The sequence below is a fragment of the Pseudomonas guariconensis genome (assembly GCF_015680235.1).
GTDB classification, from domain to species: Bacteria; Pseudomonadota; Gammaproteobacteria; order Pseudomonadales; family Pseudomonadaceae; genus Aquipseudomonas; species Aquipseudomonas guariconensis_A.
Map to the genome: position 1 here is coordinate 1 of NZ_JADLJL010000019.1, position 56,795 is coordinate 56,795.

Consider the following 56,795-nt stretch of genomic DNA (forward strand, 5'->3'; position numbering starts at 1 on the left):
GGCGGACTCAGGAGGATTCGAACCTCCGACCGCTCGGTTCGTAGCCGAGTACTCTATCCAGCTGAGCTATGAGTCCGTAGGTGGTATTTTTTAGACCAGATTACCACTGGTTGATGAAGCTGCCTTGATCAACAAAACCGCCTCATTAAATGGCGGACTCAGGAGGATTCGAACCTCCGACCGCTCGGTTCGTAGCCGAGTACTCTATCCAGCTGAGCTATGAGTCCGTAGGTGGTATTTTTAGACCAGATTACCACTGGTTGATGAAGCTGCCTTGATTAACAAAACCGCCCCATTAAATGGCGGACTCAGGAGGATTCGAACCTCCGACCGCTCGGTTCGTAGCCGAGTACTCTATCCAGCTGAGCTATGAGTCCGTGTCTTGCCGCGCATTATAGTTCGCTGAATCGTTTTGCCAAGCACTTTTTCGTTTATTTTCAACGACTTAAGTGATTCGGCCAATTACAGCGCCCTACACGAAAAATGGCGGTGAAGGGGGGATTCGAACCCCCGATACCCTTATGAGGTATACTCCCTTAGCAGGGGAGCGCCTTCGGCCACTCGGCCACCTCACCGCAACACGGGGCGTATAATAACCAGACCCCTCCCCGTTTGCAAACCCTTTTTTGAAAAAAAATCGAGAAAAATTAAAGGGTTGGTTCTTCGTCCTTCTCTTTCTTGATCCGCAGGTAGATTTCCTCACGGTGAACGGCCACTTCCTTGGGCGCGCTCACACCGATACGCACCTGGTTGCCTTTGACCCCCAGGACCGTGACGGTGATTTCGCCGTCACCAATGATCAGGCTCTCGGCGCACCGACGAGTCAGAATCAACATAGCTTTCTCCTCAAGCAATTCAATCAGGGACAACAGTCTGTAGTAGGCTGGGCCGGCCATACATGGCACAAAACCCGGGTAAGCCACTGCACGAGGCAGGACAGGCGCCTGCGCAGAAGCCAGAAACGCGAAGGGCGCGGCAAGCCGCGCCCCTCCAGGCAGCGAGTTACTCGCTCTGTCGGGCAGGAGCGTCGAGTTCGAACGCGGTATGCAGCGCGCGAACAGCAAGCTCCAGGTACTTCTCTTCGATGACCACCGACACCTTGATTTCGGAGGTGGAGATCATCTGGATGTTGATGCTCTCCTTGGCCAGGGCTTCGAACATGCGGCTGGCAACACCTGCGTGGGAGCGCATGCCGACACCGACGATGGAAACCTTGGCGATGTTGGTGTCACCGATCACTTCACGCGCACCGATCTCGCGAGCGGTGTTTTCCAACACGCTGTGCGCCTTCTCGTATTCGTTGCGGTGTACGGTGAAGGTGAAGTCGGTGGTGTTATCGTGCGAGACGTTCTGCACGATCATGTCGACTTCGATATTCGCCGCGCTGATCGGGCCGAGGATCTTGAAGGCAACGCCCGGGGTATCCGGTACGCCACGAATGGTCAGCTTGGCCTCATCACGGTTGAAGGCGATACCGGAAATGATCGGCTGTTCCATGGATTCCTCTTCATCGATGGTAATGAGGGTACCCGGACCCTCCTTGAAGCTGTGCAGCACGCGCAGCGGGACGTTGTACTTGCCGGCGAACTCCACCGAACGGATCTGCAGCACCTTGGAGCCGAGGCTGGCCATTTCCAGCATCTCCTCGAAGGTGATCTTTTCCAGGCGCTGTGCCTGGGGCACTACCCGTGGGTCGGTGGTGTAGACGCCATCGACATCGGTGTAGATCTGGCATTCGTCGGCCTTGAGCGCCGCCGCCAGTGCCACACCGGTGGTGTCGGAGCCACCACGCCCGAGGGTGGTGATATTGCCGTGCTCGTCGACCCCCTGGAAGCCTGCCACCACAACCACGCGGCCGGCCTTGAGGTCGGCGCGGATCTTCTGGTCGTCGATCTGCAGGATACGCGCCTTGTTGTGCGCGCTGTCGGTGAGGATCCGCACCTGGTTGCCGGTGTAGGATACCGCCGGCACGCCACGCTTGATCAGGGCCATGGCCAGCAAGGCGATGGTCACCTGCTCGCCGGTCGAGACGATCACATCCAGCTCGCGTGGAACCGGCTTGTCGGTGATCTGCTTGGCCAAGTCGATCAGGCGATTGGTTTCTCCGCTCATGGCCGACAGCACCACCACCAGGTCGGTGCCTTGTTCGCGGAATTGCTTGACCTTGTCGGCAACCTGCTCGATCCGCTCGATGGAACCGACAGAGGTACCGCCAAATTTCTGTACGATCAACGCCATTTCAAAGGTGCCTCAGCCCTCAAGGGCCCCAAAAAACAATCCAACATGAAGGGGCAGCGACTAGACTGCTGCCCCTTCATCTCAAAGTCCCTGCTCGGCGAACGGCACGGCCAGGGCCAGGGCCTTGTCCAGCGCAGCGACGTCGACGCCACCACCCTGGGCCATGTCCGGGCGACCACCGCCCTTGCCGCCCACCGTAGCAGCGGCTTGCTTCATCAGATCGCCAGCCTTGAGTTGGCTGGAGAGGTCCTTGGTCACGCCGGCCACCAGCACGACCTTGCCCTCATGCTCGCTGCCCAGCAGGATCACTGCGTGGCCGAGCTTGTTCTTCAGCTGATCGACCAGGGCCAACAGAGCCTTGCCATCCTGACCATCCAGGCGTGCGGCAAGAACCTTGGCACCTTTGACCTCAACGGCCGCGTTGGAGAGATCGTCCCCGGCGGCGCTGGCGGCCTTGGCCTGCAGCTGCTCGAGCTGCTTTTCAAGCTGGCGGTTGCGCTCGAGCACAGCCGACAGCTTGTCGATCAGGTTGTCACGATTGCCCTTGACCAGCTGCGCGGCTTCCTTGACCTGCTCTTCGGCAGCGTTCAGGTAGGCCAACGCAGCGGCGCCGGTGACTGCTTCGATACGGCGCACGCCAGAGGCCACGCCGCCTTCGCTGATGATCTTGAACACGCTGATATCGCCGGTGCGCTTGGCATGGATACCACCGCACAGCTCCACCGAGAAATCGCCGCCCATGCTCAGCACGCGCACGGTATCACCGTACTTCTCGCCGAACAGGGCTGTGGCGCCCTTGCGCTTGGCGGTTTCGATATCGGTGATTTCGGTCTGCACCGCGGTGTTCTTGCGCACTTCGCGGTTGACGATCTCTTCCAAGGCCTTGATCTGCGCAGGCGTCACCGCCTCGAAATGGCTGAAGTCGAAACGCAGGCGCTGGCTGTCGACCAGCGAGCCCTTCTGCTGTACGTGCTCGCCCAGCACCTGGCGCAGCGCTTCGTGCAGCAGGTGAGTGGCGGAGTGGTTCAGCGAGGTGGCGTGCTGCACATCGGCATCGACGTGGGCCTCGATCTGCGCACCTACGCTCAGCGCACCGCTGGCGACCACGCCGTGGTGCAGGAAGGCACCACCGGTCTTGGTGGTGTCGCGCACGTCGAAACGCACGGCGCCAGCCTGCAGGTAACCGGTATCACCGACCTGGCCGCCGGACTCGGCATAGAATGGGGTGCGGTCCAGGACCACGACGCCCTGCTCGCCTTCGCCCAGTTGCTCGACGGCCTGGCCGTCCTTATACAGGGCAACGACCTTGCCCTGCCCTTCGGTGGCGCTGTAGCCGAGGAACTCGGTGGCTACATCGACCTTGACCAGGCTGTTGTAGTCCATGCCGAAGGCGCTGGCGGAACGGGCACGCTCGCGCTGGGCCTCCATCTCGCGCTCGAAGCCGGCTTCGTCGATGGTCAGCTCGCGCTCACGGGCGATATCGGCGGTCAGGTCCATCGGGAAACCGTAGGTGTCGTACAGTTTGAACACCACGTCACCCGGCACTACATCGCCCTTGAGCTGGGCCAGGTCCTGCTCGAGGATGCGCAGGCCCTGCTCGAGGGTCTTGGCGAACTGCTCTTCCTCGGTCTTGAGCACGCGCTCGATGTGCGCCTGTTGGGCCTTGAGTTCCGGGAAGGCTTCACCCATCTCGGCCACCAGGGCAGCGACGATCTGGTAGAAGAAGCTGCCCTTGGCGCCCAGCTTGTTACCGTGGCGGCAGGCACGACGAATGATGCGACGCAGCACGTAGCCACGGCCTTCGTTGGACGGCAGCACGCCGTCGGCGATCAGGAAGCCGCAGGAACGGATGTGGTCGGCGACGACCTTCAGCGAAGGTTGGTCGTCATTGCTGCAGCCGATGGCCTTGGCCGCAGCCGACAGCAGGTTGCGGAACAGGTCGATCTCGTAGTTCGAATGCACGTGCTGCATGACCGCACTGATGCGTTCCAGGCCCATGCCGGTGTCCACCGACGGCGCCGGCAGCGGGTGCAGGACGCCATCTGCGGTGCGGTTAAACTGCATGAAGACGTTGTTCCAGATCTCGATGTAGCGGTCGCCGTCTTCTTCCGGCGAGCCGGGTGGGCCGCCCCAGATGTCCGCGCCGTGGTCGTAGAAGATCTCGGTGCAAGGGCCGCAGGGGCCGGTGTCGCCCATGGTCCAGAAGTTGTCGGACGCGTACGGGGCGCCTTTGTTGTCGCCGATGCGCACCATGCGCTCGGCCGGCACGCCGATTTCCTTGGTCCAGATGTCGTAGGCTTCGTCGTCACTGGCATAGACGGTGACCCAGAGCTTTTCCTTCGGCAGGTTCAGCCATTTGTCGGAGGTCAGGAAGGTCCAGGCGAAGGTGATCGCGTCGCGCTTGAAATAGTCGCCGAAGCTGAAGTTGCCCAGCATTTCGAAGAAGGTGTGATGGCGCGCGGTATAGCCGACGTTTTCCAGGTCGTTGTGCTTGCCGCCGGCGCGTACGCACTTCTGGCTGCTGACAGCCCGGGTGTAGGCGCGCTTTTCCTGGCCGAGGAAGCAGTCCTTGAACTGGTTCATGCCGGCATTGGTAAACAGCAGGGTCGGGTCATTGCCCGGGATCAGGGAGCTGGAGGCGACTCGAGTGTGCCCCTGCTCCTCGAAGAAGCGAAGGAAGGCTTCACGGATTTCTGCGCTTTTCATTAGGTTCTTCCACGGAAACGGCGGCCGTTACGGCAAACACGTCGAATCGACGAAACGACGGCAAAGGGCCGCATTATATCGGTCCTGCTGGCTCGGTGCAGTGGGTTTGTGCGACAGAAATCGTCGTTTGGACGGATTTTCGGGTCGACGCGAGCAAAAGCATGACCGGGATGCTAAAGCCAGCCTTTCGCTACTGGCAAGCGCATTACCGCCCCGGGCACAAGAAAATGGCGCCAGGGGGATCAAAAAGGCCTTTATGGGCGTATTGGGATCCAAAATACTCATTAGACGGCAAGCCGCCCTCACCTTTGCGGGAGCGGCGGCCCGACTTGCCCCGCGATCAAAGGCGAAGCCCTGCCAGGTGATGTGATATCGGGCCCGACCCATTCGCGGGACAAGCCCGCGCCTACAGGCTCAGCCCAGACGTTGCCCGGAGTCCGGCACGATCAGGATCCCAGCCCGTAATCCATTCCTGACCTTGGGGTTGGGGAAGATGATACGCGCGCCCTCCTCCTCGACGATCCAGCGCATCTCGGCCAGATCCTCGGCCAGCAGGTAGCCTTTGCTCAGCTCGGAGAAGTTCTCGATATCCGCCGGCAGGTGCAGGTGGAAGCTGTCGCTGTGCTTGATGATTTCCCGGGCAACGCTGAACAGTTGCAGGCCATCGAGGTTGTTGTCCCCCTCTGGCTCGGTCCCTTCGATGATCTGCACCAGGCGCGTCTGCAGGCGGTCGAGATTCACCTGCTGGTTCTGCCCGAACGGCCGTGCCTTGCCCAGCTCCAGGGTGAAGGCCTCGGCCTCCAGCTGCTCGTAGGTGAAGGCACTGAAAGTGATCGACGACTTGCTTTGCAGCAACACCGCCTCCATGCCGGCGGCGCGCAAGCGCGCCAGCTCATGCCGGGAATGCTGACGCCCTTCCTTATAAGGGTACAGAGCGAACTGTTCGATCTTCGAGCCACGGATCGCCGTGTGCAGGTCGTAGTGCAGGCGGGTGCGTCCAGGCAGGCTGAAGAACACCCGGGCGAACTGTTCCAGCTCCGCCGCGCGCAAGGCCTCGGCGCCACTGGAAAGCTCGTGGCGGCCATTGAACAGGCGGTTGATGTCCTGCTCGACGAAACGCTCGCCCTTGCGGATGGCCTCAGGGTTGCCGAACAGGAACAGGACCCGCGCACGGGGCTTGATCTCGCCTCGCGCCACGCCGTGCAACAGTTCGTCAAGCAATTCGATGGGCGCAGTCTCGTTGCCGTGAATGCCTGCCGAGAGCAGCAGGTCCAACCCAGTGTCCTTGCCCTCGGGCGGGCGTACCTCGAGGGCGCCCTCGCCCAGCCAGCGCAAACGCACGCCGCCAACGGTCACTTGCGTCTTCTCGGCCGGTTCATGGTCGGCCAGGGTCAGGTCAAGCAGTTTTCCGAGGGCGAGCATAGGGCGTTTCCTTAGTGATGGTGACCGCAATCCGGACCATGCACGTGGTCGTCGTCACCGACTTCGGCAGGTTCCATTTCCAGTTGCAGGCTGACCAGGTTGGTGGCCATGGGACGCAGCAGTAAGTTGGCGTATTCGGTATCACCATCCTCGACGTCGACACCGATCAACAGCTGGCCGCGGCCGTCCTGCTGGATCCATACCTCCTTGCCTTGCCAGACCACCGCAAAGCGGGTGCAGGAGGTTTCCAGCTGGGTGCCGTCATTGTCTTCAAGGATCAGCCGCAGGGCATCGGACATTACAAGTTCTCTCTTCAAGGTTGGCGTTGGAACGGATAGACCGAGCCCAGCTTCAGGATCCGGGTCAGTTCATCCAGGGCCGTACGGCATTCGTCCAGCAGCTGCGGGTCGGCCAGGTCCGCCTCGCCCAGGCGATCGCGGTAGTGCTTGTCGACCCACTGGACCAAGGTGTCGTACAGCGGCGGGGTCATGATAACGCCTTGGTTGACCGCCGCCAGCTCATTGTCCTTCAAAGCCACGCGCAACCGCAGGCAGGCCGGGCCGCCACCGTTCTGCATGCTCTGCTTGAGGTCGAACACCTTGACCTCCTTGACCGGGCCGCCCTGGCTGGTCAATTGTCCCAGGTAGGACCAGACGCGCTCGTTGTTGCGGCACTCCTCCGGCACCACCAGCAGCATGGAGCCGTCCTCGCGGCTGAGCAGCTGGCTGTTGAACAGGTAGGAGCGCACCGCGTCTTCCACCGTCACCGCCACGCGAGGCACACGGATCGCCTGGAAGTTACCGCCCTTGCTGGCCAGTTTAGCCTGCAACTGGCCAAGCACCGCGTCGGTCTCGAGGAAGGCATCCTCGTGGTAGAACAGCACTTCACCGTTGCCCACCGAGATCACGTCGTTGTGGAACACGCCTTGGTCGATCACCGCCGGGTTCTGTTGAGCGTAGACCACACCGTCGTCAGCGAGCCCGTGCAAGCGCGCCACCGCCTGGGAGGCCTCGAGGGTCTGGCGTGCCGGATACTTCTGCGGCGCAGGGTAGCGGCTGTCGAAGGCGCTGCGGCCATAGACGAAGAATTCCACCCCAGGCTCGCCATAGGTGCGACAGAACCGCGTGTGGTTGGCCGCGCCTTCGTCACCGAACTGGGCCACCGCCGGCAGGGCTTCGTGATGAGCGAAATGCCTTTCGTCCGCGAACATGGCACCCAGCACACGGCTGGTGGTCGGGTGCTCGATACTGCGGTGGTACTTGCAGTTGAGGTTGGCGGCGGTGAAATGCACCCGGCCATCAGCGGTGTCGGCGCTCGGGCTGACCGTGGCGGCGTTGGCCACCCACATGCTCGAAGCCGAGCAACTGGCTACCAGCAGCGGCATGGCGTCCTTGGCGGCGCGACGGATCACTTCGGCATCGCTGCCGGTAAAGCCCAGGCGACGCAGAGCGGCCACATCCGGGCGCTCCTGCGGCGCCAGCACGCCCTGCTTGAAGCCCATGTCGGCCAAGGCTTTCATTTTTGCCAGGCCTTGACGCGCCGCCTCACGCGGGTTGGACTGCTGCTGGCTGTTGCTCTGCGAAGCCACGTTGCCGTAGGACAGGCCGCCGTAGTTGTGGGTCGGCCCCACCAGGCCATCAAAATTCACTTCGTAGGATTTCATCGGCAAGGCTCCGAGACCTGTTGTTATAGGGTGACGCCCGGCGTCAGGGTCGCCGGCAGGGTGAGGCTGGCGGTTTCCAGCGAGGCCACCGGGTAGGCGCAGTAGTCGGCAGCGTAGTAAGCGCTGGCGCGATGGTTGCCGCTGGCGCCCACGCCGCCGAACGGCGCACTGCTCGCGGCGCCGGTCAACTGCTTGTTCCAGTTGACGATGCCCGCGCGACTGCGCAGCCAGAAATACTGGTAGCGCGCACGCGAGTCCGACAGCAGCCCGGCGGCCAGGCCGTACTGGGTATTGTTGGCCTCATCGATGGCCGCCTCGAAATCGGCGTAGCGGATCACCTGCAGCAGCGGGCCGAAGAACTCTTCGTCCGGGCGCTCGCCCACGGCGGTCACGTCGAGGATGCCCGGGGTCAGCAAGGCGGCGTCGGCCTGGGGCTGGGTCATCTCCAGCAGCGCCACGGCGCCCTTGCCCACCAGCTCGGCCTGGGCGGCCATGAGCGCGCGGGCGGCCTGCAGGGAGATCACCGACCCCATGAAGGGCGCCGGCTGCTGGTCGAACGCGCCGACACTGATGCTGCGGCTGACCTCGACCAGGCGCTGGATCAGCGCGTCACCCCAGGCACCTTGCGGCACCAGCAGGCGGCGGGCGCAGGTGCAGCGCTGGCCTGCGGAAATGAACGCCGACTGAACGATGGTGTAGACCGCCGCATCCACGTCCTGGACTTCGTCCACCACCAGCGGGTTGTTGCCGCCCATCTCCAGCGCCAGGATCTTGTCCGGGCGCCCGGCGAACTGCTGGTGCAGCAGGTTGCCGGTACGGCTGGAGCCGGTGAAGAACAGACCATCGATTCCCGGGTTCGCGGTCAGGGCCACCCCCGTCTCGCGGCCACCCTGGACCAGGTTCAGCACACCGGCCGGCAGCCCGGCCTCGATCCAGCACTTGACGGTCAGCTCAGCCACCTTGGGGGTCAGCTCGCTGGGCTTGAATACCACACAGTTACCCGCTAGCAGCGCCGGCACGATATGCCCGTTGGGCAGGTGCCCCGGGAAGTTGTAAGGGCCGAACACGGCCACCACGCCATGGGGCTTGTGTCGCAGCACGGCAGTGGCGTCGGCCAGCGGCCCGCTCTTTTCGCCGGTGCGCTCGCGGTAGCTTTGCACCGAGATGGCTACCTTGTTGACCATGCTGGTGACTTCGGTGGCCGATTCCCACAAGGGCTTGCCGGTTTCCTCACCAATGCAATGGGCCAGTGCGTCCGCATTGGCCTTGAGCTTGTCGGCGAAGGCTTCCAGCACGCTGATACGCGTATCCAGGCTCAGTTGCGCCCAGGCCGGGAACGCCTGGCGCGCCGCCTGCACGGCGGCCTGCACCTGCGCCTCGTCGGCGCCCAGCCCCTCCCAGACCACGGCCTGGGTGACGGGATTGAGCGATTGCAGAGCCTGGCCCTGCCCGGCCTGCCATTGGCCGGCGATGTAATGGGTCGTCATTTACTGGGCCTCCCGGCTGGCGGACAGCGGCACGGCGCGCACATTGTCGCCGGCGCCCAGGCGCAGGCGCTTGGCGGTCTGGGGGTCGACCACCAGGGTGCCAGCTGCCAGGCGCGCAGGTGCGGCGGTGATGCGGCAGTCCTCGCGCTTGCGGTTATGGATGAGATAAGGGGTGGCGTCATCGCCCGGCGTGCCAACGGCCAGCACCAGGGTCTGACTTTCACGCACGGCACGGATCTTCGAGGTTTCGCATTCGATGGCAGGGCCTGCGTCGAAAATGTCGACGTAGCCCTGGTAGCTGAAGCCTTCGCGCTTGAGCATGGCCAGGGCAGGCTCGGTATCGGTGTGCACTCGGCCGATGACGTTGCGCGCGGCCTCCGACAGGAAGCAGGTGTACAACGGGAACTTGGGCATCAGTTCGGCAATGAACGACTTGTTGCCCACACCGGTCAGGTAGTCGGCCTGGCTGAATTCCATCTTGAAGAAATGTCGCCCCAGGCTCTCCCAGAACGGTGAACGGCCATGTTCGTCGGACATGCCGCGCATCTCGGCGATGATCTTGTTGCCGAACAGTTCCGGGAATTCGGCGATGAACAGCATACGCGCCTTGGACAGCAGGCGGCCGTTGAGGCCGGTGCGGTAGTCACTGCGCAGGAACAGCGAGCACAGCTCGGAGTTGCCGGTCAGGTCGTTGGCCAGGAACAAAGTGGGGATCTCGCGGTAGATCTTGAGCTCCTGGGAAGCGCTGACGGTCAGGCCGACGCGGTAGTTGTACCAGGGCTCGCGCAGGCCGACGGCGCCGGCGATGGCGCAGATGCCGACCACCAGGCCTTCGTCGTTCTCCAATACGAACAGGTAGTCGGTGTCGGCACGCTCGGCTTCGCCACGGAAGCTCTTCTCGGCCCAGCCGACCCGGTGCCCGAGGCGGTCCTCGTTGGCCGGCAAGGTGGTCAGGCCGGTGCCGGTGCTGCGTGCCAATTCGATCAGCGCGGGTAGGTCGCTGCTGCGTACGGGACGAACGATCATGCTATCTCCTTGTGCGGCGGCCTGTGCCTGCCGCGAATCTCTCGATACCGCCCCGAGGGGCTCAGGCGGCGACCAGGCGCACGCTGCCACCTTCACCGACACCCAGGGCATCGGCGGCTTCACGCGTCAGGCTGACCGGCTTGCCTGGCACCCAGTCCAGCTCCAGCAATACCGCGCGGTAGTCCTGCAACTGGCCGTTGCACACCAGGTAGGCGCGCCCACCCTTGATCGGGCTGTCGTCGAGCTTGACCGGCACCACCCGGCTCTGGGCGATCGAGCGAATGCCCGAGGTGCGTGCGTGCAGGGTCGGGCCACCGTCGAAGATGTCGATGTAGTGCTCGGTCTCGAAGCCTTCGCGCATGAGGATGTCGAAGGTGATCTGCGCCCGCGGGTGGACCTGGCCCATGGCTTCCTGGGCTTCGTCCGCCAACAACGGCACGTAGATCGGGTAGTGAGGCATCAGCTCGGCGAGGAAGGTACGGCTCTTCAGGCCGCACAGACGCTCGGCGTCGGCATAGTTGAGGTCGAAGAAGTTGCGGCCGATGGCATCCCAGAACGGCGACTCGCCCTGCTCGTCGCTGTAGCCGACGATCTCGGTGACCACCGAATCGGCGAAACGCTCGGGATGCGAGGCCATGAACAGCAGGCGGCCACGGGAATTGAGCTCAGCCCAGCTGCTGTTCACCAGCTCCGGCAGGACATAGAAGCTGGTCAGCAGGCTGTTGCCGGTCAGGTCGTGACACAGCGACAACACATGGATCTTGTTGTGGATCTTCAGCTCGCGCGAGGCGTGCACGAAGGTCTCATTGCGAAAGCTGTAGAACGGCTCGGAATAGCCTGCCGAGGCGACGATCGCCGAGCAGCCGGCGAGCTTGCCGGTCTCACTGTCTTCGAGCACGAAGAAATAGCTTTCCTCGCCGTTGAAGCTCACTTCGGCGGCGAAGGACGTTTCCGAGGCGGCGATCTTATCGCCCAGGCGACCGGCGTCGTCCGGCAGCGAGGTGACACCAATGGGGCTGTCGGCAGCCATGCGCTGCACTTCGTTCAGGTCCGCCATTTGCGCGGGGCGCATCACCAGCATGGTGTCACTCCTTTGGGAAAACAGGCCGACAGGTCGGCACGGAAAAACGACGGGCGCGCTGTCTCGTTGCAACACGGGCGCCCGCACTGGAATTCTGGTATCGCCGCCCCTGGCCAAGGTCAGGCGCGGCGAAGGGACCGCAGGGCTGTCAGCCCTGGGTCAGCTTGGCCACGGCGCGCTCGAAGCGCGCCAGGCCTTCGTCGATGTCGGCATCCTCGACCACCAGGCTCGGAGCGAAGCGCACCACGTCCGGGCCGGCCTGCAGGACCATCACGCCCTCTTTCTCGGCGGCATTGAGAATGTCCTTGGCCTTGCCTTTCCAGGCGTCGCCGAGCACGCAGCCGATCAGCAGGCCGACGCCACGAACCTGGGTGAACAGGCCGGACTGCTGGCCGATCTTCTCCAGGCGGGCCTTGAAGCGCTCATGCTTGGCCTTGATGCCCGCGAGGGTTTCCGGGGTGTTGACCACATCCAGCACCGCACAGGCCACGGCGCAGGCCAGCGGGTTGCCGCCATAGGTGGTGCCGTGGGTACCGACGGCCAGGTGCTTGGCAAGGTCGGTGGTGGTCAGCATGGCGCCGATCGGGAAGCCGCCGCCCAGGCTCTTGGCGCTGGTCAGGATGTCCGGCGTAACGCCGTAGTGCTGATAGGCGTACAGCGAACCGGTACGGCCAACACCGGTCTGCACTTCGTCGAAGATCAGCAGGGCGTTGTGTGTGTCGCACAGCTTGCGAGCGCCTTCCAGGTAGGCTTTGTCGGCCGGTACTACACCGCTCTCGCCCTGGATCGGCTCGATCACCACAGCGCAGGTCTTGTCGGAGATCTGTGCCTTGAGCGCTTCCAGGTCGTTGTACGGCACGTGGCTGATGCCGGTGATCTTCGGGCCAAAGCCGTCGGAATACTTGGGCTGGCCACCAACGCTGACGGTGAACAGGGTGCGACCGTGGAAACTGTTCACGGTGGCGATGATTTCGTGCTTCTCGGGGCCGAAGCGGTCGTGGGCGACGCGACGGGCCAGCTTGAAGGCAGCCTCGTTGGCCTCGGCGCCGGAGTTGCAGAAGAAAGCGCGCTCGGCGAAGGTCGCGTCCACCAGTTTGTGGGCCAGGCGCAGGGCCGGCTCGTTGGTGAAGACGTTGGATACGTGCCAGAGGGTATTGGCCTGTTCGGTCAGGGCCTTGACCAGCGCAGGGTGGCAATGGCCCAGGGCGTTGACCGCGATACCGCCGGCAAAGTCGATCAGCTCGCGACCGGACTGGTCCCAGACGCGGGAGCCCTCGCCTCGCACAGGAATGAAGGCCGCCGGAGAATAGTTGGGAACCATGACCTGGTCGAAATCGGCACGTTGCACCGGGGCTTGCTCAACGGACATCTGAGTCTCCTGAAGAGGAACGCTGGCCTGGAAGTGGCGAGCGATGAGGGGATTGTAAGGACTGATCGACGCCTGTCCTTGCTGCCAGGCGACAACTTGTTACAGCGCTAAACCTTGTTTTACAGAGGTTTTCGGCAATGCGACAAACACTGTCGCAATCGCGCAGTGTACGGGAGAGAGGGGGATGGGTGAACGGGTGTTCACGGGGAATTGCAGGTGGTGGGTGTAGGATGGAGGGCGTTGCTGTTGCGATCTTCGCCCAAGCGCCAAACCCAAGGCATACACTCCAGGCCACCCTCCCTTCAGCCTTTCTCCGCCGGCGCCGAACTCAACTCGAACGGGCTGCTGCTGCGTCGCTGGTTGCGGTCTTCTCGTGGCGTTGCGCCAAAGAAGTTACGGTAGGCGCTGGAGAAGTGCGGCCCTGAGGAGAACCCGCACGACAACCCGATCTGGATGATCGACTTGCTGGTCTGCATCAACATCTGCCGCGCCTTGTTCAAGCGCAGCTCCAGGTAGTACTGGCTCGGTACGCGATTGAGGTATTGCTTGAAGATCCGCTCCAACTGGCGGCGGGACACGCAGACATGCTGGGCGATCTCGTCGGTGGTCAGCGGCTCTTCGATGTTCGCCTCCATCAACAGCACCGCCTGAGTCAGCTTCGGATGGCTGGAGCCCAGGCGATTCTGCAGCGGAATACGCTGGCGCTCGCCCCCCTCGCGAATACGCTCGACCACAAGCTCTTCAGACACTGCCCCAGCCAGCTCCGCCCCGTGATCACGGGCCAGCACCGCCAACAGCAGATCGGTCACGGCCATGCCACCACACGCGGTCAGGCGGTCACGATCCCAGTCGAACAAGTGGCTGGTGGCGATGACCTTGGGGAAGCGCTCAGCGAAGTCATCCTGCCAACGCCAGTGCACCGCCGCCCGGTAACCATCCAGCAGGCCCAGCGCCGCCAACGGATACACCCCGGCGGACAATCCGCCGATCATGCAGCCACTGCGCGCCAGATGCTTGAGCGCAGCGGACAACGCCGCTCCCATGGCCGAGGGCGGCTCGTCCGCCAGCAGAAACAACTTGTGACAGCCTTCCAGGCGGCCATTCCACGGCTCGCCAGGCAAGCGCCAGTCACCGTCCGGGCCGGCATCGGCCTGAAGGAAGGTCAATTCGTAGACCACATCCGGGTGAACCCGCTGGGCCACCCGCAACACTTCCTCGGCCAACGCCAGGGTCAGCGGCCGAGTGCTCGGCCAGATGAGAAATCCGATTCGCTGGGTGGTCATAGGGCGTGGTCCGAAACCTGGGGTCGTTCGAGTCTGTGGCGCCGGGTCAAGCTGCGCCTCGCAGCGCAGCATGCCCTATTCTGGTGCAAAGGTGCAGCCTTTACTTCAGGCTGCCGGAGAGAAACTGCTTGAGTCGCTCCGATTGCGGATTGACCAGCACTTCGCGCGGATTGCCGCGCTCTTCCACCAGGCCCTTGTGCAGGAATACCAACTGGTTGGACACCTCGCGGGCAAAGCCCATCTCATGGGTTACCACGACCATGGTCCGGCCTTCCTGAGCCAGCGACTGCATGACCTTGAGCACATCGCCGACCAGCTCCGGGTCCAGGGCCGAAGTCGGCTCGTCGAACAGCATCACCTCAGGCTCCATGGCCAGGGCACGGGCGATCGCCACGCGCTGCTGCTCGCCACCGGACATGTGCCCTGGGAAGGCATCCTTGCGGTGAGCCACACCGACCTTGTTCAGGTAGTGCTCGGCCTTTTCCAGCGCCTCCTTCCTGCTCACGCCCAGCACATGTACCGGTGCCTCGATCACGTTCTCCAACGCGGTCATGTGCGACCACAGGTTGAAGTGCTGGAACACCATCGACAGGCGCGAACGCATGCGTTGCAGCTGCTTGGGGTCGGCGGCCTTCAGCGCACCGTCTTTGCCGGCCACCAGCTTGAGCTCTTCGTTGTTGAGCAGGATCTTGCCGGCATGCGGCTGCTCGAGCAGGTTGATGCAGCGCAGGAAGGTCGACTTGCCCGAACCACTGGAGCCGATGATGCTGATCACATCGCCCGCCTTGGCTTCGAGCGAGACGCCCTTGAGCACCTCATGACTGCCGTAGCGCTTGTGCAGGTCTTGGACTTGGAGTTTGTACATGCTGTCGGTTCTCACAGAGCGTTCAGTGCTTGCGCGGCGCCAGGTAGCTGAGCCAGCGGCGTTCGGCCATCTTGAACAGGCGCACGAGGATGAAGGTCAGGCACAGGTAGAACACGCCCGCCGTGATGTAGGCCTCGAAAGGCAGGTAGTACTGGGCATTGACGGTACGCGCCGCGCCCGTGATGTCGATCAGGGTAACGATCGACGCAAGGCTGGTGGTCTGCAGCATCATGATCACTTCGTTGCTGTACTGCGGCAACGCCCGGCGCAGGGCCGAGGGCAACAGGATGCGCCGGTACATCTTCATGCGCGACATGCCCATCGCCTTGGCCGCTTCGATCTCGCCGTGGGGCGTCGCCCGCAGGCTACCGGCGATGATCTCGGCAGTGTAGGCACTGGTGTTCACCGCAAAGGCCAGGCAGGCGCAGAAGGTCGCACTGGACAGCCAAGGCCAGAACATACTTTCACGCACGGCCTCGAACTGGGCCAGGCCGTAGTAGATCAGGAACAGCTGCACCAACATCGGTGTGCCACGGATGACGTACGTATAAAGCCACGCGAGCAGGTTCACCACCGGCTGCTTGGACACGCGCATCAGGCCCAGCGGGATGGCCGCCAGCAGGCCGAAGAGCAGCGACAGCGTCAGCAGCTTCAAGGTGGTCAGCAGCCCGCCCAGGTACAGCGGCATGGCCTCCCAGATGACGTTGTAGTCGAAGATCATAGTTCAGCCGCCTTTACGCCCACCGAATAGCGTCGTTCGAGGTACTTCAGGGCCACCAGCGAGACGCTGGTGAGCACCAGGTACAAGGCCGCCACCGCCAGAAAGAAGGTGAAAGGCTCGCGGGTGGCGTCGGCCGCCTGCTTGGCCTTGAACATCATGTCCTGCAGGCCGACCACCGAAATCAGCGCCGTGGCCTTGGTCAGTACCAGCCAGTTGTTGGTGAAACCAGGGATCGCCAGGCGAATCATCTGCGGCACCATGATGCGGAAGAACACCTGCCGGCTGCTCATGCCATAGGCCACGCCCGCCTCGGCCTGGCCCTTGGGAATACCCAGGAAGGCACCCCGGAAGGTTTCCGAGAGGTAAGCACCAAAGATGAAGCCCAGGGTGCCGACACCCGCCACGAACGGGTTCAAATCGATGTAGTCTTCGTAGCCGACCAGCGGCGCGACGCGGTTGATCACATCCTGGCCGCCATAGAAGATCAGCAGGATCAGCACCAGATCAGGAATGCCACGGATCACCGTGGCATACATATCGCCCAGCCAGGCCAGCCAGCGCACTGGCGACAAGCGCAGCGCCACGCCGATCAGGCCGAGCACGATGGCCAGGGCCATCGACGACAGGGCGAGCTGCAGCGTCAGCCACGCCCCGTCGAGGATGACTGCCCCGTAGCCTTTCAACATGATTGGGATTCCTCGGGACTTGGAATGAAAAATGGTGCAAACCTCAGAGCCTCTGCTGTTTGCACCATTGCACAGGTGAAACCCGACGTCTTACTGAGCTTCAGGCCCGTAGATGTCGAAGTTGAAGTACTTGTCCTGGATCTGCTTGTACTTGCCGTTGGCACGAATCGCATCGATCGCGGCATTGATGCGCTCGCGATTGGCGTTGTCGCCCTTGCGCACAGCGATGCCGACGCCATCACCGAAGTACTTCACATCGGTGAACGATGGGCCCACGAAGGCAAAGCCCTTGCCGGCGTCGGTCTTGAGGAAGCCGTCTTCGAGCAGGGTCGCGTCGGCCACGGTGCCATCCAGACGACCGGCGGCGACATCCAGGTAGATTTCGTTCTGGGTGCCGTAAGGCACGACGGTGGCCCCCTTCGGCGCCAGGACTTCCTTGGCGAAGCGGTCGTGGATCGAACCGCGCTGCACGCCAATCTTCTTGCCCTTGAGCTCAGCCAGGCTTTCGCTGACGGTGGTGCCTTCCTTCATGACCAGGCGTGCCGGGGTCAGGTAGTAGCGCTTGGTGAAGTCGACCGACTTCTTGCGGTCGTCGGTGATCGACATGGACGACAGAATGGCGTCGATCTTGCGCACCTTCAGCGCCGGGATCAGGCCGTCGAACTCCTGCTCGACCCAGGTGCACTTGGCTTTCATCTCTTCGCACAGGGCGTTGCCGATGTCGTAGTCGAAGCCGGCGATGCTGCCGTCAGGTTGCTTGAAGGCGAAGGGTGGATAGGCGGCCTCGATACCGATCTTCAACGGTTTTTCATCGGCCTGCGATACCAGGGAAAACACAGACAGCGCCAGGGCGCCAAGCAGTGCGAGCTTCTTCATCAGGTAACTCCATCGGTACAGGGCAATACAAGGCAGTTGTAACGGCTGCCCGACATGCGAATGGGTACAACGCGAGCCGCGCAGGGTTCGACCAAGGTCGCAGACCACGAGCGAGTGAGTGGCATTTTAGCGACAGCCCCGTGGTCGATATTTCTTCAAAGCGACAACTAGTTACAGAAGCGCCTGAAACCGCGGCGGGCGATATTGACAGCTCCAGCGAAATATGCAAGAGCAAAAGAAAAATAACCTATAAGCCAAGCAATAAGTGGACCTATTATTGGCAAAGCCTTGTATTCCGGCAAGTCCAGCGTGGCGGGATGCAAAAAATCCTACAGCTTCGCACTGAAATAGCACATGAATGTTTCGGCTCGCCCCGCTTCTGTGCGAAACGGGTGACAGGAAAGGTTACCGATGCAAGTCGGGTAACAGCATTCAAGTAAAGCAAAAACCCCTCCGGTTGCCCGGCGGGGTTCAAGGGAGAACTTGGATTGCCTTGCGGGCCCAATCGCGGAACACGCGCTCCCACAGGATACGAATGTGGGGGTTTGCCCCGCGATCAAGGCGCCCAGCGGCCTCGATTCAGGCCGATGCCAGGCTCATCGCCTTGTGGGTATCGATCAGGTGCTGCACCACTCCAGGATCGGCCAGGGTCGAGATATCCCCCAGCGCATCGTATTCCCCGGTAGCGATCTTGCGCAGGATACGCCGCATGATCTTGCCCGAACGGGTCTTCGGCAGCCCGGGTGCCCACTGGATGACATCCGGCGAAGCGATCGGGCCGATCTCCTTGCGCACCCAGTTCTTCAGCTCCAGGCGCAACGCCTCGCTCGGCTCCACGCCAGCATTGAGGGTGACATAGACATAGATGCCCTGCCCCTTGATGTCGTGCGGCACACCCACCACCGCCGCCTCGGCGACCTTGGCATGGGCCACCATGGCACTCTCGATCTCAGCGGTGCCCATGCGGTGGCCAGACACGTTGAGCACGTCGTCGACACGACCGGTGATCCAGTAGTAGCCATCCTCGTCACGACGGGCGCCGTCACCGGTGAAGTACATGCCACGGAAGGTCTTGAAGTACGTGTCGACGAAGCGGTCATGGTCGCCGTACAGCGAGCGCGACTGGCCCGGCCAGGAATCCAGGATCACCAGGTTGCCTTCGGCCGCACCCTCGATCAGGTTGCCCAGGTTGTCCACCAGCGCCGGTACCACACCAAAGAACGGGCGCGTTGCCGAGCCTGGCTTGAGGCCCGTAGCCCCTGGCAGCGGGCTGATCAGGATGCCGCCGGTTTCGGTCTGCCACCAGGTATCGACGATCGGGCAGCGCGCCTTGCCCACGGTCTGGTAGTACCAATTCCAGGCCTCGGGGTTGATCGGCTCGCCCACCGAACCCAACAGACGCAGGCTGGAGCCGTCGGCACCTTCGACTGCGGCCTGCCCTTCGGCCATCATGGCGCGGATGGCGGTCGGTGCGGTGTAGAGGATATTGACCTGGTGCTTGTCGATGATCTTCGACACACGAGTGATGTCCGGATAGTTCGGCACACCTTCGAACAAGAGCGTGGTGGCGCCGTTGGCCAGCGGGCCGTAGACGATGTAGCTGTGGCCGGTGACCCAGCCCACATCGGCGGTGCACCAGTAGACTTCGCCAGGGCGGTAGTCGAATACGCGCTCGTGGGTCAGCGCGGCATAGACCAGGTAGCCACCAGTGGTGTGCAGCACGCCCTTGGGCTTGCCGGTGGAACCAGAGGTATAAAGGATGAACAGCGGCTCCTCGGCACCCATTTCCTTCGGCGCGCAGTGGCTGGAGGCCACTTTCATCAGGTCTTCGTACCAGATGTCGCGATGCTGGTGCCAGGCGATGTCGCCACCGGTGCGCTTGCACACGATGATCTTCTGCACGCTGCTGGTTTCGGGGTTGGTCAGGGCCAGGTCGACGTTGGCCTTGAGCGGGGTACGACGGCCGCCGCGCACGCCTTCGTCGGCAGTGATCACCACCTTGGAGCGGCAGTCGATGATGCGCCCGGCCAGGGCCTCCGGCGAGAAGCCGCCGAACACCACCGAGTGGATCGCGCCGATGCGCGCGCAGGCCAGCATGGCCACCACGGCTTCCGGGATCATCGGCATGTAGATGGTCACCACATCGCCACGGTGCACATCCTGGCCACGCAGGGCGTTGGCGAACTTGCAGACTTGCTCGTGGAGTTCGCGGTAGGTGATGTTGCGGCTTTCGGAAGGGTCGTCGCCTTCCCAGATGATGGCGACTTGGTCGCCACGCTCTGCCAGGTGACGGTCCAGGCAGTTATAGGAAACGTTCAGAGTGCCATCAGCGAACCATTTGATATCGACATGATGATCGTCGAAGGAGGTCTGCTTGACCTTGGTGAAGGGCTTGATCCAGTCCAGGCGCTGAGCCTGCTCGCGCCAGAAGCCGTCCGGGTTGATCACCGACTGCTGGTACATGGCCTTGTAGGTGGCCTCGTCGGTCAGCGTCTTGGCTGCTACCTCGGGACGAACGGGATACAGTGGAGCCGCACTCATCTGTTTTACCTCGGTGTAATAGTTGTTTTTGTATGGAAACGTTTGTAACTGTACCAGAGCGTGAAAAACCATTCGACGTTGGTAGTAGCGAAACACGGCTTTTCCTACAAAACCTTACACAATGGCTCTAGTCCAAGGCCTACAGGGCAGGCGCACACAAATTCGAGCACGCGACCAAAGGGATTGTTACCGATTCTGTCAAAAGGCGAAAAAACTTTATCAAAACGCCATCTGTTTCCCTCCCCTGCCCCGCCCTAGAATTCACCACGCCACAACGGCAAGGCGATTAACTTCTGAAACAGCAGCCCCCACGAAGGCAAAGTTGATCCCTCTCTCAATGTGATAGTTGAAAACCCTGATGTACTCGCGGCGCCACAAGCGCCGCGTGCCCCCCTCACGACCTTAGACAGGTAAATTGAAAATGAAAGCGTTACTGGTATTGGTACTTGGCGGCCTTTGCAGCGCGGCGATGGCCGATGAAGTTGCAAAGGATGTCGAGCAGATTCCGGTTGAACAATACACTTACTCGCAGCACCTGGACATCGCCCGGGTTCTGTCCATGAGCGAAGTGCCCAACGTCTGCGAAGTTGTTCCAGCCCGCATGACCTATGAGGACTCGCAGGGCCAGAAGCACATTCTCGAATACCGCGTGATGGGGAACGGTTGTTCCAACGGCTGATTTTTCAATAGGGCCCCGCCGGGGCCCTTTCACGGCGAAAGAATATATCGATGATCCGCCTCTGGAATCGGCCTTACGCCGCGAAAGGGCTGCAACGCAACCTCATTTAAATACCCTTTGATTATTCCGCTGTTTTATTGAGCGCATAATCCCGCAACTTATTGGCGATCGTGGTATGTGAAACGCCAAGCCGCTTGCCTAACGCCCGACTACTGGGATATTCCGTCATCAACGACTCCAAGACGGCTTTTTCAAAACGCCCGACAATTTGCGCAAGATCCCCGTCCAACGAAAACTCACCCAAGGGTTGTCGCGCACCATAATCCGGCAATCGGATATGCTCCCCTTTCACCACCCCGCCCTCGCACAACGACACGGCTTGGAACAGCACGTTTTCCAGCTGGCGCACGTTGCCGGGCCAATGGTACTGGCTGAGCTTTTCCATCGCTGCCGGCGCCAGGCGCGGCAGCGGGCAGCCGATCTGCCGGCTAGCCTGGTCGAGAAAGTGCTGCACCAACCCTTCTAGGCCATCCATGCATTCGCGCAGGGGCGGGATGTGCAAGGACAGCACGTTGAGGCGGTGATAGAGGTCCTGGCGGAACTCACCGCGGGCACATAGTTCGGAGAGGTCGACCTGGGTGGCGCAGATGACCCGCACGTCCAGATAGACCTCTTCATCGCTGCCCACCCGCCGGAAACAACCATCCTGCAGGAAGCGCAGCAGCTTGACCTGCAGGCGCGGGCTCATTTCCCCCACACCATCGAGGAACAAGGTCCCGCCAGCAGTCAGCTCCAGCAACCCCAGCTTGCCCTCGGCGCGAGCACCTTCGAAGGCTCCCGGGCCATAGCCGAACAGCTCGGTCTCGGCCATCGACTCCGGCAGGCCGGCACAGTTGAGCGCCATCAATGGCGCTTGGCCACGAGGGCTTGCCAGGTGGCAGGCGCGAGCGAGCAGCTCCTTGCCGGTGCCGGTTTCGCCCTCGATCAGCAAGGGCGCGTCCAGCGGCGCCATGCGCCTGGCCTCGCGCACCACCGCGGCCATCACCCGCGAACTCTGGAAGATGCTGTCGAAGCCACGCAACTCTTGCTTGCGCACGTTGTAGATACGCTCGCCGATGCGGTCCGCCCGGTGCAGGGTCAGTACGGCCCCGGCCAACGCTTCGCTGTCGTCGTGCTCGGACTGCAGCGGCGCGATATCGGCCAGGAACACATCGCCCTTGACCTTGATGCGCAAGCCGTTGATCCGCGACTTGTTGGCCCGCACCAGCTCGGGCAGGTCAAAATCCTCGACGTAGCGGTCAAGCGGGATGCCCGGCACCTCGTCGACCCGCACGCCCAGCAACTGGGCGGCACTGCGGTTGGCGGCGACGATGCTGCCGCCCATGTCGATCGACAGCACCGGGAAATCCAGGGCACCGAGCAGCGCATTGAGCTCCATGTGCCGCCGCTCGCTGGGCATCAGGCCGACCCGCTTGACCCCGAACACGCCGGCGATCGATTCGAACTTCGGACGCAGCGCCTGGAACTGCAGGTTGATCAGGTTCGGGCAGTGCAGATAGATGGCATTGCCGTGGTCGCCGCCGACCTCCCCGCGCAAGACGTTGATGCCGTATTCCACCAACAGGTTGAGGATGTCCCGCAGGATGCCGATGCGGTTCTGGCAATGCACTTTGATACGCATGAAAAAGCCCCGAGGCACGCGTTTTTTTCAGCGGCCGATGGAAAAGTCGTAAAGATAAGCTGACAAAATCAACCTAGTCGCCAGCTCGATGTACGTGATTTTCCGGGACCCAGGCCTTTTTGTAAAATTATCGTTACATAAATCGCATATGAACCACCGCTCCTAGTACCTCGCACCCCGTGCAAATGCGCCAACATGGGGATATTCCTAGGGCATGTCCTGAACATAACAAGAAAGCCCTCACCAGGAGAGCCACATGAAACAGACGCAATACGTGGCACGCGAGCCCGATGCGCACGGTTTTATCGACTACCCGCAACAGGAACACGCGGTGTGGAACACCCTGATCACCCGTCAGCTGAAGGTGATCGAAGGTCGCGCCTGCCAGGAGTACCTGGACGGTATCGACCAGCTCAAGCTGCCCCACGACCGCATCCCCCAGCTCGGTGAGATCAACAAGGTGCTCGGCGCCACCACCGGTTGGCAGGTCGCCCGCGTCCCGGCCCTGATTCCGTTCCAGACCTTCTTCGAGCTGTTAGCCAGCAAGCGCTTCCCGGTAGCCACCTTCATCCGTACCCCGCAGGAACTGGACTACCTGCAAGAGCCGGACATCTTCCATGAGATCTTCGGCCATTGCCCGCTGCTGACCAACCCCTGGTTCGCCGAGTTCACCCATACCTACGGCAAGCTGGGCCTGGCGGCCACCAAGGAAGAACGCGTCTACCTGGCCCGCCTGTACTGGATGACCATCGAGTTTGGCCTGATGGAAACCCCTCAAGGCCGCAAGATCTATGGTGGCGGTATCCTGTCCTCGCCGAAGGAAACGGTCTACAGCCTGTCCGGCGAGCCCGAGCACCAGGCCTTCGACCCGATCGAAGCCATGCGCACGCCGTATCGCATCGACATCCTGCAGCCGCTCTACTTCGTCCTGCCCGACCTCAAGCGCCTATTCGACCTGGCCCACGAAGACATCATGGGCATGGTTCACCAGGCCATGAAACTGGGCTTGCATGCACCGAAGTTTCCACCCAAGGCGGCCGCCTGAGCCACCTTGCCGATAACAACTCAAAACGGAAAAAAGACACCCATGAATGCCTTGAACCAAGCCCATTGCGAAGCCTGCCGTGCCGACGCACCAAAAGTCTCCGACGAAGAACTGGCCGAACTGATCCGCGAGATCCCGGACTGGAACATCGAGGTCCGCGACGGCCACATGGAGCTGGAGCGCGTCTTCCTGTTCAAGAACTTCAAGCATGCCCTGGCGTTCACCAACGCCATCGGTGAAATCGCCGAAGCCGAAGGCCACCACCCAGGCCTGCTGACCGAATGGGGCAAGGTCACCGTCACCTGGTGGAGCCACTCGATCAAGGGCCTGCACCGCAACGATTTCATCATGTGCGCACGCACCGACGAAGTCGCCAAGACCGCCGAAGGGCGTAAGTGATGCATTTCGCGGCCATTGGCCGGGTTCCCGGCGACCCGATCCTCGGGCTGATGGAAGCCTATGCCCGTGACAGCAACCCGGCGAAGTTCGACTTGGGCGTAGGTGTATTCAAGGACGCCCAGGGCCTGACGCCGATCCCTGCAGCGGTCAAGCAAGCCGAACAGCGCCTGGTGGAGCAGCAAGCCACCAAGAGCTACGTCGGCGGCCATGGCGACGCGGCGTTCGGCCGCCTGGTCAGCGAGCTGGTACTGGGCAGTGCCTCGCCACTGCTCGCCAGCCAACGCGCCGGCGCCACCCAGACCCCCGGCGGCACCGGCGCCCTGCGCCTGGCGGCGGAATTCATCGCCCATTGCCTGCCCGGGCGTGGCATCTGGCTGAGCGACCCGACCTGGCCGATCCACGAGACCATTTTTGCCGGCGCCACGCTCAAAGTGTCCCACTACCCCTATGTGGGTGCGGACAACCGCCTGGACGTGGCGGGCATGCTGTCGGCCCTGGAACAGGCACCGGAAGGCGACGTGGTACTGCTGCACGCCTGCTGCCACAACCCCACCGGTTTCGACCTGGGCCAGGACGACTGGCGCGCCGTGCTCGAGGTGGTGCGCAAACGCAACCTGCTGCCGTTGATCGATTTTGCCTACCAAGGCTTCGGCGACGGCCTGGAGCAGGATGCCTGGGCGGTGCGCCTGTTCGCCGCCGAGCTGCCGGAACTGCTGATCACCAGCTCCTGTTCGAAGAACTTCGGCCTCTACCGCGACCGCACCGGCGCTTTGCTGGTGTGCAGCCATGATGCCGAGAAGCTGCAGGATGTGCGCAGCCAGCTGGCGCTGCTGGCCCGTAATCTGTGGTCCACACCGCCCGACCATGGCGCCTCGGTAGTGGCGCAGATCCTTGGCGACCCAGCCCTCAAGGCCCTGTGGGTCGGGGAAGTGGACGCCATGCGCCAGCGCATCGCCGAGCTGCGCCAGGGCCTGGTCAAGGCGCTGGAACCCCACGGCCTGGCCAAGCGCTTCGCCCACATCGCCGCGCAACGCGGGATGTTCTCCTACACCGGACTGAGCCCGGAGCAGGTACGCCTGTTGCGCGAGAAGCACAGCGTGTACATGGTCGGCACCGGTCGGGCGAACATCGCTGGCGCCGATGCGCAGCGCCTGGAGCAGTTGGCAGCGGCAATCGCCGACGTCTGCCAGTAGTCCTGCACTAGCCTGACCGACCTCATCGCGGGACAATCCCGCTCCCACAAGGTTATCGACGATCCTGTGGGAGCGGGCTTGTCCCGCGATTTGGCCGGCACTGGCATACCCGCGAACGGCGCCGCAAGGCGGAAAAATTTCAAACTGTCATCCAGACTCCTGTATCCTGCCCGAGCTTTTCGAAGCCTCACACGCGCCTGGCGCAGTCTTTTCACTCACACTTGCGAGGAACGACGAGATGCATGAAATCCCGAATCTTCCCTTCCCAAGCCTGAACCCCGAAGAGCAAACCGTTGCCGCCCACGCCGAACCGGCGCCTGCCGTCGAGCAGGACAGCGACGATCAATCCAGCGCCGACCAGGAATAACCGCGCACCCCTCCGACAGTGTGAAAACGGCTGACTCGCGGGACTTTGCCCGTCATCGCGTTTTCACACCGTCCAGATGCCCGCCAGTCTATTCTCGCGCTTCAATCCTTCCGTCTTCCTACTTCGCATGAGCTGAGCACCCGCTTCGATTCGTGTCACCTTCACGACCCTGGGGGCGCTGTGCACCCTATCGCGGGACAAGCCCGCTCCCACAAAGGGCGCAAAATCAAATGGTTATGCGTTGCCCTGTGGGAGCCAACTGTCTTGAGTTGCTTGCCCCGGTCCTATCGCTGGCAAGCCAGCTCCCACAGGTACGGCGGTGTCTCTGAAAACAGCGCAGGCCTGGTGGGAGCGGGCTTGTCCCGCGATGAAGGCTGCACACATCAGCGCCGGGCGTACTGCAACACCACTTCCAGCGGATGGCGCATCTGCCGCTCGGTCATACGCTTGACCTGGCTGCGGCAAGAATAGCCAGTCGCCAACGCCTCCCCTTCCTTGTCCAGCTTGGTCGCCCAGGACTGCTCGAAGATAGTCCGCGAGGTCTGCTGGTTGCGCGCCTCATGGCCATAGGTGCCCGACATGCCGCAGCAGCCGGTGGCCTCGGTGACCAGCTTCAGGCCCAGGCGGGCGAACACCTGCTCCCATTGGCGGGTGCTGGCCGGCACATTGGTCTTCTCGGTGCAATGGGCCATGAGGCGGAAGTGGCCGGCATCGGCCGCAGGCTGCTCGGGCAACACGTCCATCAACCACTCCTGGGGCAACAGCACCTTGGGGCAGCCCTCCAGGCCATCGACCTTCTGGTACTCCTGGCGATACACCAGGGTCATCGCCGGGTCCAGGCCCACCAGCGGCACGCCGCATTCGGCAAGGGCCTTGAGCTGCGTGGCATTGCGGATCGCGGCCTTGGCGAAGGCACCGAGGAAGCCCTGCACGTGCAGCGGCTTGCCGTTGGCGCTGTAGGGGGCCAGGAACACGCGGTGGCCCAGGCGGTGGGCCAGCTCGATGAACGAGGCCAGCAACGGCGTCTCGAAGTAGCGGGTAAAGGCATCCTGCACCAGCACGATGCTGCGCTCGCGCTGGGCCGGGGTCAGCTCGCGCAGGGCCGGGACACTGGCCATGCCGACGCGGCAGCGGCTCAGGGTCGATTGGAAGTTGAAGCGGCTGATCAACGGGCTGTCGACCATGCCGACCTTGTCGGCCAGCAGCTTGCTTACCCACTTCGAGCCCATCACTGCGTTGTACAGGCCCGGCGCATGGGCCAGATAGGGAATGGTGAACTCCAGCGAACCGATCAGGTAGTCGCGCAGCGGGCGCTGGTAACGGCCATGGTACAGCTCGAGGAAGCGCGAGCGGAAGTCAGGCACATTGACCTTGATCGGGCACTGCCCCGCGCACGACTTGCATGCCAGGCAGCCGGCCATGGCGTCGTATACCTCGTGGGAGAAATCCTCCTGGCCCTGTTTGCGTGCCCGGGCGTTGCGCAGCCGTGCCGGCAGGCCCTTGAGCCAGCCTCCCTTGTTGCGCGCTGCAGCCAGCACGTCGATGTCCGACTCGCCCTGCAGGCGCAGCCACTCGCGGATCAGCGAGGCTCGGCCCTTGGGCGAATGCTGGCGCTCGCGGGTGGCCTTCCAGGATGGGCACATGGCGTCGTTGGGGTCGTAGTTGTAGCAGGCGCCATTGCCGTTGCAGTGCACGGCGCTGCCGAAACTCTGCCAGACACGCTCGTCAATGCTGCGGTCGAGGTCACCGCGCAGGTTCACGCCATCGACCGGCGTCAGCCCCTCGGCGCTGTCCGGCGGGGTGCAGATCTTGCCCGGGTTGAGCTGGTTGTGCGGGTCGAACGCACCTTTGAGGCGCTGCAATGCCGGGTACAGCTCGCCGAAGTACTCCGGCACGTATTCCGAGCGCAAGCCCTTGCCATGCTCGCCCCAGAGCAGGCCACCGTAACGTTGGGTAAGCGCCGCCACGGCATCGGAAATCGGCTTGACCAGTGCCGCCTGCGCCGGGTCTTTCATGTCCAGCGCCGGACGCACATGCAACACGCCAGCATCGACATGGCCGAACATGCCATAGGCCAGGCCATAGCCATCGAGCAAGGCGCGGAAATCGGCGATGTAGTCGGCCAGTTGTTCCGGCGGCACCGCGGTATCCTCGACGAACGGCTGCGGACGCACCTCCCCTTCGACGTTGCCCAGCAGGCCCACCGAACGCTTGCGCATGGCGTAGACCTTGGTCACCGCCTCGGCGCCCTCGGCCAGGGTATGGCCCAGGCGCTCGACGCTGGTATCGGCCTGCAGATGGTCGATAAAGGCTTGCACCCGGGCGTTGACCTCGGCCGGCTCGTCACCGCAGAACTCGACGAGGTTGATGCCCAGGGTCGGGCGCTCGGCATCGGCCGGGAAATACTCGGCCACGCTGTGCCAGACGATATCCTGCATCGCCAGCATCAGTACCTTGGAGTCCACGGTCTCGATCGACAGCGGCTTGTGCGCCATCAGCGCATTGGCATCGCGCAGGGCATCCATGAAGCTGGAGTAGCGCACATTGACCAGCACCGCATATTTGGGGATCGGCAGCACATTGAGCTTGGCCTCGACGACATAACCCAGCGACCCTTCCGCCCCGCACAGCACGCTGTTGAGGTTGAAGCGGCCCTGCTCGTCGCGCAGGTGCGCCAGGTCGTAGCCGGTCAGGCAACGGTTGAGCTTGGGGAAGGTGCTTTCGATCAGCTCGGCCTGGGTCTGCTGGATTTCCCGGGCCGTGCGGTACACCTCGCCCACCCGGCCAGGCGCGGCACAGGCCTGCGCCAGCGCCGCCTCGTCGATCGGCAGGCTGTGCAGGCGCTCGCCGCCGAGCAACACGCTATGCAGCTCCAGCACGTGGTCGCGGGTCTTGCCGTAGGTGCAGCTGCCCTGGCCACTGGCATCGGTATTGATCATGCCGCCGACGGTGGCGCGGTTGGAGGTGGACAGCTCAGGGGCGAAGAACAGCCCGTGGGGCTTGAGGGCCGCGTTGAGCTGATCCTTGACCACGCCGGCCTGGACCCGCACCCAGCGCTGCTCGACGTTGATCTCGAGAATCGTGTTCATGTGCCGCGACAGGTCGACGACAATGCCGTCGGTCAGCGACTGGCCATTGGTGCCGGTGCCACCGCCACGCGGGGTCAGCTTGATGTCGCGAAAACGCGGCTCGGCCATCAACGCGGCCACCCGCGCTACATCGTCGGCGTCCATCGGGAACACCGCCGCCTGGGGCAGGCGCTGGTAGATGGAGTTGTCGGTGGCCAGCACGGTGCGGGTGCCGTAGTCGGCACTGATCTGGCCACGGAAGCCACTGGCGCGCAGGGCTTCGAGGAATTCAGGGTAGTGAGCGGCAGGCGCACGGGTCGACAGCTGGGCGATCATCGAAGGATGGCCTCTTGATAGGGCTAATTCACGGAAATCCTGTCGTCCCGGCATGAGTTGCTCAGGCGAGGATGACGAATGTGCCAATGTTCCTGTAGTTTCCAGCTGGGGGCAAACGGATATTCCTGCCGCTATCAATGAGCTTTATGAATGAATTACCGCCACCTGACGCCATCGATGTCGTTGCTGCTGGCCTTCGAGGCTGCCGCCCGGCATGAAAGCTACACCCGCGCCGCCGCCGAACTGTCGCTGACCCAGAGCGCGGTCAGCCGCCAGGTCCAGGCATTGGAGCACCAGCTTGGCCTGACGCTGTTCCGGCGCGAAGGGCGCCAGGTGCAACTGACCGATGTCGGGCGCCTGTACCAGCGTGAGCTCAGCGAGGCGCTGGGGCGCATCCGCAGCGCGACCCTGCAGGCGCTGGCGTATCAGTCCGGTGTCGGCACCTTGCGCCTGGCCACCTTGCCCACGTTCGGCTCCAAATGGCTGCTACCGCGACTGCATGCGTTCTATACGGCGCACCCGGGGATGCTGGTGCACATTCATTCACGAATCGAAGCGATCAATTTCGAGACCAGCGAGATCGACGCGGCCATTGGCGTGGCGACCCATGACCTGCCCGGGTTGATCTGCCATCGGCTACATGCCGAGGAGCTGGTGGTCATCCTACCGCCGCAGGCCGCGGCCGATGCACAAGGGTGGGGGCCAGGGCGTATCAGCGAGCAGGTGCTGCTCAATGTGGCCAACAACCCCCATGCGTGGGGCGAGTGGTTTTCGCACCATGGCCTGCCGCATCGGGGGATGCGGCTGGGGCCCAGCTTCGAACTGACGTCGCACCTGATCCAGGCGGTACGGGCAGGCATCGGGATCGGGCTGGTGCCGCGGATCCTGGTGGAAGAAGAGTTGGCCAGCGGGGAGCTGTTCAGTGCCGGAGAGGCCTTTGCCAGCCAGCGCAGCTATTACCTGATCTACCCGCCACGCAACGAGGCGCTGCCTTCGCTGCGAGCGTTCCGGGGATGGCTGCTGGGGCAGATTTGAGGCGCCTGGGCCCTCAGGCCGCTTGAGCGTTCAGGTGCAGTGGTGGTGCTACAGGCCCTATCGCCGGCAAGCCGGCCCCACAGGGCTTTCCGGGCACCCTCGGTTGCGTTGTAAGCCGGTTTGCCGGCGATGGGCCGATGGCAATAAAAAACCCGATACCAGTCACCTGGCACCGGGTTGGGATGCAACCGACAGAAGCTTACTTGGCCACGGACCCGGCAGCCGAGGCTACCGGCCCACTGCGCTTGCTCTTGATCGCATAGAACAGGTACATCACCACCAGCCAGACCGGAATCGCGTACACCGACACCTGGATGCCAGGGATCATCAGCATGATTCCCAGAATCAGCACCACGAATGCCAGGCAGATGTAGTTGCCGTACGGATACCACAGCGCCTTGAACAGCGGCTTCTGGCCAGTGCGGTCCAGGTGCTGGCGGAACTTCAGGTGCGAGTAGCTGATCATTGCCCAGTTGATTACCAGGGCCGCCACCACCAGCGACATGAGCAGCTCCAGGGCGTGCTGCGGCATGAAGTAGTTGAGCAGCACGGCGACCAGGGTCACGGCAGCCGAGGCCAGGATCGAACGCACCGGCACCCCACGCTTGTCGATCTTCGCCAGGCCCGCCGGGGCATCGCCCTGTTCGGCCATGCCATAGAGCATACGGGCGTTGCAGTAGGTGCCGCTGTTGTACACCGACAGCGCTGCGGTCAGGACTACGAAGTTCAGCAGGTGGGCGGCCACATCGCTACCGAGCAGCGAGAAGACCTGCACGAACGGGCTGCTGCCGTAGCTGCCGCCAGAGGCGTCGATGCTGGCGACCAGGCTGTTCCACGGGGTCAGCGACAGCAGGATGACCAGAGCGCCGATGTAGAAGATCAGGATACGGTAGATGACCTGGTTGATCGCCTTCGGGATCACGGTCTTCGGCTTGTCGGCCTCGGCGGCGGTGAAGCCCAGCATTTCCAAGCCGCCGAAGGAGAACATGATGATCGCCAGGGCCATCACCAGGCCGCTCACGCCATTGGGGAAGAAGCCGCCGTGGGCCCACAGGTTGGTCACCGAGGCTTCAGGGCCGCCGCTGCCGCTGGTCAGCAGGTAGGCACCCAGGCCAATCATGCCGACGATGGCCATCACCTTGATGATCGCGAACCAGAATTCGGCCTCGCCGAACACCTTGACGTTCATCAGGTTGATCGCATTGATCAGGATGAAGAAGCCTGCCGCCGTGACCCAGGTCGGGATCTCCGGCCACCAGTAGTGGATGTACTTGCCGACAGCGGACAGCTCGGACATGCCAACCAGGATGTACAGCACCCAGCAGTTCCAACCCGACAGGAAGCCGGCGAAACCGCCCCAGTATTTATGTGCGAAGTGGCTGAAGGAGCCGGCGACAGGCTCTTCGACGATCATCTCGCCCAGTTGGCGCATGATCATGAAGGCGATGAAGCCGCAGATGGCGTAGCCGAGGATCATCGACGGGCCGGCGGACTTCATCACGCCGGCCGAGCCCAGGAACAATCCGGTACCGATGGCCCCACCCAGGGCGATCAGTTGGATATGGCGGTTTTTCAGGCCACGCTTGAGCTCGCCTGAAGGCATGTTTTGTCCACTCATGAACGAAGTCACCTGCTTGTTTTTATCTGTGACGAAATCGGACCCACCGCGCTCGTGGCGCAGCGGAATGGGCAAGGTGGTTACCTTGGGTTTCTTGGACGAGGTGATGACACCGAGGGCCCAGGCCCTGGGCGACTCAACCAGGCGTCAGCAAGAGTGCGCGGTACGCATTGGGGTCACAGGTAAAACGCGGCGCATTGTATACCCCTGCGAGCGCGCAGGCGTCAACGCGTTGCGTCATTTCCTGATGAAAAAACGCACCGGTCCTGAGGGGAAGGCCTGGAAAGGCGGAAAGATCGGCGTACATGGCGCCTCCATTTGTTGTTCTCGATGCCCGGCTCTTCGGCCCGGCTTCTGCACACGGCATGGGCGCTATATCACCGTGGGGCGAGGGCTTGGGCAAGGGGGCGAGCGACGGCGGAGCGGCTCTGCGATGCAGTTCTTGGCAAAATCTGTTTACACGATGGGGCGTAGCTGGGAAAAGCAGGGGGATTCGTAAAATAATCGTTACAAGATGGTTCGAAAACTTGCCACGCATTCAAAAAAGTTTCGGTAGATCAGTGGTTTGGAAAATAGATGGCACAAAAAAGGGCCGCACAGCGGCCCTTTTCAACGCCAGGAGGTCAGCCGCGCGGTTTGCCGCGACCACGACCCGCCGGCTTGTCACCCTCGGGCTTGCCCGGACGCTTGCGCATCTCGCTCGGACGCTCGGCCACCGTGCTGCCGCGCCCAGCCTTGCGTGGCGCAGCCTCTTCGCGCACTGGGCGTTCAGCCTGGCCATCCTGGGCCGGGCGCAGGCTGCGCACGCGTTCACCACGGCCCAGCGGGCGGGTGGACTTACGCTGCATGCGCTCGAGCTTGTCCTTGGCCTTGAGGTTCAGCGCCGGCAGCGCCACAGGCTGCAGCCCGACCTCGGCGGCGAGGATGTCGATCTCGCCTTGGGTCATTTCGCGCCAACGGCCCATCGGCAGGTCGGAGTTGAGGAACACCGGGCCGAAGCGCACGCGCTTGAGGCGGCTGACCACCACGCCCTGGGACTCCCACAGGCGACGCACCTCACGGTTGCGGCCTTCCATCACCACACAGTGGTACCAGTGGTTGAAGCCTTCACCGCCCGGTGCCTTCTGGATGTCGGTGAACTTGGCCGGGCCATCCTCGAGCATCACGCCCGCCTTGAGCCGGTCGACCATGTCGTCGTCGACCTCACCGCGCACGCGTACGGCGTACTCACGGTCCATCTCGTAGGACGGGTGCATCAGCCGGTTGGCCAGTTCACCGTCGGTGGTGAACAGCAACAGGCCGGTGGTGTTGATGTCCAGGCGGCCGATGTTGATCCAGCGACCCTCTTTCGGACGCGGCAGGCGGTCAAACACGGTCGGGCGACCTTCAGGGTCGTCACGGGTGCAGATCTCGCCATCGGGCTTGTTGTACATGATCACCCGGCGGGTGGCCTCGGCGGCCTCCACGCGCTTGATCAGCTTGCCGTCGACGGCGATGGCGTCATGCAGGTCGACGCGCTGGCCGAGGGTGGCCTCGACGCCATTGACCTTGATACGGCCCTGGCTGATCCAGGCCTCGACGTCACGACGCGAACCGACGCCGATACGTGCCAGCACCTTCTGCAGCTTTTCGCCAGACGGTGGGGTGGGTTGGGTTTCTTGCAGGTCTTGGTCACTCATCTGGGCACCTCCCGGTGTATGTAGTGAAAGCGATTTCTGGCGACGGATGCGCCAAAGGGGCGCGCATCATACGCGGTTCGGTGGGCGAACGCACTGCAGCGTAGAAGGTTTTCATGAGCAAGCCACGGTTTTCTGCCCGGTGGTGCTGCCCGGTCAACAACACCCTCCCCCTGCAGGAGCGGGCTCGCCCGCCTCCTGCAGGGGGAGGACAGCCTTCAAGGCTTGGGCTCACCTTCGACTTCAGGCTCCGAGGCCTCGCCGCGCAAATCATCGAAATCGGTCTTAAGCCCCTCCTCCATGGCATCCAGCTCCACCAGCAAGCTCCGGAAACTGGTCTCCTCCCGCGGCGGCGCCTCGCCTTGCTCAGCCTCATCCAGGCTGGCATCGGCCAGCGCCTGCAGGTGTGCCGGCACCGGCGCATCATCCGGGTCCAGCAGCGGCTCGGGTTCCAGTTCGCGCAACTCGGCCAGGGCCGGCAGCTCGTCCAGGCTCTTGAGGTTGAAGTGGTCGAGGAAGGCCTTGGTGGTGGCGAACATCGCCGGCCTGCCGGGTACCTCGCGGTAGCCAACGATACGGATCCACTCGCGCTCCATCAGGGTCTTGATGATATTGCTGTTCACCGCCACGCCGCGTACATCCTCGATCTCGCCGCGGGTGATCGGTTGACGGTAGGCGATCAGCGCCATGGTCTCGAGCAGGGCACGCGAGTATCGCTGCGGCCGCTCTTCCCACAGGCGCCCGACCCAGGGTGCATAGTCTTCGCGGATTTGCAGGCGATAACCGCTGGCCACCTCCTTGAGCTCGAAGGCGCGACCGTTGCAGGACTTGCCCAGCAGCTCCAGGGCTTTCTTGAAGACAGCCGGCGCCGGGCGCTCGGCCTCCTCGAACAGTTCGTACAGGCGCTCCAGGGACTGCGCCTTGCCAGACGCCAGCAGGAAAGCCTCGATCAGCGACGCCAGGTCGCGCGGTTCATTCAGGTTCATCGTCAGGAAAGGCTAGCTCGTTGTCACTCGGCCCGGGCACGGACATGGATAGGGGCGAAAGGCTCATTCTGCACCAGTTCGATGAGCGACTCCTTCACCAGCTCGAGAATCGCCATGAACGTGACCACTACGCCAAGCTTGCCCTCCTCCAGCGTGAACAGTTCGACGAAGGGTACGAAACCACCGCTCTTGAGCCGCTCGAGCACCTCGCTCATGCGCTCGCGGGTCGACAGCGTCTCGCGGGTGATCTGGTGGCTCTCGAACAGGTCGTTGCGGCGCATCACCTCGGCCATGGAAAGCAGGATCTCTTCCAGCGCCACCTCCGGCAGCAGCTTGCGCACCTTGGCTTGGGGCGCCTCAAGGCGCGGTACGACCACCTCCCGACCCACCCGCGGCAGCTCGTCGATGCCCTCGGCGGCGGCCTTGAAGCGTTCGTACTCCTGCAGCCGGCGAATCAGTTCGGCACGCGGGTCGCCTTCTTCCTCCTCGACCTCGCTTGAGCGCGGCAGCAACATACGCGACTTGATCTCGGCGAGCATGGCGGCCATCACCAGGTACTCGGCGGCCAGTTCCAGGCGCACGCTCTTCATCAACTCGACATAGGCCATGTACTGGCGGGTGATTTCCGCCACCGGAATGTCGAGGATGTCGATGTTTTGCTTGCGGATCAGGTACAGCAGCAGGTCCAGCGGCCCTTCGAAGGCCTCCAGGAATACTTCCAGGGCATCCGGCGGGATGTACAGGTCCACCGGCAGCTCGGTCACGGCCTCGCCATAGACCAGCGCCAGTTGCAGCTGTTGCGGCGCTTCGCTGTCGTTGACCGGTGCGGCGGCCTCTTGAAGCTGGCTCACGCCGGGGCCAGGAACGGCGCGGGGTCGCCACAGCCGACACGGATCACTTCCGGGTCGTCGCCGGACAAATCGATGACTGTGGAAGCCTTCAAGTCGCCGAAGCCCCCGTCGATGATCAGGTCGACATGGTGTTCCAGGCGCTGGCGGATTTCGTACGGGTCGGTCATCGGGTCTTCATCGTCCGGCAGGATGAGACTCACGCTCATCAGGGGCTCGCCCAGTTCTTCGAGCAACGCCAGGACGATCGGGTTGGAGGGCACGCGCAGGCCGATGGTGCGGCGCTTCTCGTGCATCAGCAGGCGCGGCACTTCGCGCGTGGCATTGAGAATGAAGGTGTACGGGCCGGGTACATGCGCCTTGAGCAGACGGAAGGTCGCCGTGTCGATCTTGGCGAACGTGCCCATCTGCGACAGGTCGCAGCACAGCAGCGTGAAATTGTGGTTCTTATCCAGCTGGCGCAAACGTCGAACCCGCTCCACGGCGGTCTTGTCGCCGATCTGGCAGCCCATTGCGTAGGCCGAGTCGGTGGGGTACACCACCACCCCACCCTTACGGATGATCTCGACGGCTTGCTTGATCAGGCGCGCCTGCGGGTTTTCCGCATGGATCTGGAAAAATTGGCTCACGTAGTCATCCTGTTCATACCGCCATAGGCTGTTCATGGCTGAATCGGCGCCACAGAGGTGGCAGGTCCTCGGGCAATGGCCGGTAGGCACCGATCTCGCCCCAGGTGCCGGGGCCGTGGAAGTCACTGCCAGCGCTTGCCAGCAGGCCGAACTCACGGGTAAGGATGGACATCGTGCCCACCTGCTCGGCCGGCATCATCCCGTTGACCACTTCCAACGCCTGCCCGCCTGCCTGAATATAGTCGGCAATCAGCCTTCTGCGCTTGCTGCGAGTCAGTTCGTAGTGCATGGGATGGGCCAGGCTCACCCATGCGTTGGACTGACGCAGCGTCGCGACAGTTTCCTCGAGAGTCGGCCAGTGCAGCTTGACGTCCCCTAGCTTGCCGGCCCCCAGCCACTTGCGAAAGGCCTCGCCGCGGTCCTTGACGTGGCCTGCGCGCACCAGGAACTCGGCGAAATGCGGCCGCGCCGGTGCGTTGCCACTGTCGCCCAGCGCCTGTTGAACGGCCCGGGCGCCCTCGAGGGCGCCGGGCATGCCCTTGGCTGCCAACCGTCGGTCGATTTCCTCTGCACGCAACCAGCGCCCACGGTGCAGGGCCTCGATGGCCGCCAGCAGCGCAGGGGCATCGAGCGGGAAGTCGTAGCCCAGCACGTGGATGGTCGCGCCACCCCAGGTGCATGACAGTTCCACGCCGCTGACCCAGTGCATGCCGTTGTCAAGGCAAGCCTGGCGGGCTTCTGGCAGGCCCTCGATGGTGTCGTGGTCGGTCAGGGCCAACGTCCGCACCCCGTGCTCGTGGGCCCGGGCGACCAGGGCCGAAGGCGACAGGGCGCCATCGGAGGCCGTGCTGTGACAGTGCAGATCAACATTCATGGAGGAGCGCTTTCGCTGGAATCGATGTTTGATATTATGCCGTCACATCCCGCTTCTGGCTGCCACTGTGAAACAATTCATCGATTTCATCCCGCTTCTGCTGTTCTTCATCGTCTACAAGCTCGACCCGCGCCCCGTCGAAATGGCCGGCCACAGCTTCGAGTTCGGCGGTATCTACAGCGCCACCGCCATGCTGATCATCAGCTCCCTGGTGGTGTATGGCGCGCTGTTCCTGCGCCACGGCAAGCTGGAAAAAGGCCAGTTGCTGACCCTGGTCGCCTGCCTGGTATTCGGCGGCCTGACCCTCGCCTTCCACAGCGAGACCTTCCTCAAATGGAAGGCGCCGGTGGTCAACTGGCTGTTCGCCCTGGGCTTCGCCGCCAGCCATTTCGTCGGCGACCGGGTGCTGATCAAGCGCATCATGGGCCACGCCCTGACCCTGCCGGACGCCATCTGGACCCGCCTGAACCTGGCGTGGATCGGTTTCTTCCTGGTCTGCGGCGCGGCCAATCTGTTCGTCGCTTTCACCTTCCAGGACTTCTGGGTCGACTTCAAGGTGTTCGGCAGCCTGGGCATGACCGTGATCTTCCTGGTGGCCCAGGGCGTATACCTGTCGCGCCACCTGCATGACAACGACCCCTCCACCTCCAAACCCAAGGATTGACATGCTCTACGCCATCATCGCAAGCGACGTCGAAGGTTCCCTGGAAAAACGCCTGGCCGCCCGCCCCGCCCACATCGAGCGCCTGCAGCAGCTCAAGGCCGAAGGCCGCGTGGTACTGGCCGGCCCGCACCCGGCCATCGACAGCAACGACCCAGGTGCCGCCGGCTTCACCGGCAGCCTGATCGTCGCCGAGTTCGACTCCCTGGCCGCCGCCCAGGCCTGGGCCGATGCCGACCCGTACATCGCCGCCGGGGTCTACGATAAAGTCGTCGTCAAGCCGTTCAAGCAAGTCCTGCCCTGACCCTTCCCGCCGCTCCCTTGGCGAACACTGCCAGCGCCCCGCCGTCGCAGGGCCTGGCTGACCCGGCCAGTACACCCCTTGCCGCAGCATGCGGTATCTTGGCCGGTGGCGGGCATCGAGAACGCCGTCAATGGTTGAATTGAGTGAGTCATGAGCGAGCTGTTACTGATTGATGATGACCAGGAGCTCTGCGAGCTGCTTGCCAGCTGGCTGAGCCAGGAAGGATTTACCGTGCGCGCCTGCCATGATGGCCAGAGCGCACGCCAGGCCCTGGCCGCCCAGGCGCCCTCGGCCGTGGTACTGGATGTGATGTTGCCCGACGGCAGTGGCCTTGAGCTGCTCAAGCAACTGCGCACCGAACATGCCGAGCTGCCGGTGCTGATGCTCTCGGCCCGGGGCGAACCCCTGGACCGTATCCTGGGCTTGGAACTGGGCGCCGACGACTACCTGGCCAAGCCCTGCGACCCACGAGAACTCACCGCCCGCCTGCGCGCCGTGCTGCGACGCAGCCACCCGGCCGCCACCAGCAGCCAGCTGGAGATCGGCGACCTGACCTTCAGCCCCGCACGCGGTGTGGCCAGCATCGACGAGCGGGAAATGAGCTTGACCCTCTCCGAGAGCCGTATCCTCGAGGCGTTGCTGCGCCAGCCCGGCGAGCCCTTGGACAAGCAGGAGCTCGCGCAGCTCGCCCTGGGTCGCAAGCTGACCCTGTACGACCGCAGCCTGGACATGCACGTCAGCAACCTGCGCAAGAAGATCGGCCCCCATCCCGACGGCCGACCGCGCATCGTTGCCCTGCGCAGCCGTGGCTACTACTACTGCCTGTAAGCATGCCGGGGCCGCTGCGCGCCCCATCGCCGGCAAGCCAAGCTCCCACAGATACGGCACAGCACTCGAGGGCAGCGCGGTCGAGGTGGGAGCCGGCTTGCACATAACGGCCCTGCTTCGTCTTTACCAAGCCTTTACCTTCCGCTGACCGCACTTGACGGTGATCTCCCTAGACTGAGCTCATCCGGTAACCACCGGCCCATGAAAGGAGAAACACCATGCGCAAGACCCTTATCGCCCTGATGTTCGCCGCCGCCCTGCCGACCGTGGCCATGGCCATGCCCGACGGCGGTCACCAGCATGGCGGCCCGCATCATCGCGGTGACGCGCCTTTCGCCCAGTTGGACCTGAGCCGCGACCAGCGCCAGCAGATCGGCAAATTGATGGGCGAGCAGATGAAACAGCGCCGCGACATCACCGAACGCTACATCGCCAAGCTGCCGGCCGCCGACCAGAAGGCCATGAAGGATGAGATCAAGGCCAGCCACGACAAGACCCAGGCCAGCATCCGTGGCCTGCTCAAGCCCGAGCAGCAGAAGAAGTTCGATGAGCTGCAGAAGGAACGCGCCACACGCAAGGCCGAATGGGAGGAGTTCCAGGCCTGGAAGGCTGAAAAAGCCGGCAAGGCCCAGTAAGCTGTCTGCTCAACGCCCGGCCCGCCTCATCGCGGGCCGGGCTTTTCACGCTTTCAGGAGGTTGCTCTTGCGTTCACTGTTCTGGCGCATCCTGGCCAGCTTCTGGCTGGCCATCGCCCTGGTCGCCGGTTTGTCGATCCTGCTTGGCCACATGCTCAACCAGGACGCCTGGATCCTCAGCCGCCACCCCGGCCTCAACACCCTGGCCAGCCATTGGGCCCAGCACTACGAGCAGGAGGGCCTCGAATCCGCCCAACGCTTCCTGGAACGACGCAAGCACCGCTACAAGATCGATGTGCAGGTTCTGGACGACAATGGCCAGGCTGTGGTGCCCGGCACCTTTCCCCGTCGCGCCGCCGCCTTCGAAGCACGCCAGCACAATGACCAGCGCCACCTGCCCTGGCGCCGCCTGACCGAGGAGTACACCAGCCCCCAGAGCGGCGAGACCTACCTGCTGATCTATCGCATCCCCCACCCGGAGCTCAACGCCTGGCACCGCGAAAGCCTGCTATGGCCACTCAGTGCTCTGGGCATCGCCCTGGTGGTGCTGACCCTGTTCAGCCTGCTGGTGACGCTCTCCATCACCCGCCCCTTGAGCCGCTTGCGCGGCGCCGTGCATGACCTGGGGCAAACCAGCTACCAGCAGAACAGCCTGGCGCGCCTGGCCGCCCGGCGCGACGAGTTCGGCGTGCTGGCCAACGACTTCAACAAGATGGGGGCGCGCTTGCAGAGCCTGATCGGCAGCCAGCGCCAGCTGCTGCGCGATGTCTCGCATGAACTGCGCTCGCCGCTGGCGCGCCTGCGTATCGCCCTGGCCCTGGCCGAGCGGGCCGAGCCGGAGCAGCGCCAGGCGTTATGGCCACGCCTGACCCGCGAATGCGACCGGCTGGAAGACCTGATCAGCGAAATCCTCGCCCTGGCCCGGGTCGACGCCGAACAGTCCCATGCTGAGCCCGTGGACCTCAACGCCCTGCTGGGCAGCGTGCGCAAGGATGCCCAGCTCAGCGCCCCGGAACAGGAGGTGCGCCTGGAGGCCACGCCTGGCTTGACCTTGCTGGGCTGGCCGACATTGATCGAGCGTGCCGTGGACAACCTGGTGCGTAATGCGTTGCGCTTCAACCCCGCGGGGCAACCGATCGAGCTGCGCGCCGAAACCGAGCAGGGCCGTATCGTGCTGAGCGTCCGCGACCACGGGCCAGGCGTGGCCGAGGAACACCTGGCCCAGCTGGGCGAGCCGTTCTTCCGTGCACCGGGGCAGGAGGCGCCAGGGCATGGGCTGGGGCTTGCGATTGCCCGGCGCGCGGCGGAGCGTCACGGGGGCAGCTTGAAGCTTGGGAACCATCCGCAGGGTGGGTTCGTCGCGACCCTAGCGCTGCCCTGCGAGATCGTTGCGGGATGACGGGGCTGCTACGCAGCCCTTTCGCGGTACAAGGCCGCTCCTACCATAGGCCTTGCGCGGTGAAAGGGCCGCAAAGCGGCCCTGCTCCTCACTCGCCCCAGGCGCTGACGAAATCGGCAGTTTCCAGCACCGGCGCCGTGCGCGGCTCGGTGGCAGGGGTGCCGACATACAGGTAGCCGATCAGCTCTTCGTTCTCGGCAAGCCCCAACCCCCGGTGCACATGGGCATCGAACGCCATGTCGCCGGTGCGCCACACTGCGCCGATACCTTGGGCATGGGCCGCGATCAGGATGCCATGGGCCGCGCAGCCTGCCGCCAGGCGCTGCTCGGACTTGGGAATCTTGAAGTGATCCTGCAGCCGGGCCACCACCACGATCAGCAACGGTGCCCGCATCGGCATGGCCCGGGCCTTGTCCAGGGCCGCCTGGCTGGCATCGCCCTTCTGGCGCAGCGCTTCGGCGAACAGCTCACCGAGTTTGTCGCGGCCCTGGCCTTCGATGGTCAGGAAGCGCCATGGGCGCAGTTGGCCGTGGTCGGGGGCGCGCAGTGCGGCCTGGAACAGCGCTTCGCGCTGGGCGGCATTGGGCGCCGGGTCGGTCAGGCGTGGCACGGAAACACGGTTGAGCAATGCGTCGAGAGCCTCCATGGGCTACCCTCCTGGCAGAGAAATGTGCGGGCATTCTCAAGCGCCAGGCTATAAGCTGCAAGCCACACAAAAAGCAGCCTATGCATCACCCCGTCCATGTTTGGCACTTGCAGCTTGCCGCCTGCCGCTTAAAATGGCGCCCTTCCGTTTCGAGTCAGAGCAGATCACATGGCGTTGCCGACCTTAAGGATCATTGGTTTCATCATCGGCATCTTCCTGATCACCCTGGCCGTTAGCATGGTCGTGCCCATGACGACGCTGGTGGTCTTCGAACGTACCGGCGACATGCCGTCGTTCCTCTGGTCAAGCCTGATCACCTTCGTCGCAGGGCTTGCCTTGGTCGTCCAGGGGCGGCCAGAGCATGTGCACCTGCGCCCCCGTGACATGTACCTGCTGACGGTCAGCAGCTGGCTGGTGGTGTGCGTGTTCGCCGCACTGCCATTCCTGCTGACCCAGCACATCAGCTACACCGACGCGTTCTTCGAAAGCATGTCCGGCATCACCGCCACCGGTGCCACGGTGCTCAGCGGGCTGGACAACATGTCACCGGGCATTCTCATGTGGCGTTCGATGCTGCACTGGCTCGGCGGCATCGGCTTCATCGGCATGGCGGTGGCGATCCTGCCGCTGCTGCGCATCGGCGGCATGCGCCTGTTCCAGACCGAATCCTCGGACCGTTCGGAAAAGGTCATGCCGCGTTCGCACATGGTCGCCAAGTCGATCGTGCTGGTGTACATCGGCATCACCCTGGTCGGCAGCCTGGCCTTCTGGTGGGCCGGCATGCGGCCGTTCGACGCCATCAACCATGCCATGTCGGCGATTTCCACCGGCGGGTTCTCCACCTCCGACCAGTCCCTGGCCAAGTGGGACATTCCGGCGGTGCACTGGGTCGCGGTGGTGGTGATGATCCTCGGCAGCGTGCCCTTCACCCTGTACGTGGCCACCCTGCGCGGCAACCGCAAGGCGCTGATCCGCGACCAACAGGTGCAGGGCCTGCTCGGTCTGCTGGTGACCACCTGGCTGGTGCTGGGTACCTGGTACTGGGCCACCACCGACCTGCACTGGCTCGACGCCTTGCGTCACGTGGCGCTGAACGTCACCTCGGTGGTCACCACCACCGGCTTCGCCCTGGGCGACTACAGCCTGTGGGGCAATTTCTCGTTGATGCTGTTCTTCTACCTGGGCTTCATTGGCGGCTGTTCCGGCTCGACTGCCGGCGGCATCAAGATCTTCCGTTTCCAGGTGGCCTACATCCTGCTCAAGGCCAGCCTCAACCAGCTGATCCACCCCCGGGCGGTGATCAAGCAGAAATACAATGGCCACCGCCTCGATGAAGAGATCGTGCGCTCAATCCTGACGTTCTCGTTCTTCTTCGCCATCACCATCTGCGTCATCGCCCTGCTGCTGTCGTTGCTGGGCGTGGACTGGATGACCGCCCTCACCGGCGCGGCCGGTACCGTGTCGGGCGTGGGCCCAGGCCTGGGCGAGGTGATCGGCCCGGCGGGCAACTATGCGACCCTGCCGGACGCGGCCAAGTGGATCCTGGCCGGCGGCATGCTGCTGGGCCGACTGGAGATCATCACGGTGCTGGTGTTGTGCATGCCGGCGTTCTGGCGTCACTGACCGGCGCGGCCTCCAGGCGCGCCCGGTATTCGCTCGGCGTCACGTCGAACCAGCGGCGAAATGCCCGATAGAAATTGCTCGGGTCGGCGAACCCCAGCAGGTAAGCGGTCTCCAGCAAGGTCATGCCGGGCTGGGCCAGGTACTGCTCGGCCAGTTCCCGGCGAGTGTCGTCCAGCAACGTCTGGAAACTGGTGCCCTCCTCCTGCAACCGGCGCTGCAACGTGCGCTGGGAAAGGTGCAGGGCCTGGGCGAGGGTTTCGCGCTTGGGCTCGCCCTGGGGCAGGATGCGACACAGTACCTGGCGGACCCGATGGGTCACCCGGCTCTCCGAGAAGCGCGCCAGGTATTCTCCGGCGAAACGGTCGTGGAGCACGGCCATGGCCTCGTTGGCGGTAGGCAGCGGCGCTTCCATGTCGGCACGCTCGAACACCAGCGCATCATGAGGCGAGCCGAATACCAACGGAGCATGGAAGGCGACCTTGTAGGGTTCCACGTTCTTCGGCTGCGGCCCTTGGATCAACACGCGCCGCGGCTGGATCGGCCGACCGCTGAGCCAGGTGCACAGCGACAGCGCACAGGCCAGCGAGGCCTCGCCGCTGTGCCGCGTCGGCGGCAGGTGGTCGCCGTGCACGGTCAGGCCCAGCGCATAGCCTTCCGGGCCCAGGCGAAAACTCAGGTCGGCGCTCTCGGCGATGATCCGCTGGTACCGCACCAGGCGCTCGAACCCTTCGGCCAGGGTACGGCTGGACATCAGCGCATAGCCCACCACATGGAAGGAGGCCGGGCGCACCACCCGCGCCATGTTCAGGCCGATGGCCTCGTTGCCGGAAAGGTCTACCGCCAACTGCCAGAGCCGGGTCATGGAGTCCTGGGTGAAGCGCGCATCCGGATCGTCCAGGGCCGCGAAGTCCAACCCGAGCTGCCGGAACATGGCCTGGCAATCGAGGCCCTCCAGCTCCAGCGCCTTGACGATCCCTGATGCCCAGCTGGCCGACGTGGTTCTTTCGCTCATGGCAGGCTTCTTGTGCTGACCGCAGCAGGCGGCGAATCGAAAAGATATTCATTTGGCGCCAATTGTCACTGGCCGCCCCCGACAATGACTCTAGACTCAATTCAGGCTCCACGCCGTGTAACCTGCCCACCTCGCGCACCAACGGGGAGCACCGTCATGCATTCAACCGCGCAGTTCCGCAGTTTTGCCGAGTTCTACCCGTATTATCTGGGCGAACACAGCAACCCCACCTGCCGTCGGCTGCACTTCGTCGGCACCAGTCTGGTCATCGCGCTGCTCGCCTATACGTTCGCCAGCGGCAAGTGGTTGCTGTTGCTGGCCGTGCCGCTCGCAGGCTATGGCTTTGCCTGGGTCGGGCATTTCTTTTTCGAAAAGAACCGCCCCGCCACCTTCACCCATCCGCTGTACAGCCTGATTGGCGACTTCGCCATGTTCCGCGACATCCTGCGCGGTAAGGTCAGCCTATAGGCATCGACTAGACGGGCTCGCGCAAGGTCGCCGTCCGTTCGGCCTCACGCGCCTGTGCGTCGGCCAGGCGATACAACTCGATTTGCCCGTCCCAGTGCTCGATCAGTGCAGTGCAGGATTCCACCCAATCGCCACAGTTGAGGTACTCGACCTCGCCGACTCGGCGAATCTCGGCATGGTGGATATGCCCGCAGACCACGCCGTGGAAACCACGCCGGGTGCACTCGTGGGCGATGGCATCCTCGAAATCGCTGATGAAGTTCACCGCGCCCTTGACCTTGTGCTTGAGGTAGGCCGACAGCGACCAATAGCCATAGCCGTAGCGGGCGCGCCAGTGATTGAGCCAACGGTTGAGCACGAGGGTGAACTCGTAGGCACGGTCGCCCAGGAACGCCAGCCAGCGATGGTAGCGGGTGATCACGTCGAACTGGTCGCCGTGGATCACCAGCAGGCGCCGGCCATCGGCGGTCAGGTGCTCGGCCTCGTCGACCAGGTGGATGTTGCCCAGGATCAACTTGGAGTAGCGACGCAGGAATTCGTCATGGTTGCCGGTGACGTAGATCACTTCGGTGCCGCGCTTGCTCAAGGTGAGCAGGCGGCGAATGACGTTGGTATGGGCCTGGGGCCAGTAGATGCCGCTGCGCAGCTTCCAGCCGTCGATGATGTCGCCGACCAGGTAAATGCGATCGGCGTGGTAGCGCTTGAGAAAATGCGCCAGGTGCTCGGCCTGGCAGTCCCGGGTGCCCAGGTGCACGTCGGAGATCCACAGGGTGCGCACGCGCTGCTTGCGTGACGGTTGGGCGAGTTCTACGTGGGACATGGGCAGGCTCCGGCACTGTTTGCTGGAGCCTGGCAGTTGTGCATGACAGGTTGGTGGCAGGCGTGTGACGACTGACCGGTGACGACCGTTGCAGGTGTACACTTGCCCTCTGCACTGCGAGGAGCCCCCATGACCGCCGGCCCGATCCTTTCCCTGCGCCATTACCGCCACGACCTGATCGCCCACAGCCACGAGCACCCGCAACTGGTGTTCGGCCTGGGCGGGCGGCTGGATTTCGAAGTCCAGGGCCGCGGCGCACAAGTCGACCGACAAGGCTTGATGGTGGTGCCGGCTGGTGCCCATCACGCCTGCGGCAGCCCCTCGGGCAGCCGTTGCCTGGTGCTGGATGTCCCGGGCGAGCACTGGCTTCACGAACAACTGGGAAACCATGCCGATGCCAGCCGCCGGCTGCTCGACAAACCCGGCGCCCTGAGCCTGGACAACCGCCAGCAGCAACTGGTCGACTGGCTCGCCAGCAGCCCGGTGGACGATCCGCTGATCGCGCGGCAGGGCGCGGTCCTACTGCTGGCCAGCCTCAATGCACAGGACGCCCCCTCCCTGGTGCAGCGACGCCTGCCCTACGCCGCGTTCGATGCCCACATCGAGCAGCATGCCGCCCACCCGCTGCAGGTCGCCGACCTGGCGCGCCTGGCCGGTCTCTCCAACGCACGCCTGCATGCACGTTTCGCCGCCGAATGCGCCATGACCCCCATGGACTACATTCGCCAGCGCCGCCTGCTCAAGGCCCGCCGCCTGTTGAAGGAAACCCGACTGTCCATCGGCGAAATCGCCGCGCAAGTCGGCTACAGCTCCCAGAGTGCCTTCTCGGCTGCCGTACTGCGCGATTTCGGTTGCTCGCCGATGGCCTTGCGCCGCGAGCCTGGCGACAATTGACGCGAGGATCGCGACAGACAGCGGGTGATGGTCCTCGTAGACTGGCCCTTCGGTATCGAGCCCAATCGCAGGACTGCACCTATTCAAGGTGACTACTGTCATCACAAGGACCAGCATGAACCACCGCACCGCCCTCGGCGCCCTGCACATCGGCGCCCTCTTCTTCGGCCTCACCGGGGTCTTCGGCAAGCTGGCGACCAGCGCCAGCCCTACGATTATCGTGTTCGGCCGCGCGGCCTTCGCCGTGCTCGCCCTGGGGCTGTTCGCCAGCCTGGCACGCCAGGGCTGGCAGCGCCTGCAGGCCCAGGACCTGCGCCGCCTATTGCTCGGCGGCGTGTTGCTGGCCAGTCACTGGGTGAGCTTCTTTATTGCCGTCAAGGTCGGCGGCGTGGCCATCGCAACCTTGGGCTTCGCCGGCTTCCCAGCGTTCACGGTAATCCTCGAAGGTTTGCTGTTCCGTGAGCGCATCCGCCGTAACGAAGCTGTGTTGGTGCTGCTGGTGAGCATCGGCCTGATGCTGGTCACGCCCGCCTTCGACCTGGCCAGCGAGGCCACCGGCGGGCTGCTCTGGGCCTTGCTCTCCGGCCTGCTGTTCTCGCTGCTGTCGCTGACCAACCGGGCCGGCTCCGGGCGCCTGCCTGCGGTACAGGCCGCGCTGTGGCAAAACCTGGTGGTCGCCCTGTGCCTGCTGCCGGTGGCCGCGCCGGGGCTGACCGCCGTGAAGCCCATGGACTGGCTATGGATCGGCTTGCTGGGTATTTTCTGCACCGGTGTCGCCCACAGCCTGTTCGTCGCCAGTCTGTCGGTGATCAAGGCGCGCACGGCGGCGGTGGTGTTCGGCATGGAGCCGGTCTATGGCATCGCCGTGGCCTGGGTGGTGTTCGCCGAAACGCCGACCCTGCGCATGCTGGCAGGCGGCGCGCTGATCATCTTCGCCATCGTGTTGTCCAGTCGCATGGCCGCCGAGCAGCCGCCCAGGCAGCGGCCCGTGGCCGAGGGCGCCTGATCAGCGATCGTTGTGGCCAAGGTCGCGCTGTGGGTCGATCTGGTCGCGCACCCGTTGCTTGAGCACCTTGGCTTCGGGGAAGCCGCCATCGGCCTTGCGCTCCCAGAGCTGCGTGCCGTCGCAGGTAATACGGAACACGCCACCGGTGCCCGGCTCCAGGGCCACGCGGCCCAGATCGTCGGCAAAGGTGCTGAGCAGTTCCTGGGCCAGCCAGGCGGCTCGCAGCAGCCATTGGCACTGGGTGCAATACGTGATGACGATTTCGGGCTTGGCCTGGGGCATGGCAGCGCGTCTCCTTCGGGGATGAGCCGCTTATACTAGCGGTCTTTGCCCACGGTTTTGAGACTCACGATGCGCCGCTTGCTGTTCTGCCTTTTACTGACGCTCACCTCCTTCGCCACCCTGGCCGCCGAACCGGCCAGGCCCAAGGTCGGCCTGGTGTTGTCCGGCGGCGCTGCCCGGGGCCTGGCCCATATTGGCGTGCTCAAGGCCCTGGAAGAACAAAGGGTGCACATCGATGCCATCGCCGGCACCAGCATGGGGGCGGTGGTCGGCGGGCTGTATGCCTCCGGCTACAGTGTCGAGGAGCTGGAGAAACTCGCCACCACGCTCGACTGGCAGCAGGCCCTCTCCGACGCCCCACCGCGCAAGGACGTCCCCTTCCGGCGCAAGCAGGACGACCGTGACTTCTTGGTCAAGCAGAAGCTGAGCTTTCGCGACGATGGCAGCCTGGGCCTGCCGCTGGGCGTGATTCAAGGCCAGAACCTCTCCCTGCTGCTGGAAAGCAAGCTGGCCCACACCGCCGACACCCGCGACTTCGACAAGCTGCCGATCCCCTTCCGCGCCGTGGCCACCGACATCGCCAGCGGCGAAAAGGTGGTGTTTCGCCGGGGCCACCTGCCCCAGGTGATCCGCGCCAGCATGTCGATCCCGGCGGTATTCGCCCCGGTCGAGCTGGACGGCCGCCTGCTGGTGGACGGCGGCATGGTCGACAACATCCCCCTGGATGTCGCACGGGACATGGGCGTGGATCTGGCCATCGTGGTCGACATCGGCAGCCCGCTGCGTGACCGCAAGCAACTGGCCACGGTGGTCGATGTGCTCAACCAGTCGATCACCCTGATGACCCGGCGCAACTCCGAGGAACAATTGGCCAGCCTGCGCCAGGACGACATCCTCATCCAGCCGCCTCTGGCCGCTTTCGGCGTCACCGATTTCGGCCGTGCCCAGGACATGATCGATGCTGGCTACCGCGCCACCCGAGCCCTCGATACCCGCCTGGCCGGCTTGCACAACGCCGAAGGCGACAGCGGCCTGGCGGTGGCCCGCTCGCCGCGCCAGCGCCGGCCGGTGATCACCGCGATCAAGGTGGAGAACGACTCGAAGGTCAGCGACGACGTGATCCGCTACTACATCCGCCAACCCCTGGGCGAACCCTTGGAGCTGGACCGCCTACAGACCGACATGGGTACCCTCTATGGCCTGGACTACTTCGACCGGGTGCAATACCGGGTGGTGCACAAGGGCGACGACAACACCCTGGTGATCAATGCCCGCGGCAAGCGCGGCGGCACCGACTACCTGCGCCTGGGCCTGAACCTGTCGGACGACATGCGCGGCGACAGCGCCTTCAACCTTGGCGCCAGCTATCGGGTCAACGGCATCAACCAGCTGGGCGCCGAATGGCTGACCCGCGCCCAGATCGGCGACCAGCAGGAGCTGTACAGCGAGTTCTATCAGCCACTGGACGTGGGGTCGCGCTACTTCATCGCGCCCTACCTGGACCTCGGCTCGCAGAACATCGAGGCCACGCTGGACAACGACCCGGTGGCCGAATACCGCCTGGAGCGCTACGGCTTCGGCCTAAACCTGGGCCGGCAGATCGGCACCTATGGCGAAGTTCGCCTGGGGGTGGGCAAGGCGTGGGGGGAAGCCGAGGTGCGCATCGGCGACCAGGACCTGCCCAAGGTCAGCTTCAATGAAGGCTTCTATGAGCTGAAGTACTCTTTCGACACCTTCGACAATGTCTATTTCCCGCACAGCGGCGAGGACATCGGCCTGACGCTACGCAAGTACGACAAGTCCCTGGACTCGGACCACGACTACCGCCAATGGCAGCTCAAGCTCGACAAGGCTTTCAGCAGCGGGCCCAACTCCTGGGTGCTGGGCGGGCGCTACGGGCGCACATTGGACGATGCGGAAGTGGTGACGTCGAGCTTCGTATTCGGCGGTGCCAGGCAACTGTCGGGCTTTCGCCAGGACTCGGTCTCCGGGCAGAACATCAGCCTGATGCGCATGGTCTACTACCGCCGGCTGACTCCGCGCGCCTACCTGCCCCTGGATTTCCCGCTGTACCTGGGCGGCTCATTGGAGCGGGGTCGGGCGTGGAACAACGACAATGAATTCGACAGTGGCTATATCAACGCGGCGAGTATCTTCCTGGGCCTGGAAACGCCGCTTGGGCCGTTGAACATCAGCTATGGGGCCAACAGCGAGCACCAGAAGGCGGTGTACCTGAACCTGGGGCACACCTTCTGAAACCCCACGCGCCCTTGTAGGCGGCTTGCCCCGCGAAAGGGCTGCACAGCAGCCCATTTCATTCGTTCAAGACTTCTCGAGGTTCGCCAGAATCTTCGCATGCACACGCATGCAGACCTCCAGGTCAGCCTCATCGACCCCGGTGAACAGCTCCTGGCGCAGGGCATTGGCGATGGTCTCGATCTGCTCGATCAATGGCTTGGCCGGTGGGCACAGCAGGATCTTCTTGGCGCGCCGATCTTCCATCACCGCCTGGCGCCGTACCAGCCCCTGGCTTTCCAGGCTGTCGAGCAAACGCGCCAGGGTCGGCCCTTCGACGCCTACGCTCTGGGCCAGTTCACGCTGGGTGGGGGCATCGTCGAATCGGGCCAGGTGCAGCAGCACCAGCCAGCGGGCCTGGGACAGATTGAGGCCGGCCAGGCGGCGGTCCAGCTCGGCGCGCCAGCCGCGGGACATCTGGGCCAGCTGCATGCCGAAGCGGTGTTGGTTATCGGTCAGGGGCATAAGTGACTCTATGAACAGAACTAATTATTAGCCAGCTAACCATGGCCCGCGCTAACAGGCAAGGTTCGTGGGCGCCAGCGTGTCCGGGAATCGTCAAAAAGCATGACAAGAATCAGCTACAGCTCGAACTCGGCCGCCAACGCCGCACGTACGCAGTGCAGCACCCCCTCCGGCACACGCGGGCCGAACAGCGCCGAGACCGTGGCCACCGGCGGCAGCTCGCCCTCGCCGTCGAGGAAGGCGTCCTGCACCTCCATCAACAACTCTTCTGGCAGGTCAAGCGCCTGCTCAAGGGTTAGCTCCTGACGGCCGAGGGCCTCGGCCAACAGGCTGTAGACGTTCTTTTCGCTGCAATTGAGCTGGCCAGCGATCTGTGCCGGGGTCATGCCGGCACGGGCCAGGCTGACCAGCTCATGGCGCAGGTCCAGTACCACCTTCGGCGCTTCTTCGCCCTCCCCACCGTTGAGCACATCGAGGAAGGCCTCGCCGTAGCGCTCGAGCTTGCGCGCCCCCACGCCGCTGACCTGGGCCATCTCGCTGAGGCTGGTCGGCTGGCTGCGCAGCATTTCCAGCAGCGTCGAGTCGGGGAAGATGACATAGGGCGGCACGCTGTGTTCGGCGGCCAGCTTGCGCCGCAGGGCGCGCAGGGCTTCCCACAGCTCGCGCTCCTCGGCCCGCACCAACTGGCTGGCCGGGCTGCCACCGCCGGAGGACTTGGCCACGGTCTGGGGCTTGAGGTCGCGGCGCAGCTGCAGGTTCACCTCGCCGCGCAGCAATGGCCGGCAACTGTCGGACAAACGCAGGCCACCGTAGCCTTCCAGGTCGATGTCCACCAGCCCGCGTGCCACCAACTGGCGGAACAGCGAGCGCCACTCGTGCTCGCTCAGCGCCTTGCCGACGCCGAAGACCGACAGTTTTTCGTGGCCGAAATTGCGCACCTTCTCGGTGTCCTTGCCCACCAGCACATCCACCAGGTGGCCCACACCATAGCGCTGGCCGGTGCGGTACACCGCCGACAAGGCCTGACGTGCCGGCTCGGTGGCGTCCCAGGTCTGCACCTGGTCGACGCAGTTGTCGCAATGCCCACACGGTTGTTCGAGCACTTCATCGAAATAGGCCAGCAGGGACTGGCGACGACAGCGGGTTTCCTCGCACAGGGCCAGCATGGCGTCGAGCTTGTGCTGCTCGATGCGCTTGTGGCGCTCGTCACCCTCGGAGTTCTGCAGCATCTGCTTGAGCATCACCATGTCCTGCAGGCCGTAGGCCATCCAGGCGTCGGACGGCAGGCCGTCACGGCCGGCACGGCCGGTTTCCTGGTAATAGGCCTCCATCGATTTGGGCAGGTCGAGGTGGGCGACGAAGCGCACGTTGGGTTTGTCGATGCCCATGCCGAAGGCAATGGTGGCGACCATGATCAGGCCTTCCTCGTTGAGGAAGCGGTGCTGGTTGGCCGAACGCGTCTCGGCGGCAAGGCCGGCATGGTACGGCAGGGCCGGGAACCCCTGTTCGCAGAGGAAGGCCGCGGTTTCGTCGACCTTCTTGCGCGACAGGCAATAGACGATGCCGGCGTTGCCGCGGCGCTCGCCGAGGAATGCCATCAGCTGCTTGCGTGGCGACTCCTTGGGCACGATGCGGTAGAAGATGTTGGGCCGGTCGAAACTCGACAGGAAGCGTTCGGCGCCCTGAAGGTGCAGGCGCTGGACGATTTCTTCGCGGGTGCGCATGTCGGCGGTGGCGGTCAGGGCGATGCGCGGCACATGGGGGAACAGCTCGGCCAGCTGGCCCAGTTGCAGGTATTCCGGCCGGAAGTCATGGCCCCATTGCGAGACGCAGTGAGCCTCGTCGATGGCGAACAGGGCGATGTCCAGGGTGCGCAGGAACTCCAGCATGCGCGGCTGCACCAGGCGCTCAGGGGCCAGGTAGAGCATCTTCACCTCGCCGCGGCGCAGGCGCCCGGCCAGTTCACGCTGCTGTTCGGGGCTCAGGGTGGAGTTCAGCGCAGCGGCGGCCACGCCCAGTTCATCGAGGGTGGCGACCTGGTCGTCCATCAGCGCGATCAGCGGCGAGACCACCACCGCAAGCCCCGGGCGCAGCAAGGCCGGGACCTGGAAGCACAGCGACTTGCCGCCGCCGGTGGGCATCAGCACCAGGGCATCGCCACCACTGGCCACGCATTCGATGATCGCTGCCTGGCGCCCCCGGAAACTGTCGTAACCGAAGATGTCCTTGAGGACGCGCTGAGCCTGTTCGAGCATTGAAAACTCCAAAATCGCCATACCATCCTGGACACAGGCTGGACGAAAAATCCGCGGGGCACACTCACGAATGCGTAAGCGGCTTTTGCCGGAGGGCCGGGAAACGGCGCCCCTGGATGAAAAATCGCGGATTATACCCCAGTGCCTGCTCATGCAGGGGCCCCAGGCGCCTTCCTGCGACAGACGTTCCCTTTGCCCCCCAGCCGCCGCAAGGTGCTAGAATTCGTTATCGTTTATTCCCCAAGGTAGCCCTGTAATGTCCTTCGCCGAGCAACTGACCCGCCTGCAAGCCTTCCTCGACGCCGACGAGCTGCACGAAGAAGCGCTGGACTACGTCGCCGCCCACGGCTACCTGACCGCGCTGTCGATCTGCTCGGAAGACGTTCCTGAGCGCGAATGGATCGACGCCCTGTTCGCCGAAGAACCCCATTACGCCAGCGAGGCCCAGCGCACCGAGATCGAGGCCACCCTGGTCGCGCTCAAGGCGCACATCGGCCGCCAGCTGGCCAGCGACGATGAATTCGAGCTGCCGTGCGACCTGGACCTGACCGACGAGCCGGACGACTCCGACCTGCGCGGCTGGTGCATCGGCTTCATGGAAGGCGTATTCCTGCGTGAAGAGGCCTGGTTCGAGAACGCCGAGGAGGAAGTCAGCGAGATGCTCTTGCCGATCATGGTCGGCTCGGGCCTGTTCGACGAACAGCCAGAGTTCGAAGACATCGCCAAGAACGCCAGCCTGCAGGACGACATGATCGTGCAAATCCCGGAAGCGCTCACCGCACTGTTCCTGCTGCTGCACGCCCCGGACGAGAAACCTGCCCTGCTCAAGCCGCGCCACCACTAAGCCGGTCATGCGCTACCTGCTGCTGGCCATCGGCTGGCTCAGCGTCGCGCTGGGGGTGTTGGGGATCTTCCTCCCGGTGTTGCCCACCACCCCGTTCCTGCTGCTGGCGGCGGCTTGCTTCGCCCGTAGTTCGCCGCGTTTTCATCACTGGTTGGTGAACCACCCCAAGCTGGGGCCGTGGATCCGCGACTACCTGAGCGGCCAGGGCATCCCGTTGCGAGGCAAGGTCTACGCCATCGGCCTGATGTGGGCCAGCATCGGGTTGTCGTGCTACCTGGTGCCGCTGTTCTGGGCACGCGTTTTCATGCTGTCCAGCGCGGTACTGGTCAGCCTGTACATCCTCAAGCAGAAAACCCTGCACCGGCCCGGCTGAGCGTCATTCGCCAAGGGTCGAGGGTTCGGATTCCACCACCAGTAACAAGCAGCCGTGGGGCGAACGCAGCCAGTGTTCGGAGCCGGGCGCATAGACCAGGCTGTCGCCGGCGCGGAACAGCTGGCCGTCGACATCCATCACCTCGCCTTCCAGTACCTGCAACAGCTCGACGGCTGCATGGCGGTGCGGTATCGAACGGCTACCGGGGGACATCTTCATCCAATAGGCCTGCCAGGGGCCGGCATCGGCCAGGGTCTTCCAGGAAACGCCGTGCAGGCGCTGGCCACCCAGGAGCATGGGCTGCCAAAGGGCCTGGGCGGGGCTGTGGACTTCGCGCTGGGGCATTGGGCTGATTCCGAAGAGGCTTGAGCCCAGTCTAGGAGACGGCCGATTGCCCAGCGCCACAGGTGCGACCCGCGCATATGCTCTGGCGCCGCTTATCGCTGACAAGCCGGTCCCTACCTGCCTTGCATGGCCTCTGTGGGAGCGGGCTTATCCCGCGATCAAGGGCGAAGCCCTTGTCATCAGCCGCGATGGCAGGCCCGCCCCAATCGCCGGCAAGCCGGCTCCCACAGGGATCGCGCCAGTTCTTGGACATTTCGCAAGGCAGTTGCTCCCACACGGGGTACCTTCATTCCCGGAGAGCCGCCTTACACCGTATCCACCTTCAGCGAATGGTCATTGAGCATCCCGTTGATGATGGTCGCCGTGTCCTGCCCTGCCGCGACCACTCCACCGGCACCTGCCGTCACGCCGTAATGCTGCGCCAGGTCGACACCGGCCAGGTCGATGGTCTGGGTTGGTGCGGCGCCAGCCACGCTGCTGACTTCGATGGTCGAGACCACATTGACACCCGAGCCTGAGACCTTGAAGTGCAGGTAGTCATCCAACGAGGCAGTAGTACCGTTTTCGCCCTGGAGCAGCTGCGACAGGTCGAGACGATCGCTGCCCGGGGTGAACGCCAGCACAGTGTCGTGCCCCATTTCGCCCTTCTGCCAGACGAAAGTGTCGTTGCCGCTGCCACCGTTGAGCGTATCGTCGCCTAGGCCGCCGAGCAGGACATCGTTGCCCGCGCCACCGTTCAGGGTGTCGTTGCCCAACCCGCCGATCAGCAGGTTATCGCCACCGTTGCCGGTCAGGGTGTCGTTGTAGTCCGAGCCGATCAGGTTCTCGATACCGTTCAGGGTATCGCTGCCGGCACCACCCGTGTTCTGCGCAGTGGTCAGGTTCAGGTTGACGGTCACGCCGCCGGTGGCCGAAGCGTAACTGGCAGTGTCGATGCCCGCACCGCCATCGAGCAGGTCATTGCCCGGGCCGCCGATCAGCAAGTCGTCGCCGCCGCCGCCGTAGAGCAGGTCGTCACCGCTGCCACCGACCAACACATCGTGGCCGAGGCCGCCGTGCAAGGTGTCGTTGCCGGCGCCGGCCAGCAGGGTGTTGTCGCCGTCGGTGCCGGTGAGCACGCTGCCGGCCTGGTAGGTGATATCGACATTGCCCGTGGCCGCGCCGCCATGGCCGTCACTGGTGGTGTAGGTGCCGTTGTATACCTCGTTCTGGGCATTGCTGTAGTCGATGGTCATGGTCAGCTTGTAGAACTCGGCACCCGAACCGAAGTTGCTGTCGGTCACGTTGCGTACCAGGATGGAATAGTCACCGCTATGGCTGGCCGTGAAGAAGTGGCCATCGGTAATGGGTTGATAATCGCCCACGTCATCCTTCCAGAACATCTGCAGGTTGCCGGTCGGCACGTCGTGGTCGAGGGTCAAGGTCTCGCCTTTTTTCAAGTGGACCGTCATGACATCCTGGTCGTTGGCATTGCTGGCTCCGACGTCCCGTACGAAGGCATCGACGATCAGCGCGGCGACCATGCTGTTGGCTGTGCCTCTGAAGGCACTGCGTGGCAGATCTTTGAAGCGGTTTGTCTGGCTCCCCCCCGTGCCGTTGAAATCGATGACCGGAATACCGTTGCCCACGCTGAAACCTTCGCCCTTGACGGAGAAACCGGTGTCGAAGGTGATCGGCGAGGCCGTGAGCTTGTCGTTATCCGCATCGCTGTCGTTGGCCAGCAGCACCTCGGCCGGAACGGTGATGCTGGCCCCGGTGATGTTGGTGATGATGTGGTCGGCGCCAGCGACAGGCGCGGTATTGGTGTAGATGTTCACCGTCAGGGTGGCACTGCTGGGATCGCCGTCGTTGTCGCTGACGGTGAAGCCGAAGTTTTCCTGTTGGGTTACGCCGGTATCCTTGGGCGGGGTGTAGATGAAGTCCCCGGTGTCCATGTCCACCAGCAGCGTGCCGCCCAGGTTGGTCTTGATGTTGAAGGTATTGGTGGCGGTATCGAAAGTGCCGTGATCCGCCCCACCGCTGGCTGTGTAGGAACCTTCGCCACCGTTGGCCTTGGGATCGTAGGTGTAGGTGGTGCCATCGACCACCAGCGCCTTGATGAAGCCGCCATCGGCCCCCAGCTCGCCGCCACTGAGCAGGCTACCGGTGATCGGTGCACCCAGCACCGTGCCGGACAGTACAGCATTCAGTTGGTTGAGGTCGGTGACCACGACCGAATTGGTATCGGTGTGGGTGCTGCCGTCGTAGGCCAACGGGTTGAGGTTGCCCTCGTTCACACCACTGCCAAGGCCAATGGCGTAGGACTTGATGCCATTGTCGTCGAGGAACGTTTCCCAACTGGCTTCCCTGTCGGCGGTGATGCTGTGGCCGCTGGTCGGTTCACCATCGGAGAAGAAGTACGAGATATTCTGGGCACCGGCCAGTTTGCCGCTAGCCACGAAGGCCGTCTTGGCAACGTTGACGGCTGAGTCGTAGTAGGTCGCCCCACCGGCGCTCAGGCCATTGACGATGTTCTTGGCCTGGGTGAGCGATACCCACACCGAGGACTCCTGCGTTGCGCCATCGGAGAAGGTGACGATCTGCACCTTGATGTCGCCCATCTCGTCATACTTGTCGAGCAAGGCGTTGATCGCCTGCTTGGCCAATTGCAGACGGGTCAGGCCTGGTACGCCTGAGGCAAAGTCCATGCTGCCAGAGACATCGATCACCAGCAGCAGGTTGGAATCCACCTGGCCTGGGGAAACGGCGCGCTCGGCATCGACTGCCGAAGGCACATCGTCGACGATGGTGACGTCGATGCTGCCATTGGCGATGCTGCCGTCGGTGTCGGTCGCGCTGACGGCGAGGCTTTCACTCAGGTTGTTGGTGCCGTTGGCGTCCGGGTGGGTGGCATTGTCGGCCAGTGTGTAGCTGTAGCTCACCACGCCGGTGCTGGGGTTGTAACCGGTGATGGTCAAGGTGTTGCCCAGATCGGTCGTCGCCGATTGCGGGAAGCCTGCCACCACACCGCCGCTGACCACAGCGATGCCGCCGACTGTCAGGGTGTCCAGCCCGTCCAGGGCGGTGACGGTGAAGCTGCCGCTCTGGGTGAGTTCGCCTGCGTCAGGGCTGGTGCCGTCGGCAAGATGCTTCTCATAGACGATCAGTTCGCCGCCGGTGATGTCCAGGCCTGTGAAGGTGACTGGGTTGTCGAGGTTGGTGATGTTCAATTCCAGCACTGCAGTGCGCACATCACCGTCGGC

Annotated in this window: 50 protein-coding genes and 4 tRNA genes (1 of these 54 running past the window's edge); 18 read left to right on the forward strand and 36 right to left on the reverse strand. The window is 63.7% G+C overall.

The annotated features are described in order from the left end of the window. Positions 1-2: 2 nt before the first annotated feature. The 20 genes from IRZ56_RS14365 to acs form a co-directional block, all read right to left on the reverse strand. A tRNA-Arg gene (locus IRZ56_RS14365) sits at positions 3-76 on the reverse strand. A gap of 74 nt (positions 77-150) precedes the next feature. Then, positions 151-227: transfer RNA gene (locus IRZ56_RS14370), tRNA-Arg, on the reverse strand. 73 nt (positions 228-300) lie between these two features. After that, positions 301-377, reverse strand: a tRNA-Arg gene (locus IRZ56_RS14375). A 107-nt stretch (positions 378-484) separates the two neighbouring features. Continuing rightward, a tRNA-Ser gene (locus tag IRZ56_RS14380) sits at positions 485-575 on the reverse strand. Between the two features lie 72 nt (positions 576-647). Further along, entirely contained in the window at positions 648-836 is a 189-nt protein-coding gene (gene csrA / locus IRZ56_RS14385; RefSeq protein ID WP_043209419.1) for a carbon storage regulator CsrA, read from the reverse strand. Between the two features lie 166 nt (positions 837-1,002). Next, complete coding sequence (locus tag IRZ56_RS14390) at positions 1,003-2,238, reverse strand: aspartate kinase (protein ID WP_196145531.1); 1,236 nt, start codon at positions 2,236-2,238, stop codon at positions 1,003-1,005. Positions 2,239-2,319: 81 nt separating this feature from the next. Then, positions 2,320-4,944 carry an alanine--tRNA ligase gene (alaS, locus tag IRZ56_RS14395; RefSeq protein WP_196145532.1) on the reverse strand — a complete coding sequence of 875 codons (2,625 nt, stop codon included), beginning with the start codon at positions 4,942-4,944 and terminating at the stop codon, positions 2,320-2,322. 414 nt (positions 4,945-5,358) lie between these two features. After that, positions 5,359-6,366: a succinylglutamate desuccinylase gene (gene astE / locus IRZ56_RS14400; protein WP_196145533.1), complete on the reverse strand. Its 1,008-nt coding sequence runs from the start codon at positions 6,364-6,366 to the stop codon at positions 5,359-5,361. Between the two features lie 11 nt (positions 6,367-6,377). After that, positions 6,378-6,665 (reverse strand): topoisomerase II, encoded by a 288-nt coding sequence (locus IRZ56_RS14405; protein WP_196145534.1) that lies wholly within the window; start codon positions 6,663-6,665, stop codon positions 6,378-6,380. Between the two features lie 14 nt (positions 6,666-6,679). Next, a complete protein-coding gene (astB, locus tag IRZ56_RS14410) occupies positions 6,680-8,029 on the reverse strand; it encodes an N-succinylarginine dihydrolase (protein WP_196145535.1) in 1,350 nt (449 codons plus the stop codon). A 23-nt stretch (positions 8,030-8,052) separates the two neighbouring features. After that, positions 8,053-9,516 carry a succinylglutamate-semialdehyde dehydrogenase gene (gene astD / locus IRZ56_RS14415; protein WP_196145536.1) on the reverse strand — a complete coding sequence of 488 codons (1,464 nt, stop codon included), beginning with the start codon at positions 9,514-9,516 and terminating at the stop codon, positions 8,053-8,055. Further along, on the reverse strand, positions 9,517-10,542 hold the full coding sequence (gene astA / locus IRZ56_RS14420; protein WP_084858288.1) for an arginine N-succinyltransferase: 1,026 nt from the start codon (positions 10,540-10,542) through the stop codon (positions 9,517-9,519). 61 nt (positions 10,543-10,603) lie between these two features. Then, positions 10,604-11,623, reverse strand: coding sequence for an arginine/ornithine succinyltransferase subunit alpha (aruF, locus tag IRZ56_RS14425; protein ID WP_196145537.1), 1,020 nt, complete (start codon positions 11,621-11,623; stop codon positions 10,604-10,606). A 148-nt stretch (positions 11,624-11,771) separates the two neighbouring features. Further along, complete coding sequence (locus IRZ56_RS14430; protein WP_196145538.1) at positions 11,772-12,992, reverse strand: aspartate aminotransferase family protein; 1,221 nt, start codon at positions 12,990-12,992, stop codon at positions 11,772-11,774. A 302-nt stretch (positions 12,993-13,294) separates the two neighbouring features. After that, positions 13,295-14,275 (reverse strand): transcriptional regulator ArgR, encoded by a 981-nt coding sequence (gene argR, locus IRZ56_RS14435; RefSeq protein WP_196145539.1) that lies wholly within the window; start codon positions 14,273-14,275, stop codon positions 13,295-13,297. A 100-nt stretch (positions 14,276-14,375) separates the two neighbouring features. Then, positions 14,376-15,140 (reverse strand): ABC transporter ATP-binding protein, encoded by a 765-nt coding sequence (locus IRZ56_RS14440; protein WP_196145540.1) that lies wholly within the window; start codon positions 15,138-15,140, stop codon positions 14,376-14,378. 22 nt (positions 15,141-15,162) lie between these two features. Then, entirely contained in the window at positions 15,163-15,861 is a 699-nt protein-coding gene (locus IRZ56_RS14445; RefSeq protein ID WP_196145541.1) for an ABC transporter permease, read from the reverse strand. Beyond that, the gene (locus tag IRZ56_RS14450) at positions 15,858-16,547 is read right to left on the reverse strand and encodes an ABC transporter permease (protein WP_196145542.1); all 690 of its coding nucleotides are present in this window, start codon (positions 16,545-16,547) and stop codon (positions 15,858-15,860) included. Before IRZ56_RS14450 ends, IRZ56_RS14445 begins: the two co-directional genes overlap by 4 nt. Before the next feature lie 90 nt (positions 16,548-16,637). Next, positions 16,638-17,423: an ABC transporter substrate-binding protein gene (locus tag IRZ56_RS14455; protein WP_196145543.1), complete on the reverse strand. Its 786-nt coding sequence runs from the start codon at positions 17,421-17,423 to the stop codon at positions 16,638-16,640. Between the two features lie 579 nt (positions 17,424-18,002). Further along, positions 18,003-19,964: an acetate--CoA ligase gene (acs, locus tag IRZ56_RS14460; RefSeq protein ID WP_196145544.1), complete on the reverse strand. Its 1,962-nt coding sequence runs from the start codon at positions 19,962-19,964 to the stop codon at positions 18,003-18,005. Positions 19,965-20,385: 421 nt separating this feature from the next. Here acs and IRZ56_RS14465 point away from each other — a divergent pair, with 421 nt between their 5' ends. Next, positions 20,386-20,643: a DUF2790 domain-containing protein gene (locus IRZ56_RS14465; RefSeq protein WP_196145545.1), complete on the forward strand. Its 258-nt coding sequence runs from the start codon at positions 20,386-20,388 to the stop codon at positions 20,641-20,643. Positions 20,644-20,764: 121 nt separating this feature from the next. Here the strand turns inward: IRZ56_RS14465 and IRZ56_RS14470 are convergent, their stop codons facing one another. Further along, the gene (locus IRZ56_RS14470; RefSeq protein WP_196145546.1) at positions 20,765-22,324 is read right to left on the reverse strand and encodes a sigma-54-dependent transcriptional regulator; all 1,560 of its coding nucleotides are present in this window, start codon (positions 22,322-22,324) and stop codon (positions 20,765-20,767) included. A 256-nt stretch (positions 22,325-22,580) separates the two neighbouring features. Here IRZ56_RS14470 and phhA point away from each other — a divergent pair, with 256 nt between their 5' ends. From phhA to IRZ56_RS23240, 4 genes are all read left to right on the forward strand, one after another. Further along, the gene (gene phhA, locus IRZ56_RS14475; protein ID WP_196145547.1) at positions 22,581-23,369 is read left to right on the forward strand and encodes a phenylalanine 4-monooxygenase; all 789 of its coding nucleotides are present in this window, start codon (positions 22,581-22,583) and stop codon (positions 23,367-23,369) included. Positions 23,370-23,411: 42 nt separating this feature from the next. After that, positions 23,412-23,768: a 4a-hydroxytetrahydrobiopterin dehydratase gene (locus IRZ56_RS14480; protein ID WP_196145548.1), complete on the forward strand. Its 357-nt coding sequence runs from the start codon at positions 23,412-23,414 to the stop codon at positions 23,766-23,768. Continuing rightward, the gene (locus IRZ56_RS14485) at positions 23,765-24,961 is read left to right on the forward strand and encodes an amino acid aminotransferase (protein WP_196145549.1); all 1,197 of its coding nucleotides are present in this window, start codon (positions 23,765-23,767) and stop codon (positions 24,959-24,961) included. Before IRZ56_RS14480 ends, IRZ56_RS14485 begins: the two co-directional genes overlap by 4 nt. Before the next feature lie 238 nt (positions 24,962-25,199). Next, entirely contained in the window at positions 25,200-25,328 is a 129-nt protein-coding gene (locus IRZ56_RS23240; protein ID WP_268868146.1) for a hypothetical protein, read from the forward strand. Positions 25,329-25,711: 383 nt separating this feature from the next. Here the strand turns inward: IRZ56_RS23240 and IRZ56_RS14490 are convergent, their stop codons facing one another. Beyond that, positions 25,712-28,732, reverse strand: coding sequence for an FAD-binding and (Fe-S)-binding domain-containing protein (locus IRZ56_RS14490; protein ID WP_196145550.1), 3,021 nt, complete (start codon positions 28,730-28,732; stop codon positions 25,712-25,714). A gap of 150 nt (positions 28,733-28,882) precedes the next feature. Here IRZ56_RS14490 and IRZ56_RS14495 point away from each other — a divergent pair, with 150 nt between their 5' ends. Then, positions 28,883-29,767 carry a LysR substrate-binding domain-containing protein gene (locus IRZ56_RS14495; protein ID WP_196145551.1) on the forward strand — a complete coding sequence of 295 codons (885 nt, stop codon included), beginning with the start codon at positions 28,883-28,885 and terminating at the stop codon, positions 29,765-29,767. Positions 29,768-29,966: 199 nt separating this feature from the next. On the opposite strand, the gene IRZ56_RS14500 is transcribed toward IRZ56_RS14495, so the two are convergent. From IRZ56_RS14500 to IRZ56_RS14525, 6 genes are all read right to left on the reverse strand, one after another. Continuing rightward, positions 29,967-31,385, reverse strand: coding sequence for an amino acid permease (locus IRZ56_RS14500; protein ID WP_196145552.1), 1,419 nt, complete (start codon positions 31,383-31,385; stop codon positions 29,967-29,969). 623 nt (positions 31,386-32,008) lie between these two features. Then, positions 32,009-33,064 (reverse strand): 23S rRNA pseudouridine(2605) synthase RluB, encoded by a 1,056-nt coding sequence (rluB, locus tag IRZ56_RS14505; RefSeq protein WP_196145553.1) that lies wholly within the window; start codon positions 33,062-33,064, stop codon positions 32,009-32,011. 215 nt (positions 33,065-33,279) lie between these two features. Beyond that, positions 33,280-34,047, reverse strand: a complete 768-nt coding sequence (gene scpB / locus IRZ56_RS14510) for an SMC-Scp complex subunit ScpB (protein WP_196145554.1) — start codon at positions 34,045-34,047, stop codon at positions 33,280-33,282. 23 nt (positions 34,048-34,070) lie between these two features. Then, positions 34,071-34,769 carry a segregation and condensation protein A gene (locus IRZ56_RS14515; protein ID WP_196145602.1) on the reverse strand — a complete coding sequence of 233 codons (699 nt, stop codon included), beginning with the start codon at positions 34,767-34,769 and terminating at the stop codon, positions 34,071-34,073. 125 nt (positions 34,770-34,894) lie between these two features. Beyond that, positions 34,895-35,524 carry an L-threonylcarbamoyladenylate synthase gene (locus tag IRZ56_RS14520; RefSeq protein ID WP_196145555.1) on the reverse strand — a complete coding sequence of 210 codons (630 nt, stop codon included), beginning with the start codon at positions 35,522-35,524 and terminating at the stop codon, positions 34,895-34,897. Between the two features lie 13 nt (positions 35,525-35,537). Beyond that, a complete protein-coding gene (locus tag IRZ56_RS14525) occupies positions 35,538-36,398 on the reverse strand; it encodes a PHP domain-containing protein (protein WP_196145556.1) in 861 nt (286 codons plus the stop codon). 67 nt (positions 36,399-36,465) lie between these two features. Between IRZ56_RS14525 and IRZ56_RS14530 the strand changes: the two genes are divergently transcribed. The 5 genes from IRZ56_RS14530 to IRZ56_RS14550 all read left to right on the forward strand — a co-directional run bounded on the left by IRZ56_RS14530 (position 36,466) and on the right by IRZ56_RS14550 (position 40,225). Next, positions 36,466-37,062, forward strand: a complete 597-nt coding sequence (locus IRZ56_RS14530) for a septation protein A (RefSeq protein WP_196145557.1) — start codon at positions 36,466-36,468, stop codon at positions 37,060-37,062. Between the two features lies 1 nt (position 37,063). Continuing rightward, the gene (locus IRZ56_RS14535) at positions 37,064-37,363 is read left to right on the forward strand and encodes a YciI family protein (RefSeq protein ID WP_070092114.1); all 300 of its coding nucleotides are present in this window, start codon (positions 37,064-37,066) and stop codon (positions 37,361-37,363) included. A 150-nt stretch (positions 37,364-37,513) separates the two neighbouring features. Beyond that, the gene (locus IRZ56_RS14540; RefSeq protein WP_196145558.1) at positions 37,514-38,191 is read left to right on the forward strand and encodes a response regulator transcription factor; all 678 of its coding nucleotides are present in this window, start codon (positions 37,514-37,516) and stop codon (positions 38,189-38,191) included. A gap of 218 nt (positions 38,192-38,409) precedes the next feature. Further along, the gene (locus IRZ56_RS14545; protein ID WP_196145559.1) at positions 38,410-38,826 is read left to right on the forward strand and encodes a Spy/CpxP family protein refolding chaperone; all 417 of its coding nucleotides are present in this window, start codon (positions 38,410-38,412) and stop codon (positions 38,824-38,826) included. A 61-nt stretch (positions 38,827-38,887) separates the two neighbouring features. Next, the gene (locus IRZ56_RS14550) at positions 38,888-40,225 is read left to right on the forward strand and encodes a sensor histidine kinase (protein WP_196145560.1); all 1,338 of its coding nucleotides are present in this window, start codon (positions 38,888-38,890) and stop codon (positions 40,223-40,225) included. Between the two features lie 88 nt (positions 40,226-40,313). Here the strand turns inward: IRZ56_RS14550 and IRZ56_RS14555 are convergent, their stop codons facing one another. Further along, complete coding sequence (locus IRZ56_RS14555) at positions 40,314-40,871, reverse strand: nitroreductase family protein (RefSeq protein WP_196145561.1); 558 nt, start codon at positions 40,869-40,871, stop codon at positions 40,314-40,316. A gap of 168 nt (positions 40,872-41,039) precedes the next feature. Here IRZ56_RS14555 and IRZ56_RS14560 point away from each other — a divergent pair, with 168 nt between their 5' ends. Beyond that, on the forward strand, positions 41,040-42,494 hold the full coding sequence (locus tag IRZ56_RS14560; protein WP_196145562.1) for a TrkH family potassium uptake protein: 1,455 nt from the start codon (positions 41,040-41,042) through the stop codon (positions 42,492-42,494). On the opposite strand, the gene IRZ56_RS14565 is transcribed toward IRZ56_RS14560, so the two are convergent. Then, positions 42,451-43,506: an AraC family transcriptional regulator gene (locus tag IRZ56_RS14565; RefSeq protein WP_196145563.1), complete on the reverse strand. Its 1,056-nt coding sequence runs from the start codon at positions 43,504-43,506 to the stop codon at positions 42,451-42,453. The two genes, IRZ56_RS14560 and IRZ56_RS14565, sit on opposite strands and share 44 nt — an antisense overlap. A 156-nt stretch (positions 43,507-43,662) precedes the next feature. Here IRZ56_RS14565 and IRZ56_RS14570 point away from each other — a divergent pair, with 156 nt between their 5' ends. Then, a complete protein-coding gene (locus tag IRZ56_RS14570; protein ID WP_196145564.1) occupies positions 43,663-43,974 on the forward strand; it encodes a DUF962 domain-containing protein in 312 nt (103 codons plus the stop codon). A gap of 7 nt (positions 43,975-43,981) precedes the next feature. Here the strand turns inward: IRZ56_RS14570 and IRZ56_RS14575 are convergent, their stop codons facing one another. Beyond that, a complete protein-coding gene (locus IRZ56_RS14575) occupies positions 43,982-44,794 on the reverse strand; it encodes a UDP-2,3-diacylglucosamine diphosphatase (RefSeq protein WP_196145565.1) in 813 nt (270 codons plus the stop codon). A 129-nt stretch (positions 44,795-44,923) separates the two neighbouring features. Here IRZ56_RS14575 and IRZ56_RS14580 point away from each other — a divergent pair, with 129 nt between their 5' ends. Beyond that, positions 44,924-45,688, forward strand: coding sequence for an AraC family transcriptional regulator (locus IRZ56_RS14580; RefSeq protein WP_196145566.1), 765 nt, complete (start codon positions 44,924-44,926; stop codon positions 45,686-45,688). A 115-nt stretch (positions 45,689-45,803) separates the two neighbouring features. Next, positions 45,804-46,694 carry a DMT family transporter gene (locus IRZ56_RS14585; RefSeq protein ID WP_196145567.1) on the forward strand — a complete coding sequence of 297 codons (891 nt, stop codon included), beginning with the start codon at positions 45,804-45,806 and terminating at the stop codon, positions 46,692-46,694. On the opposite strand, the gene IRZ56_RS14590 is transcribed toward IRZ56_RS14585, so the two are convergent. Next, positions 46,695-46,976, reverse strand: coding sequence for a SelT/SelW/SelH family protein (locus IRZ56_RS14590; RefSeq protein WP_196145568.1), 282 nt, complete (start codon positions 46,974-46,976; stop codon positions 46,695-46,697). It lies immediately after the preceding gene. A 69-nt stretch (positions 46,977-47,045) separates the two neighbouring features. Here IRZ56_RS14590 and IRZ56_RS14595 point away from each other — a divergent pair, with 69 nt between their 5' ends. Next, on the forward strand, positions 47,046-49,232 hold the full coding sequence (locus IRZ56_RS14595) for a patatin-like phospholipase family protein (protein WP_196145569.1): 2,187 nt from the start codon (positions 47,046-47,048) through the stop codon (positions 49,230-49,232). A 66-nt stretch (positions 49,233-49,298) separates the two neighbouring features. Here IRZ56_RS14595 and IRZ56_RS14600 read toward each other — a convergent pair whose 3' ends face one another. Together IRZ56_RS14600 and recQ are read right to left on the reverse strand one after the other, a co-directional pair. Then, positions 49,299-49,736, reverse strand: a complete 438-nt coding sequence (locus IRZ56_RS14600; RefSeq protein ID WP_196145570.1) for a MarR family transcriptional regulator — start codon at positions 49,734-49,736, stop codon at positions 49,299-49,301. Between the two features lie 116 nt (positions 49,737-49,852). Further along, positions 49,853-51,991 carry a DNA helicase RecQ gene (gene recQ / locus IRZ56_RS14605; protein WP_196145571.1) on the reverse strand — a complete coding sequence of 713 codons (2,139 nt, stop codon included), beginning with the start codon at positions 51,989-51,991 and terminating at the stop codon, positions 49,853-49,855. Between the two features lie 256 nt (positions 51,992-52,247). On the opposite strand from recQ, the gene IRZ56_RS14610 reads away from it, so the two are divergent. Together IRZ56_RS14610 and IRZ56_RS14615 are read left to right on the forward strand one after the other, a co-directional pair. Next, complete coding sequence (locus IRZ56_RS14610) at positions 52,248-52,835, forward strand: YecA family protein (protein ID WP_196145572.1); 588 nt, start codon at positions 52,248-52,250, stop codon at positions 52,833-52,835. Positions 52,836-52,842: 7 nt separating this feature from the next. Continuing rightward, entirely contained in the window at positions 52,843-53,208 is a 366-nt protein-coding gene (locus tag IRZ56_RS14615; protein WP_196145573.1) for a YbaN family protein, read from the forward strand. Positions 53,209-53,211: 3 nt separating this feature from the next. Here the strand turns inward: IRZ56_RS14615 and IRZ56_RS14620 are convergent, their stop codons facing one another. Then, complete coding sequence (locus IRZ56_RS14620; RefSeq protein ID WP_196145574.1) at positions 53,212-53,553, reverse strand: cupin domain-containing protein; 342 nt, start codon at positions 53,551-53,553, stop codon at positions 53,212-53,214. A gap of 305 nt (positions 53,554-53,858) precedes the next feature. Further along, positions 53,859-56,795: the 3' end of a retention module-containing protein gene (locus IRZ56_RS14625; RefSeq protein WP_196145575.1), read on the reverse strand. 5,652 nt of this gene lie beyond the right edge of the window; only the last 2,937 of its 8,589 coding nucleotides appear in the window; its start codon lies beyond the right edge, outside the window; the stop codon is at positions 53,859-53,861.

Excerpts from the sequence above, each read along its gene's own strand:
- scpB (WP_196145554.1), bottom strand. The coding sequence starts at position 34,047 with ATGAACCTGAATGAACCGCGCGACCTGGCGTCGCTGATCGAGGCTTTC.
- IRZ56_RS14545 (WP_196145559.1), top strand. The coding sequence starts at position 38,410 with ATGCGCAAGACCCTTATCGCCCTGATGTTCGCCGCCGCCCTGCCGACC.
- IRZ56_RS14585 (WP_196145567.1), top strand. The coding sequence starts at position 45,804 with ATGAACCACCGCACCGCCCTCGGCGCCCTGCACATCGGCGCCCTCTTC.
- IRZ56_RS14565 (WP_196145563.1), bottom strand. The coding sequence starts at position 43,506 with ATGAGCGAAAGAACCACGTCGGCCAGCTGGGCATCAGGGATCGTCAAG.
- IRZ56_RS14480 (WP_196145548.1), top strand. The coding sequence starts at position 23,412 with ATGAATGCCTTGAACCAAGCCCATTGCGAAGCCTGCCGTGCCGACGCA.
- IRZ56_RS14450 (WP_196145542.1), bottom strand. The coding sequence starts at position 16,547 with ATGTTGAAAGGCTACGGGGCAGTCATCCTCGACGGGGCGTGGCTGACG.
- IRZ56_RS14445 (WP_196145541.1), bottom strand. The coding sequence starts at position 15,861 with ATGATCTTCGACTACAACGTCATCTGGGAGGCCATGCCGCTGTACCTG.
- aruF (WP_196145537.1), bottom strand. The coding sequence starts at position 11,623 with ATGCTGGTGATGCGCCCCGCGCAAATGGCGGACCTGAACGAAGTGCAG.
- IRZ56_RS14430 (WP_196145538.1), bottom strand. The coding sequence starts at position 12,992 with ATGTCCGTTGAGCAAGCCCCGGTGCAACGTGCCGATTTCGACCAGGTC.
- IRZ56_RS14555 (WP_196145561.1), bottom strand. The coding sequence starts at position 40,871 with ATGGAGGCTCTCGACGCATTGCTCAACCGTGTTTCCGTGCCACGCCTG.
- IRZ56_RS14560 (WP_196145562.1), top strand. The coding sequence starts at position 41,040 with ATGGCGTTGCCGACCTTAAGGATCATTGGTTTCATCATCGGCATCTTC.
- astE (WP_196145533.1), bottom strand. The coding sequence starts at position 6,366 with ATGCTCGCCCTCGGAAAACTGCTTGACCTGACCCTGGCCGACCATGAA.
- IRZ56_RS14540 (WP_196145558.1), top strand. The coding sequence starts at position 37,514 with ATGAGCGAGCTGTTACTGATTGATGATGACCAGGAGCTCTGCGAGCTG.
- IRZ56_RS14570 (WP_196145564.1), top strand. The coding sequence starts at position 43,663 with ATGCATTCAACCGCGCAGTTCCGCAGTTTTGCCGAGTTCTACCCGTAT.
- astA (WP_084858288.1), bottom strand. The coding sequence starts at position 10,542 with ATGATCGTTCGTCCCGTACGCAGCAGCGACCTACCCGCGCTGATCGAA.
- IRZ56_RS14525 (WP_196145556.1), bottom strand. The coding sequence starts at position 36,398 with ATGAATGTTGATCTGCACTGTCACAGCACGGCCTCCGATGGCGCCCTG.
- IRZ56_RS14455 (WP_196145543.1), bottom strand. The coding sequence starts at position 17,423 with ATGAAGAAGCTCGCACTGCTTGGCGCCCTGGCGCTGTCTGTGTTTTCC.
- IRZ56_RS14590 (WP_196145568.1), bottom strand. The coding sequence starts at position 46,976 with ATGCCCCAGGCCAAGCCCGAAATCGTCATCACGTATTGCACCCAGTGC.
- IRZ56_RS14470 (WP_196145546.1), bottom strand. The coding sequence starts at position 22,324 with ATGCGTATCAAAGTGCATTGCCAGAACCGCATCGGCATCCTGCGGGAC.
- IRZ56_RS14390 (WP_196145531.1), bottom strand. The coding sequence starts at position 2,238 with ATGGCGTTGATCGTACAGAAATTTGGCGGTACCTCTGTCGGTTCCATC.
- alaS (WP_196145532.1), bottom strand. The coding sequence starts at position 4,944 with ATGAAAAGCGCAGAAATCCGTGAAGCCTTCCTTCGCTTCTTCGAGGAG.
- phhA (WP_196145547.1), top strand. The coding sequence starts at position 22,581 with ATGAAACAGACGCAATACGTGGCACGCGAGCCCGATGCGCACGGTTTT.
- IRZ56_RS14595 (WP_196145569.1), top strand. The coding sequence starts at position 47,046 with ATGCGCCGCTTGCTGTTCTGCCTTTTACTGACGCTCACCTCCTTCGCC.
- astD (WP_196145536.1), bottom strand. The coding sequence starts at position 9,516 with ATGACGACCCATTACATCGCCGGCCAATGGCAGGCCGGGCAGGGCCAG.
- argR (WP_196145539.1), bottom strand. The coding sequence starts at position 14,275 with ATGACCACCCAGCGAATCGGATTTCTCATCTGGCCGAGCACTCGGCCG.
- astB (WP_196145535.1), bottom strand. The coding sequence starts at position 8,029 with ATGAAATCCTACGAAGTGAATTTTGATGGCCTGGTGGGGCCGACCCAC.
- IRZ56_RS14575 (WP_196145565.1), bottom strand. The coding sequence starts at position 44,794 with ATGTCCCACGTAGAACTCGCCCAACCGTCACGCAAGCAGCGCGTGCGC.
- IRZ56_RS23240 (WP_268868146.1), top strand. The coding sequence starts at position 25,200 with ATGCATGAAATCCCGAATCTTCCCTTCCCAAGCCTGAACCCCGAAGAG.
- acs (WP_196145544.1), bottom strand. The coding sequence starts at position 19,964 with ATGAGTGCGGCTCCACTGTATCCCGTTCGTCCCGAGGTAGCAGCCAAG.
- IRZ56_RS14465 (WP_196145545.1), top strand. The coding sequence starts at position 20,386 with ATGAAAGCGTTACTGGTATTGGTACTTGGCGGCCTTTGCAGCGCGGCG.
- IRZ56_RS14405 (WP_196145534.1), bottom strand. The coding sequence starts at position 6,665 with ATGTCCGATGCCCTGCGGCTGATCCTTGAAGACAATGACGGCACCCAG.
- IRZ56_RS14440 (WP_196145540.1), bottom strand. The coding sequence starts at position 15,140 with ATGTACAAACTCCAAGTCCAAGACCTGCACAAGCGCTACGGCAGTCAT.
- csrA (WP_043209419.1), bottom strand. The coding sequence starts at position 836 with ATGTTGATTCTGACTCGTCGGTGCGCCGAGAGCCTGATCATTGGTGAC.
- rluB (WP_196145553.1), bottom strand. The coding sequence starts at position 33,064 with ATGAGTGACCAAGACCTGCAAGAAACCCAACCCACCCCACCGTCTGGC.
- IRZ56_RS14610 (WP_196145572.1), top strand. The coding sequence starts at position 52,248 with ATGTCCTTCGCCGAGCAACTGACCCGCCTGCAAGCCTTCCTCGACGCC.
- IRZ56_RS14495 (WP_196145551.1), top strand. The coding sequence starts at position 28,883 with ATGAATTACCGCCACCTGACGCCATCGATGTCGTTGCTGCTGGCCTTC.
- IRZ56_RS14600 (WP_196145570.1), bottom strand. The coding sequence starts at position 49,736 with ATGCCCCTGACCGATAACCAACACCGCTTCGGCATGCAGCTGGCCCAG.
- IRZ56_RS14620 (WP_196145574.1), bottom strand. The coding sequence starts at position 53,553 with ATGCCCCAGCGCGAAGTCCACAGCCCCGCCCAGGCCCTTTGGCAGCCC.
- IRZ56_RS14500 (WP_196145552.1), bottom strand. The coding sequence starts at position 31,385 with ATGAGTGGACAAAACATGCCTTCAGGCGAGCTCAAGCGTGGCCTGAAA.
- IRZ56_RS14490 (WP_196145550.1), bottom strand. The coding sequence starts at position 28,732 with ATGATCGCCCAGCTGTCGACCCGTGCGCCTGCCGCTCACTACCCTGAA.
- IRZ56_RS14535 (WP_070092114.1), top strand. The coding sequence starts at position 37,064 with ATGCTCTACGCCATCATCGCAAGCGACGTCGAAGGTTCCCTGGAAAAA.
- recQ (WP_196145571.1), bottom strand. The coding sequence starts at position 51,991 with ATGCTCGAACAGGCTCAGCGCGTCCTCAAGGACATCTTCGGTTACGAC.
- IRZ56_RS14615 (WP_196145573.1), top strand. The coding sequence starts at position 52,843 with ATGCGCTACCTGCTGCTGGCCATCGGCTGGCTCAGCGTCGCGCTGGGG.
- IRZ56_RS14580 (WP_196145566.1), top strand. The coding sequence starts at position 44,924 with ATGACCGCCGGCCCGATCCTTTCCCTGCGCCATTACCGCCACGACCTG.